Annotated in this window: 38 protein-coding genes and 9 tRNA genes; 3 read left to right on the top strand and 44 right to left on the bottom strand. The window is 61.7% G+C overall.

The window, feature by feature from the left end:
* Positions 1 to 902: tyrosine recombinase XerC (locus GT748_RS13035; protein ID WP_243148988.1), on the bottom strand; the 902-nt coding region annotated here is incomplete at its 3' end.
* Positions 903 to 1,254: 352 nt separating this feature from the next.
* On the opposite strand from GT748_RS13035, the gene GT748_RS13030 reads away from it, so the two are divergent.
* Positions 1,255 to 1,398, top strand: a complete 144-nt coding sequence (locus GT748_RS13030) for a hypothetical protein (RefSeq protein WP_021659154.1) — start codon at positions 1,255 to 1,257, stop codon at positions 1,396 to 1,398.
* Here the strand turns inward: GT748_RS13030 and radA are convergent.
* The 25 genes from radA to GT748_RS12905 all read right to left on the bottom strand — a co-directional run bounded on the left by radA (position 1,382) and on the right by GT748_RS12905 (position 22,432).
* Complete coding sequence (gene radA, locus GT748_RS13025; RefSeq protein ID WP_044992344.1) at positions 1,382 to 2,767, bottom strand: DNA repair protein RadA; 1,386 nt, start codon at positions 2,765 to 2,767, stop codon at positions 1,382 to 1,384. The two genes, GT748_RS13030 and radA, sit on opposite strands and share 17 nt — an antisense overlap.
* A gap of 131 nt (positions 2,768 to 2,898) precedes the next feature.
* On the bottom strand, positions 2,899 to 3,654 hold the full coding sequence (locus GT748_RS13020) for a phosphotransferase family protein (RefSeq protein WP_021659156.1): 756 nt from the start codon (positions 3,652 to 3,654) through the stop codon (positions 2,899 to 2,901).
* Between the two features lie 51 nt (positions 3,655 to 3,705).
* A complete protein-coding gene (gene adhE, locus GT748_RS13015) occupies positions 3,706 to 6,318 on the bottom strand; it encodes a bifunctional acetaldehyde-CoA/alcohol dehydrogenase (protein ID WP_021659157.1) in 2,613 nt (870 codons plus the stop codon).
* 375 nt (positions 6,319 to 6,693) lie between these two features.
* A complete protein-coding gene (locus tag GT748_RS13010) occupies positions 6,694 to 7,425 on the bottom strand; it encodes an N-acetylmuramoyl-L-alanine amidase (RefSeq protein WP_021659159.1) in 732 nt (243 codons plus the stop codon).
* Between the two features lie 121 nt (positions 7,426 to 7,546).
* Positions 7,547 to 7,620, bottom strand: a tRNA-Cys gene (locus tag GT748_RS13005).
* A gap of 76 nt (positions 7,621 to 7,696) precedes the next feature.
* Positions 7,697 to 7,772 (bottom strand) — tRNA-Gly (locus GT748_RS13000).
* A gap of 6 nt (positions 7,773 to 7,778) precedes the next feature.
* Positions 7,779 to 7,854: transfer RNA gene (locus GT748_RS12995), tRNA-Phe, on the bottom strand.
* A gap of 5 nt (positions 7,855 to 7,859) precedes the next feature.
* Positions 7,860 to 7,936: transfer RNA gene (locus tag GT748_RS12990), tRNA-Asp, on the bottom strand.
* Positions 7,937 to 7,941: 5 nt separating this feature from the next.
* Positions 7,942 to 8,017, bottom strand: a tRNA-Val gene (locus GT748_RS12985).
* 116 nt (positions 8,018 to 8,133) lie between these two features.
* Positions 8,134 to 10,506 carry an ATP-dependent DNA helicase gene (locus GT748_RS12980; RefSeq protein WP_021659160.1) on the bottom strand — a complete coding sequence of 791 codons (2,373 nt, stop codon included), beginning with the start codon at positions 10,504 to 10,506 and terminating at the stop codon, positions 8,134 to 8,136.
* 63 nt (positions 10,507 to 10,569) lie between these two features.
* Positions 10,570 to 10,935 (bottom strand): nuclear transport factor 2 family protein, encoded by a 366-nt coding sequence (locus GT748_RS12975; protein ID WP_021659161.1) that lies wholly within the window; start codon positions 10,933 to 10,935, stop codon positions 10,570 to 10,572.
* A gap of 118 nt (positions 10,936 to 11,053) precedes the next feature.
* Positions 11,054 to 11,127, bottom strand: a tRNA-Cys gene (locus tag GT748_RS12970).
* Between the two features lie 76 nt (positions 11,128 to 11,203).
* Positions 11,204 to 11,279: transfer RNA gene (locus GT748_RS12965), tRNA-Gly, on the bottom strand.
* A gap of 5 nt (positions 11,280 to 11,284) precedes the next feature.
* Positions 11,285 to 11,360: transfer RNA gene (locus tag GT748_RS12960), tRNA-Phe, on the bottom strand.
* 6 nt (positions 11,361 to 11,366) lie between these two features.
* Positions 11,367 to 11,443: transfer RNA gene (locus tag GT748_RS12955), tRNA-Asp, on the bottom strand.
* A 97-nt stretch (positions 11,444 to 11,540) separates the two neighbouring features.
* Positions 11,541 to 12,422, bottom strand: a complete 882-nt coding sequence (gene hslO, locus GT748_RS12950; RefSeq protein WP_021659162.1) for an Hsp33 family molecular chaperone HslO — start codon at positions 12,420 to 12,422, stop codon at positions 11,541 to 11,543.
* Positions 12,423 to 13,190, bottom strand: coding sequence for a class I SAM-dependent DNA methyltransferase (locus tag GT748_RS12945; protein WP_021659163.1), 768 nt, complete (start codon positions 13,188 to 13,190; stop codon positions 12,423 to 12,425).
* Positions 13,180 to 13,485 carry a YerC/YecD family TrpR-related protein gene (locus tag GT748_RS12940; RefSeq protein ID WP_021659164.1) on the bottom strand — a complete coding sequence of 102 codons (306 nt, stop codon included), beginning with the start codon at positions 13,483 to 13,485 and terminating at the stop codon, positions 13,180 to 13,182. Before GT748_RS12940 ends, GT748_RS12945 begins: the two co-directional genes overlap by 11 nt.
* Before the next feature lie 193 nt (positions 13,486 to 13,678).
* A complete protein-coding gene (lysA, locus tag GT748_RS12935) occupies positions 13,679 to 14,977 on the bottom strand; it encodes a diaminopimelate decarboxylase (protein ID WP_021659165.1) in 1,299 nt (432 codons plus the stop codon).
* A 4-nt stretch (positions 14,978 to 14,981) separates the two neighbouring features.
* A complete protein-coding gene (gene yihA, locus GT748_RS12930) occupies positions 14,982 to 15,608 on the bottom strand; it encodes a ribosome biogenesis GTP-binding protein YihA/YsxC (RefSeq protein WP_021659166.1) in 627 nt (208 codons plus the stop codon).
* 10 nt (positions 15,609 to 15,618) lie between these two features.
* Positions 15,619 to 18,012, bottom strand: a complete 2,394-nt coding sequence (gene lon / locus GT748_RS12925; RefSeq protein WP_021659167.1) for an endopeptidase La — start codon at positions 18,010 to 18,012, stop codon at positions 15,619 to 15,621.
* A gap of 242 nt (positions 18,013 to 18,254) precedes the next feature.
* The gene (clpX, locus tag GT748_RS12920; RefSeq protein WP_044992345.1) at positions 18,255 to 19,562 is read right to left on the bottom strand and encodes an ATP-dependent Clp protease ATP-binding subunit ClpX; all 1,308 of its coding nucleotides are present in this window, start codon (positions 19,560 to 19,562) and stop codon (positions 18,255 to 18,257) included.
* A gap of 12 nt (positions 19,563 to 19,574) precedes the next feature.
* Positions 19,575 to 20,156: an ATP-dependent Clp endopeptidase proteolytic subunit ClpP gene (gene clpP, locus GT748_RS12915; RefSeq protein WP_044992346.1), complete on the bottom strand. Its 582-nt coding sequence runs from the start codon at positions 20,154 to 20,156 to the stop codon at positions 19,575 to 19,577.
* A gap of 77 nt (positions 20,157 to 20,233) precedes the next feature.
* Positions 20,234 to 21,601, bottom strand: coding sequence for a trigger factor (tig, locus tag GT748_RS12910; RefSeq protein WP_021659170.1), 1,368 nt, complete (start codon positions 21,599 to 21,601; stop codon positions 20,234 to 20,236).
* Positions 21,602 to 21,745: 144 nt separating this feature from the next.
* On the bottom strand, positions 21,746 to 22,432 hold the full coding sequence (locus GT748_RS12905) for a metallophosphoesterase (RefSeq protein WP_044992348.1): 687 nt from the start codon (positions 22,430 to 22,432) through the stop codon (positions 21,746 to 21,748).
* Between the two features lie 110 nt (positions 22,433 to 22,542).
* Between GT748_RS12905 and GT748_RS12900 the strand changes: the two genes are divergently transcribed.
* Positions 22,543 to 22,713 carry a DUF1540 domain-containing protein gene (locus GT748_RS12900; protein ID WP_021659173.1) on the top strand — a complete coding sequence of 57 codons (171 nt, stop codon included), beginning with the start codon at positions 22,543 to 22,545 and terminating at the stop codon, positions 22,711 to 22,713.
* A gap of 79 nt (positions 22,714 to 22,792) precedes the next feature.
* On the opposite strand, the gene thrC is transcribed toward GT748_RS12900, so the two are convergent.
* The 15 genes from thrC to GT748_RS12825 all read right to left on the bottom strand — a co-directional run bounded on the left by thrC (position 22,793) and on the right by GT748_RS12825 (position 39,434).
* Positions 22,793 to 24,280: a threonine synthase gene (gene thrC / locus GT748_RS12895; protein ID WP_044992349.1), complete on the bottom strand. Its 1,488-nt coding sequence runs from the start codon at positions 24,278 to 24,280 to the stop codon at positions 22,793 to 22,795.
* Positions 24,281 to 24,539: 259 nt separating this feature from the next.
* Positions 24,540 to 25,460, bottom strand: a complete 921-nt coding sequence (locus GT748_RS12890; RefSeq protein WP_021659175.1) for a dipeptidase — start codon at positions 25,458 to 25,460, stop codon at positions 24,540 to 24,542.
* 23 nt (positions 25,461 to 25,483) lie between these two features.
* Entirely contained in the window at positions 25,484 to 25,861 is a 378-nt protein-coding gene (locus tag GT748_RS12885; protein WP_052537630.1) for a YraN family protein, read from the bottom strand.
* Complete coding sequence (locus GT748_RS12880) at positions 25,858 to 26,484, bottom strand: ribonuclease HII (protein ID WP_021659177.1); 627 nt, start codon at positions 26,482 to 26,484, stop codon at positions 25,858 to 25,860. Before GT748_RS12880 ends, GT748_RS12885 begins: the two co-directional genes overlap by 4 nt.
* The gene (gene ylqF, locus GT748_RS12875) at positions 26,481 to 27,371 is read right to left on the bottom strand and encodes a ribosome biogenesis GTPase YlqF (protein WP_044992393.1); all 891 of its coding nucleotides are present in this window, start codon (positions 27,369 to 27,371) and stop codon (positions 26,481 to 26,483) included. Before ylqF ends, GT748_RS12880 begins: the two co-directional genes overlap by 4 nt.
* A 5-nt stretch (positions 27,372 to 27,376) precedes the next feature.
* Positions 27,377 to 27,961, bottom strand: coding sequence for a signal peptidase I (lepB, locus tag GT748_RS12870; protein WP_052537631.1), 585 nt, complete (start codon positions 27,959 to 27,961; stop codon positions 27,377 to 27,379).
* A gap of 451 nt (positions 27,962 to 28,412) precedes the next feature.
* Positions 28,413 to 28,757 carry a 50S ribosomal protein L19 gene (gene rplS, locus GT748_RS12865; protein WP_044992397.1) on the bottom strand — a complete coding sequence of 115 codons (345 nt, stop codon included), beginning with the start codon at positions 28,755 to 28,757 and terminating at the stop codon, positions 28,413 to 28,415.
* Positions 28,758 to 28,971: 214 nt separating this feature from the next.
* On the bottom strand, positions 28,972 to 29,622 hold the full coding sequence (locus GT748_RS12860) for a TIGR03936 family radical SAM-associated protein (protein WP_021659184.1): 651 nt from the start codon (positions 29,620 to 29,622) through the stop codon (positions 28,972 to 28,974).
* Positions 29,597 to 31,465, bottom strand: a complete 1,869-nt coding sequence (locus GT748_RS12855; RefSeq protein ID WP_021659185.1) for a TIGR03960 family B12-binding radical SAM protein — start codon at positions 31,463 to 31,465, stop codon at positions 29,597 to 29,599. The genes GT748_RS12860 and GT748_RS12855 overlap by 26 nt, the downstream gene beginning before the upstream one ends.
* 110 nt (positions 31,466 to 31,575) lie before the next feature.
* Positions 31,576 to 32,169, bottom strand: a complete 594-nt coding sequence (locus GT748_RS12850) for a site-2 protease family protein (protein ID WP_143161546.1) — start codon at positions 32,167 to 32,169, stop codon at positions 31,576 to 31,578.
* A gap of 30 nt (positions 32,170 to 32,199) precedes the next feature.
* Positions 32,200 to 33,060: a M23 family metallopeptidase gene (locus GT748_RS12845; protein ID WP_021659187.1), complete on the bottom strand. Its 861-nt coding sequence runs from the start codon at positions 33,058 to 33,060 to the stop codon at positions 32,200 to 32,202.
* 128 nt (positions 33,061 to 33,188) lie between these two features.
* Positions 33,189 to 36,143: an N-acetylmuramoyl-L-alanine amidase gene (locus tag GT748_RS12840; RefSeq protein ID WP_021659188.1), complete on the bottom strand. Its 2,955-nt coding sequence runs from the start codon at positions 36,141 to 36,143 to the stop codon at positions 33,189 to 33,191.
* A 390-nt stretch (positions 36,144 to 36,533) separates the two neighbouring features.
* Positions 36,534 to 38,171, bottom strand: a complete 1,638-nt coding sequence (locus GT748_RS12835) for an AMP-binding protein (RefSeq protein ID WP_021659190.1) — start codon at positions 38,169 to 38,171, stop codon at positions 36,534 to 36,536.
* A gap of 3 nt (positions 38,172 to 38,174) precedes the next feature.
* Positions 38,175 to 38,762 (bottom strand): helix-turn-helix domain-containing protein, encoded by a 588-nt coding sequence (locus tag GT748_RS12830; RefSeq protein WP_021659191.1) that lies wholly within the window; start codon positions 38,760 to 38,762, stop codon positions 38,175 to 38,177.
* 444 nt (positions 38,763 to 39,206) lie between these two features.
* Positions 39,207 to 39,434, bottom strand: coding sequence for a ComEA family DNA-binding protein (locus GT748_RS12825; protein ID WP_161213405.1), 228 nt, complete (start codon positions 39,432 to 39,434; stop codon positions 39,207 to 39,209).
* Positions 39,435 to 39,599: 165 nt separating this feature from the next.
* On the opposite strand from GT748_RS12825, the gene GT748_RS12820 reads away from it, so the two are divergent.
* Entirely contained in the window at positions 39,600 to 40,001 is a 402-nt protein-coding gene (locus GT748_RS12820) for a secondary thiamine-phosphate synthase enzyme YjbQ (protein WP_021659194.1), read from the top strand.
* Positions 40,002 to 40,050: 49 nt separating this feature from the next.
* On the opposite strand, the gene GT748_RS12815 is transcribed toward GT748_RS12820, so the two are convergent.
* The 3 genes from GT748_RS12815 to GT748_RS12805 all read right to left on the bottom strand — a co-directional run bounded on the left by GT748_RS12815 (position 40,051) and on the right by GT748_RS12805 (position 41,539).
* Positions 40,051 to 40,320 carry a thioredoxin family protein gene (locus tag GT748_RS12815; protein WP_044992351.1) on the bottom strand — a complete coding sequence of 90 codons (270 nt, stop codon included), beginning with the start codon at positions 40,318 to 40,320 and terminating at the stop codon, positions 40,051 to 40,053.
* A gap of 126 nt (positions 40,321 to 40,446) precedes the next feature.
* Positions 40,447 to 40,665, bottom strand: a complete 219-nt coding sequence (locus tag GT748_RS15610; protein WP_021659196.1) for a hypothetical protein — start codon at positions 40,663 to 40,665, stop codon at positions 40,447 to 40,449.
* Between the two features lie 247 nt (positions 40,666 to 40,912).
* Positions 40,913 to 41,539 carry a DUF2812 domain-containing protein gene (locus tag GT748_RS12805; protein ID WP_044992352.1) on the bottom strand — a complete coding sequence of 209 codons (627 nt, stop codon included), beginning with the start codon at positions 41,537 to 41,539 and terminating at the stop codon, positions 40,913 to 40,915.
* Positions 41,540 to 41,976: the final 437 nt, after the last annotated feature.

The raw sequence follows: 41,976 nt of genomic DNA, 5'->3' as shown, positions 1-41,976 counted from the left end.
GTCGAAACGTGTTCGTGCCCTAAAATCTCGCTCAAGACCCGTATGTCCACGCCGCCGTATTGATACATCAGCGTGGCTGCCGTGTGCCGCAACTTGTGGGTGGAGAGCCCTTGATTTGAAAGACCGGCGTTTTGCAGCGTCCGCTCCACGATCTGCTGCACCCGCCGACGGCTGATCCGGGTGCCCAAACGCGACAGAAACAGCGCATCTCTGTCCTTTATATCGGTCAAATTGCGGCTTCTGACCGGTTTGTAGTTCTCGATTGCGTCCAAACACGCCTGGTTGAGATAGACGATCCGCTCTTTGTTGCCCTTGCCGGTGATGCGGACGGTGTTGTCGGAGAGATCGCCCAAATCGATTCCCACCAGCTCGCTCAGGCGCATGCCGCAGTTGAGAAAAAGGGTCAGCATGCAAAAATCCCGCTCGTAGTAGCCGTCATCCACCACGTGGTTGAGCAGCTCAAAACTCTCTTCAAGGGTGAGATATTTGGGCATACTCTTTTTGATGGCCGGTATCTCCAGGTCTTTAATGGGGTTTTGCTCCAGCAGGTTGGCGTTGACTGTCAGGTACTTAAAAAAGGACTTTAAGCAAGAGACCTTTCGCGCCCGCGTCGTCGCGTTGTTGCCGCGCTCCTTAGTGATGAAGTACATGAACTCATACACGTCCGACAGGGTGACACTGCGGATTAAGTCGATGTCTACATCGCCAATGGAGATGTCGTCAAAGGGAGCGTCGGCGGCGACCAGGCCTTTGTGTAGTTTGAGAAAGCGAAAGAAGGTGCGCAGGTCGATAAAGTAGCTGTCGACCGTGCGGGGCGAACGGCCCTTGATGGTCTCCATATAAAAGAGAAAGTCCCGCATCACTGTGGGCGTCTGTGCGAGAATGGATTTGTCCAGCGGCAAAAAGACACCTCCTGGTTTGGCCTTGATATACACTACATATTGATTTTGATATACTTGCCTGTGGGGCCTAAGGCGGTAGAGGCCATAGAAATTGGCTTTCAATGTACAAGAAAAAGAATCAAGTCCCCTGAATTGCACTAAATTTTTATTTAGTGCAATTGGCTGTTTTCAATATAGCACTTCTCCCCGGAAAAATCAATTGAGAGATTTGGCGCGCTCCGTATCAAAGTGAAGTCGTGCAGCCATCCATTCAGCCAAGTTGAGCCAAGGAGACTCTCCACCGCTTCAGCTTTGAGGATATTCTCCCAATCAACTGGGCAGGATACTTTGTAAATGGGAGGCGATCAAATCCATGAATCTAGTGATTTGCGGAAAAAAGTGCAAATTCCAAAAAGACGGCTACTGCAACCTGCCCAATCTGTCGCAGATGGGAAACAACCTGGGCGAAGGCTGTGTTCACTTCACCCCTTTGGAGGAAATCAAAAAGCCGCTTTAAACGCCTCTTGTATGGAGCCCACCCCGACAACCTCTATCCCCTCGATTGGCTGTAACTGGGTGTGGCGGAGATTCTGTTTGGGCACGATGACCCGCCGAAAGCCCAGGCGCTGCGCCTCGCTGATGCGGGCTTGCAGCTGGGAGACGGAGCGGATCTCCCCTGTCAATCCCACCTCCCCCACCGCCAGCACATCGCTGGCAATGGGCTGGTCCTTGACGCTGGAGTACATGGCGAGGATCACCGCCAGATCGGCAGCCGGTTCATCCAGGCGAATGCCGCCCACCACATTGATGTAGACGTCCAGGTTCCCAAAGAAAAAGCCGCCTTTTTTCTCCATCACGGCGATGAGGAGGTTGGCCCGGTTGTAGTCAAAACCGGTAGAGACACGGCGGGGCGCGGCAAAACCCGACTTGGTGATGAGGGCCTGCACCTCGGCCAACAAGGGGCGACTGCCCTCCATGTTGCAGGCCACACAGGTGCCGGAGACCCCTGCCGGCCGGCCGTCGAGGAGCATCATCGAGGGGTTGAGCACCTCTTTAAGTCCCTCTGCCGTCATGTCGAAGACGCCGATTTCATTGGTGGAGCCATATCGGTTTTTGACCGAGCGGAGGATGCGGTGAGAAAAGTGCTTGTCCCCTTCAAAGTACAAAACCGTGTCCACAATGTGCTCCAACACCTTGGGGCCGGCAATCGCCCCGTCCTTGTTGACGTGGCCGATGATGAGAACGGGGATCTCCTCCCCCTTGGCCGTCTTCATCAGCAGAGAGGTGCACTCCCGCACCTGGGCAACACTGCCCGGCGAAGACGAGAGCTCGCTCAAGTTCATGGTTTGAATGGAGTCGATCACCACCAAATCGGGGCGGGACGAGGCGACCAGGTCGCAGATGGCATAGATGTCGGTCTCGGCCAACACCTTCAGGTTTTCGCCGTCGACGCCCAGGCGGTTGGCTCGCAGCTTGATTTGGCGGATGGACTCCTCGCCCGAGACGTAGAGCACCTGCAACTGCCTCGCCAAATAGCCGCAGATCTGGAGCATCAAGGTGGATTTTCCGGCCCCCGGCTCTCCGCCCAGCAAGACCAGGGCCCCCTTGACGATCCCCCCGCCCAGCACCCGGTCGAGTTCGCCGATGCCGGTCAAAAAGCGGGCTTCGCTCTCTTCGCTGACGCGGTTGAGGGCAGTGGGCACCCTGTCGGACCGGTGACCGCCGGTTTTGGGGGCAGCCGCCCCCCCCTTTGCGGCGGCGGGGGCGCGCACCAGGTGCTCCTCCAAGGTGTTCCAGCTACCACAGCTGGGGCACTGGCCACTCCACCGGGGAAAACTTGCCCCACATTCGCTGCAGGTAAAGGCTATCTTCTCACTCGATTTCATCTGTACCCTCCCAGATCGGACGGGGTTCTCTCCCCTTCTCTCTTTTTCTATTATAAGGGCTCCCTCCCCTTTCTGCAAACACAAAAAGAGACCGCCGAGGCGGTCTCTTTTTTCATTGAGAGAAGCGGCTCTTATTCGTACTCCACCACGTCGATCCAGCGCATCAGGAAGTCCTGCTCCAGATCGTTGTGCTTGGTCAGCTGGGCGGCAGCCACGATGGGCAGCCAGCGCTGCACGTACTGCAGGGCGGTATCGCTCTTCTCGCAGAACAGGCGCAGATACATGTCGGCCTTCTTCTGGTCTTTCAGGGCAAACAGAAGGTAGGTCATGGCCGCATCGGCACTGGCGTTGCCCTGGGTCGCATGGGCCCAGTCAATGACGGTCAGACTGCCGTCCTCGCCGACGATGACGTTGCTGGGGATAAAGTCGCCGTGGCAGACCTTCACGTGCTTGGGCATGCTGTCCAGGCGGGTGTGCAGCTCGTACCGGGTGGTGGCGCTGATGGCGGTCAGGCTGCTGATCTGGCGGTTGAGTTTGTCCTTGAGCTTGTTGAGCATGGGAGCCTGTTTGCTGTGCATCTCGAGCTGCAGAGAGACAAACTGGTCCATGTATTTTTCCAGGTTGGCCGGGTCTTCATCCATGACCTCTTCCATGGTCTTGCCGCGCTTGCGCTCCAACACCAGGGCCCATTTCCCGTCGATCTGGGAAACTTCCTGAACCTTGGCGGTGTTCAGGCCGGTCTCCTCAACGATGGCCTGGTTCAGCGCCTCGTTGAAGACGTATTTCTTGGGATGGGATTCCTCAAAGACCTTGACCACGCTGTCGCCGGAGAGATAGACTTTTTTGTAAGGGCGCGCTACGATGAGATCCTTTTCTTCCAATTTCATGATTCACTTACTCCTTCCAGGTGGGGATTGGCGAATAGACGGCGCGTTTGCTTACTTGCCGTAGTAGCACTTCAGGTAGATCTCTTTGATCTCCTTCATGAGCGGATAGCGGGGGTTGGCGCCGGTGCACTGGTCGTCAAAGGCCTGCTCCACCATGTCGTCCAGGGTATCCAGGAAGTACTTCTCGTCGACCCCGTAGTCCTTGATGGTCTTCTTGATGCCGATGGTCTCTTTGAGCTCTTCCAGCTTGGCGCAGAGCTTGTCGAAGACCTCCTGGTCATTTTTGCCGCTCAGGCCGACAAAACGGCCGATTTCGGCATAGCGGGCCAGGGCATGGGGGTACTCGTACTGGGAGAAGGTGCCCATCTTGGTGGGGACTTCAACGGCGTTGAAGCGCATGACCTCGGTGAGGATGACTGCGTTGGCCACGCCGTGGGGCAGGTGGTGGAAGGCGCCCAGTTTGTGCGCCATGGAGTGGTTGAGGCCCAGGAAGGCGTTGGCGAAGGCCATACCGGCCAGGCAGGAGGCGTTGGCCATCATCTCTCTGGCCTTGGGGTCGTTGGCGCCGTTCTCGTAGGCGGAGGGCAGGTACTCAAAGACGCTCTTGATGGCTTTGAGGGCCAGGCCGTCGGTGTAGTCGGAGGCCATGATGGAGACATAGGCTTCCAGGGCGTGGGTCATGACGTCGATGCCGGAGGCGCTGGTCAGGCCCTTGGGCTGGGTCATCATGTTGTCCACGTCGACGATGGCCATGTTCGGCAGCAGCTCGTAGTCGGCCAGGGGGTATTTCACGCCGCTGTTCTCGTCGGTGATGATGGCGAAGGGGGTCACCTCGGAACCGGTGCCGGAAGAGGTCGGGATGGCGACAAAGTAGGCCTTCTCCCCCATCTTCGGGAAGGTGTAAACGCGCTTGCGGATGTCCATGAAGTCCATGGCCATATCCTCAAAGTTCACGTCGGGGTGCTCGTACATCACCCACATGATCTTGGCGGCGTCCATGGCGGAACCACCGCCCAGGGCGATGATGGTGTCGGGCTCAAAGTCGGCCATGGCCTTGGCGCCGGCCTTGGCGCAGCCCAGGGTCGGGTCGGGAGCCACGTCGAAGAAGCAGGTGTGCTGAATGCCCATTTCGTCGAGTTTGGCCTCAATGGGGTGGACATAGCCGTTTTTGTACAGGAAGGTATCGGTGACGATGAAGGCCTTCTTCTTGTTCATGACCTTGCCCAGCTCGTCCAGAGCGACCGGCATGCAGCCCTTCTTAAAGTAGACCTTTTCAGGGGTTCTGAACCAGAGCATATTCTCTCTCCTCTCGGCCACGGTTTTGATGTTCAGCAGGTGTTTCACGCCCACGTTTTCAGAAACCGAGTTGCCGCCCCAGGAGCCGCAGCCCAGGGTCAGGGAGGGAGCCAGCTTGAAGTTGTAGAGGTCGCCGATGCCGCCGTGGGAGGAGGGGGTGTTGATGAGGACGCGGCAGGTCTTCATGGCAGCCGCGTGCTTGGCGATCTTCTCCTTCTGGGCGGGGTGCACGTAGAGGGAGGCGGTGTGGCCGTAGCCGCCGTCGGCGACCAGCTGAGCGGCCTTCTGCAGGGCCTCGTCAAAGCTCTTGGCGCGGTACATGGCCAGCACCGGGGAGAGTTTCTCATGGGCAAACTCCTCGGAGATGTCCACCGACTCGACCTCGCCGATGAGGATCTTGGTGCTCTCGGGCACGTTGACCCCGGCCAGCTTGGCGATGGTGTAGGCGGACTGACCGACGATCTTGGCGTTGAGAGAGCCGTTGATGAGGATGGTCTTGCGGACCTTCTCGATCTCGTCTTTCTTCAGGAAGTAGCAGCCGCGGTAGGCAAATTCGTCCTTGGCCTGCTGGTAGACTTTGTCCAGCACGGTGACCGACTGCTCGGAGGCGCAGATCATGCCGTTGTCAAAGGTCTTGGAGTGGATGATGGAATTGACGGCCATCCGCACATCGGCGGTGTCGTCGATGATGACGGGGGTGTTGCCGGCGCCCACGCCCAGGGCGGGTTTGCCGGAAGAGTAAGCCGCCTTCACCATGCCGGGGCCGCCGGTGGCGAGGATGATGTCGGCGCTGCGCATGACCTCATTGGTCAACTCCAGCGAGGGGACGTCGATCCAGCCGATGATGCCCTCGGGGGCGCCGGCCTTGACCGCTGCCTCCAAAACCACCTTGGCGGCGGCGATGGTGCAGTTCTTGGCGCGAGGGTGGGGGCTGATGATGATGGCATTGCGGGTCTTCAGGGAAATCAGGGTCTTGAAGATGGCAGTCGAGGTGGGGTTGGTGGTGGGGATGACCGCAGCCACCAGGCCGATGGGCTCGGCCACCTTCTGAATGCCAAAGGCGGGGTCTTCCTCGACAACACCGCAGGTCTTGGTGTCCTTATAGGCGTTGTAGATGTATTCGGCGGCGTAGTGGTTTTTGATGACCTTGTCTTCCACAACGCCCATGCCGGTCTCTTCGACCGCCATTTTGGCCAGCGGGATGCGCTGCTTGTTGGCCGCCATAGCTGCTTCATAGAAAATCTTGTCGACTTGTTCCTGAGTAAAGGTCGCAAATTCCTTCTGCGCCTCTCTCATTGCCTTCATTTTTGCGATCAGCGCCTCGACGCTGTCAATGAGGACAGGTGCGGTTTCGTTTTTCTTCGCCATACTGATTTTCCTCCAATGCGGTTGTTGGGTGGCTCTGCTTACTATATCCAAGTATATAGCATGGCGAGCTTTTTTCAAGTGGTAATTGATAATTTTTTAACGATGTCCTTCACTTTCTATTTCCCCAACAATTCTTTTTCTGTTTGAGCAGATTTTATCATCAAATTGATGGCCTTCCCCCTTTTCCGACAGAAAATTGTTGATTTGCCATCTCACTTTATTCCTATTATACCCTGTCGATTTGCATAAGAAAAGCCTTTTCAGGCAGAAATTATAATGCTTATTTTTGTTTGAGCTTCTCCCCTGCCCTTTTCCTCTGTCACACGAAAAATGCCCTCGCTCCTCATTGGGTGCGAGGGCACGGTTTTCTGTCTTTTAACGGGACTCCTGCCACTGGGAGGACTGCTCCAGGTAGGTACAGAGCCCCTGGTAGATGCAGAGGGCCAACTGCTGCTGGTAGCTGTTGTCTTTGAGTTTTGCCAGCTCCTCCGAATTGGAGATGAAGCCGCACTCGATGAGGACCCCCGGTGTGGTGCTGTTTTCCAGCAGAAAGTACTCCTTGCCGGAGGGCTTGTGCTCCCGGTGGCTCTCGGGCTGCAAGTTGGCGCGGATGGTCTGCTGGATACACTTGGCCAACAGCTCCCCCTCGGCGTTTTTCTTGTTGTAAAATACCTGGGAACCCTTGTTGGCGCTCTGGTAGGAGTTTTGATGGATGGAGAGAAAGATGGCGTTGGGGTGGTCATTAATCAATTTGAGGCGATTTCGCATGTCTGACTTCTTGCGCTGTGAGAGATTTTTTCCCTCGCTCTCGGTGGAGGCGTCCTGCTCTCGGGTCATGATGACGGTGTACCCCTGAAAGGCCAGGGTGTCCCGCAGCTTGAGGGCAATTTGCAGGTTGATGTCCTTCTCCACCACCGAACCCGACGTCGCACCGGAATCAAATCCGCCGTGGCCCGCGTCCAGGATGATGACCGGGCTCTTTTTGAGGTCGGCGTCGCTGGCAATGGCAAAGGTCGTGAAGTTGCAGAGGGTGATGACCAGGGCCAACAGGACCGAGATTCCCAGCAGGAGATAGGGGGGCTTGCACCTTTTTGCGACAAACAGCATATTTTTCACCTCTCGGTAAAGGTATGCTGTTTTGGCAGGGGTTATGTCTCGTCCCTTCGGCCCCCTCCCTGGCAGCATAAAAGAAAGCCCTGAACCAAAAAGTTCAGGGCTTTCTTTTATATGGAGGCGCCACCCAGAATTGAACTGGGGATAAAGGTTTTGCAGACCTCTGCCTTACCGCTTGGCTATGGCGCCGTATTCACGGTTATACAAAATATCTGCATAACCGGCTTTGTAAAACGGAAGGCGCTAATTTCTTAGCGCCTTTTTGTGGAGCGGGTTACGAGGCTCGAACTCGCTACCTCCACCTTGGCAAGGTGGCGCTCTACCAGATGAGCTAAACCCGCATAATTTGGTGCCTCCGGGCGGAATCGAACCACCGACACGGGGATTTTCAGTCCCCTGCTCTACCGACTGAGCTACAGAGGCCAAACTGGCGACCCGGAAGGGGCTCGAACCCTCGACCTCTAGCGTGACAGGCTAGCGTTCTAACCAACTGAACTACCGGGCCATATATGGTGGGAACAACAGGGCTCGAACCTGTGACCCCCTGCTTGTAAGGCAGATGCTCTCCCAGCTGAGCTATGCTCCCCCTCACAACCGCTGTAACTCATCCCTTCAGCGACGAGATTTATTTTACTATATCCACCCACTTCTGTCAATAGAAACTTTCGCATTTTTTCTCTTTTTCGGGGGAGCTTTTCCCCGCTAGAGCGCGCGCTCCTCCTCCCCCTCCCAAAAGGCCGTCAGCGACCGAGCGATGGCCTCTGGGGAGCGGACCGTCCGGGCATGGCGCCAGTGTTCGGGGAAGAGCTGGCGGTAACGGGGGGCCGAAAATCGCTCGTCTATCAGGAGGACCACCCCCCTGTCCCCCTCGCTGCGAATCACCCGACCCGCTGCCTGCAGCACCTTGTTCATGCCGGGGAACTGATAGGCAAAGGCAAACCCCATGCGATTTTGGCCCTCGTAGTAGTCGCGGATGACGTCGGTCTCGGGGTTTAGTTGGGGCAGGCCGACCCCCACCACGATGCTGCCGATGAGCCGCTCCCCTTGCAGGTCGATCCCCTCGGCGTAGATCCCCCCCAGCACACAAAAGCCCAACAGGCTGCCGCCCTGGGCGGGGGCGTCAAAGCGGGCCAAAAAGGCCTCCCGCTCCCCCTCGTCCATCTCCCCGGTCTGCACCGCCAGGGTGATTTCGGGATGCTCGTCCCGAAAGCGCTCGCAGACCATCTCCATATATTTATAGGAGGGGAAGTAGGCGATGTAGTTGCCCTCTCTGGCGGAGACCACCTGCCAGATGGCCTCGCTGACGGCGGCGGCGCTCTCCTCCCGCCGGTTGTACTTGGTGGAGATGGCGTCGTCCACCAGCAGGCAGAGGTTTTGCGCCGGGTAGGGCGAGGGCAGGGTGCAGACCTTGCTCCCCTCCCCGCCGCCCAAAACGGTGGCGAAATACTGAATGGGCGAGAGGGTGGCGGAAAAGAGGACCGCCGCTCTCCCCCGCTCCATCGCCTGCCCCAGCAGGTAGGAGGGGTCGACGCAGTACTGTTTGCTGATCACCTCTGTCCCCCTTCTCTCGCAGAAGAGGACATACCGCTCGTCAAAGAGTTGGGCGATCTTGAGGTAGCTGTTGACCTCAAAGTAAAAGGAGAGCACCGCCTGTAAGCGGGAGTCGGCCTTGTGGCGGTCCAGCCACTCCTCACACCTGCCCTTGAGGGCAGCGAGGCGATCGATAAAGTCGCTGTCCTGCTCTTTTTTGAGGAGGAAGCGCTCCTCCCCGCACTCCTTGCCCATGGCCACCATAGCGCTGTTGACCTTGGCGAGGGCAGAGCTGAGCTTTTTGCTGCCGGCATCTTTCCCCAGCAGCCGCTTGATCTCCAATACCTTTGACTTGTAGAGCCGGGCCGAAAACATCTCCCGCGCCCGGTCGGCCAGATTGTGGGCCTCGTCGATCAAAAAGACATAATCGCCCTGGCGCTCCTCCGAAAAAAAGCGCTTGAGGTAGACCTGCGGGTCGAAGAGGTAGTTGTAGTCGCAGATGATGCAGTCGCTCCACAGGGTGACGTCCAGCCCCAGCTCAAAGGGGCAGACACGGTGCTTTCTGGCGCAGGCCTCGATCTCCTCCCTGCCGATGCCGTCCGGCCCGTGAAGCAGCTCCATCACCGCATCGGAGACCCGGTCAAAATGGCCGTTTGCATAGGGACAGTCGTCGGGGTTGCAGGCGCGCTCCTCCAAAAAGCAGATTTTGTCCTTTGCGGTCAGGGAGACGCTGCGAAAGCGCAGGCCGCTCTCCCGCAGTTTGACAAGCCCTTCCTCCGCTGCCCGGCGGGCCACCGTCTTTGCGGTGAGGTAAAAGAGCTTTTCCGCCATTCCCTCTCCCACCGCCTTGACGGCGGGAAAGAGGGAGGAGATGGTCTTGCCCACCCCGGTGGGGGCCTGGCAGTAGAGGCGACCCCTCTCCTGAATGGTCTTGTAAACGGCGCCCATCATCCGCCGCTGGCCCTCGCGGTAGCGCGCAAAGGGAAAGGAGGTGGAAGAGATGCTGGCGTCGCGCTGGGCTGTCCAGCCCTGCCAGAAGTCGGCCCACACCTGGTAGCGGGAGAGCAGGTCGAAAAAGCCCTCCTCCAACTGGGCAAAATCCAGGCTGCGGCGGTGGCGGAGGATCTCGTCGGTGTCGATTTGGTAGTAGGTCAGGCGCAGGGTGAGGCGCTCTTTCCCCTCCTGCAGGGCATAGATGTAGCCGTAGCAGAGAGCCTGCGCCCAATAGGCGGCGTTGTCCTCCGGCCCGATGGAATCCAGCGAGACAGCCACCGTCTTGATTTCGTCGATGACCGTCTCCCCCTCCTCCTGGAGGATGCCGTCGGCCCGCCCCTGGATCCAAAAGGGGATGTCCCGATAAACCAGGTGGATGGAGAGGGTCACCTCGGGGCGGTATCCCTCCTCCTGCCGCTGCAGCTTCCGGTGGATGCGCGAGCCCTCCTGGGCCCGGTCGGCCCCTGCAAACCGGCTGTCAATGGAGCCGCTCTGGGTGGTGAGCGCCACCAATTGACGGACCGGCAGGCGGATTTCCGTGCGCTCCTCCATCTGTCAAACACCTCCCCTCTCCCGCCGGCAAAAGCCGCGCGCCTCTCCTTTAAAAGAGGGGGGTCACCCCTCGACGATTCTCGCGTCCATGTTCAAAATCAAGTTCCAGCTGCCGCCGGCGCACTTCCAGACGGAGATCACGTGAAAGAGGCCCGCCAGATCCGCGTCGCGGCTGTTGTCGACGGCCACCCGGAGCAGGTAGTGCAAAATCACCTCGTCCCTGCTGGCGCTGACGACCTCCATCTGCTCGATTGCGTATTCGGAGATGGAAAAGTCGGCGACCATCTCTGCATACTCGCTGCCATCGCAGCGGTAACCGCCGCATATCATCACCGCATTCGGCGAGACAAGGCGCCGAAAGGCGCCCCCATCTCTGCGGAGAACTGCCTCCCACATCTCGTGCTCCAGCCCGATGACCGTCTGTTCCATAGCCCTCTCCCCCCGGCGGCCAACCCCGCCGTTTTCTTTTCAGTATACCACAGTGCAGCGCAGCTGTGCGACGAAAAACAGCTGCCTTTGCATTTCATCAAAGACAGCTGTTTGCTGTTGGAGGCGCCACCCAGAATTGAACTGGGGATAAAGGTTTTGCAGACCTCTGCCTTACCGCTTGGCTATGGCGCCGTATTCACGGTTATACAAAATATCTGCATAACCGGCTTTGTAAAACGGAAGGCGCTAATTTCTTAGCGCCTTTTTGTGGAGCGGGTTACGAGGCTCGAACTCGCTACCTCCACCTTGGCAAGGTGGCGCTCTACCAGATGAGCTAAACCCGCGGAAATGGTGCCTCCGATCGGAATCGAACCAATGACACGAGGATTTTCAGTCCTCTGCTCTACCGACTGAGCTACAGAGGCACACATTGGCGACCCGGAAGGGGCTCGAACCCTCGACCTCTAGCGTGACAGGCTAGCGTTCTAACCAACTGAACTACCGGGCCATGTATACCAACTGAAAGAGAAAAGTGGAACTTTTTGATCTCTCTCAGGGTTGCCGTTTCTTGTCCGACAACGTTTATTAGTATACAGGAGATGTGTTTATCTGTCAATAGGATTTTTCAAATTTTTTAGCTCTTCCTGGGTGAAGTTGTATTTTTTTTCACAGAAGTGGCAGCAGACCTCCACCGGTTCTCCCTCGTCGATCATTTCCTGCAGCTCCTTATTCCCCAGGCTGAGCAGCGCCTTCTCCACCCGCTGGCGGGAGCAGTTGCAGCGGTACTCCACCGGGAACTCGTCCAGGATATTGGGGGCAAAGCCGTCGAGCACCCGCCCGATGATCTGCTCCAGAGACATCCCGCCCTCGAGCATCTGGGTGACGGAGGGCAGCTCTTTGAGGTTGCCCTCCAGCTGCTCGATCTCCTCCTCCAGCGCGCCTGGGAGAAGCTGCACCAAAAAGCCGCCGGCCGCCCGCACCGTCAAGTCGGGATTGACCAGCACCCCCAGGGCGCAGACGGTGGGGATCTGCTCGCTGGCGGCGTAATAGGCGGTCACGTCCTCGGCCACCTCGCCGCTCACCAGGGGCACACTGCCCACATAGGGGTCTTTCATGCCGGTGTCGCGAATGACCGTCAAGGTGCCGTCCCGCCCCACTGCGCCGCCCACATCCAGCTTTCCGTAGGGGTTGAGGGGCAGTTCCACCACCGGCCGGCTGACGGTGCCCCGCACATTGCCCCAGGCGTCGGAGACGGCGATGACATTCCCCGTCGGCCCCCCGCCGCTGAGGCGCAGGGTGACGCTCTGTTCCTTCCCTTTTAGGCCGCAGCCCATGATGGAGGCAGCGGTGAGCAACCTGCCCAGGGCGGCGGTGACCACGGCAGAGCTCTCGTGGATCTGCTCGGCCCGGGCGACAATGTCGGTGGAGTCGATGGCGGTCATCACCACTCCCCCATCTTCACTGATGGCGCGCAGTACACGTCCCATCTATTTTCCCTCCTTCTTGGCCAGGTATACCACCCGCTGGCTCTTCTCTGTCACCGGGCGGTCACGATACCCGTCAAAGCGCTGCAGCAGCGCAAATCCAGCCTCTTCCAAGGCCGTCTGTAAAAATTCAGGGGCATACCAGGTCTCTGAAAAACACTCGTCACAGCGGTCAAATCGGCCGTCCTCCCCCTCTTCAAAAAAGGTGAGGGAGATGTCGGTCACCCCTTCCTCCTCCCGCCACTCGTTCTGCCAGCCGCAGTAGAGGTCGCCCAAATCGTAGAGGTAGGCGTTGTTCCCCAGCACCTGGGCGTGCTTGTAGTGGGTGTTGACGTCAAAGAGAAAGACGCCGCCCTCCTCCATGAACAGGGAGACGCGGGAGAAGGCGCGGCGGACCGCCTCCCGGTCGGGCAGGTGGTTGACGGTGTCTAGGGTGGAGACGGCGGCGCGGATGGTCCCGTACAGGTCGAGCTCCTCCATCCCCTGACCCAGCAGCAGGATGTCCTCCCCGCTCTCCATCACCCGCTCCCGGGCGATCTCCAACATCTCCTCCGAGGGGTCGGCGCCGATGAGGTCGTACCCTGCTCGGGCGAGGTGCAGGCAGAGTTCCCCCGTCCCGCAGCCGGCGTCCAGCACGATGCCGCCGTCGATCCCCTGCTCTGCCAGCTTTTCCACAATAAAGCCGGCCATTCGCGCCCTGTCCACATTTTCGGTGAGGGCGTCGTAAAAGCCGGCAAAATTGCCGTAGAAATTCTGCTGTCTATCCTTCAAGGTCGGTCTCTCCCGCCATCGAGTCCAGCAGTTTGTCGTAGCCGCCGCACCCGTAGAGAAGGGAGCGGTTGACCCGGCTGATGGTCGCCGTCGAGGCGCCGGTCTCCTTGACGATGTCGCTGTAGACCTTTTTCTGCCGCAGCATCCGCGCCACGTGAAAGCGCTGGGCAATGGCCTTGAGCTCCTGAATGGTGCAGAGGTCGTCAAAAAAGTCGTAGCAGTCGTCCAGGTTGTCGATGGACACGATCGCCGAAAACAGGTCGTCAAAGGTATCTCTTGACAGATTGCTGTTCAATGAAAAACCCGCCTTTCCAAATCATCTTGGTTTAAAGTTTAACACCTTAAATTGTGAAAGTAAAGGCTTCCCTGCCACTTTTGTGGCGGGGATGGAGAAATCCGGCAGTTCGCCCAAGAAAAAGCGCGCCGAAACACCGGTTTCCGCGCGCTTTCACAAGCTGTCTCAAGGGGGGCCGGAGCACTCTTCCCGCTCAGAGGTCGTTTCGCAGCAGGTCCTCCAGGCTCTCCCGGCGGACGACCAGGCGGCTCTCTCCCTGGGAGACCATCACCACCGGCGGGCGGGGGATGCGGTTGTAGTTGGAGGCCATGGAGTAGTTATAGGCCCCGGTGGCCAGCACTGCCAGGATGTCGCCGGGCCCCACCTCCTGGATGCGGGCGTTTTCCTGGATCAAGTCGCCGCTCTCGCAGCACTTGCCCGCCACCGTGACCGTCTGGGTCTTGGGCTCGGCCGCCCGGTTGGCCACCAGCAGGTCGTAGGCCGCCTGATAGAGGGCGTAGCGGGGGTTGTCGGTCATCCCCCCGTCAATGGCCACATAGGTGCGGACATTTTTGATTTCCTTCACCGAGCCCACGGTGTAGAGGGTGGTGCCGGCGGGCCCCACAATGGAGCGCCCCGGCTCGATGACCACATAGGGGATGGGCAGCCCCTCCTCGCCGCAGCAGCGGTGGATGACCTTGGAGACCCGCTGCATGTACTCGTCGTAGCTGGAGGGGTTGTCGGAGTCGACGTACTTAATGCCAAAGCCGCCCCCCAGGTCGAGGATCTCCAAGGTTTTGCCGTACCTGCGCTGGATCTCGCCCATAAAGCGGATCATCACCTCGGCCGCCAACTCGAAGGGGGCGATGTCAAAAATCTGCGAGCCGATGTGGCAGTGCAGTCCCTTCAGCCGCACCCCCTTCATGGCCATGGCCTCGTCGACGGCCTCCATGGCCTCGCCGTTTTCCAGGGCCAGGCCGAACTTGGAGTCGATCTGCCCGGTGCGGATGAAGTCGTGGGTGTGGGCGTCGATACCGGGCTTGATGCGAAAGAGGATGTCGGTCTCTCGCCCGGCGGCCCGCGACAGGCTGCCGATGAGCTGCAGCTCTTCCAGATTGTCCACTACGATTTGGCCGACCCCGCTCTCCAGGGCCATGGTCAGCTCGGCCGGGGTCTTGTTGTTGCCGTGAAAGTAGACCCGCTCCATGGGAAAGCCCGCCTGCAGGGCGGTGTAGAGCTCCCCACTGGACACCACATCCAATCCCAGCCCCTCCTCCTGGGCAATGCGGCAGACCGCCTTACAGCAAAAGGCCTTGCTGGCATAGGTGCAGAGCCCCCTGCCGTCGTAGTAGCGGTCGATGGACTGCTTGAAGGCCCGGCAGTTCTCCCGGATCAGGTCTTCGTCCATCACGTAGAGCGGGGTGCCGTAGCGCTCGGCCAGGGCGACGGCATCCAACCCGCCGACGGTCAGGTGGCCCAGGTTGTTGACGTCCAAACTTTTGGAAACGAACATCTCCTCACTCCTCCCCTTCGCACTCTTCCGCTGTGTCCTCCCCGTCGTCCTCCTCCAAGAGGGCCTCCAAAATGCCCCGCAGCTCGGGGATGCCCTCAAAGGTCTGGGCGGAGGTGGCGACCAGGTGCAGCTGGTCGCCACAGGGGATCTCCTCCCGCAGCTCTTCCAGCCGCCTCTCCTTCTGCTTGGCCGTCAGCTTGTCGGCCTTGGTCAGGGCGATGAGAAAGGGGATTTCGCTGTCGATGAGGAAGTTGATCATCTGCAGGTCATCGGCGGTGGGCTGGTGGCGGATGTCCACCAGCTGCACCACCAGGCGGATGTCCCGGTCGCTGTGAAAGTAGTCCTCCATCAACTTGGCCCAGCGCTCCTTCTCGGAGCGGGAGACCTTGGCATAGCCGTAGCCGGGCAGGTCGACGATGTAGCCGGGGCCGGCAGTAAAGAAGTTGATGGTGACCGTCTTGCCCGGCGAGGCCGACACCCGCGCCAGCCGCTTGCGGTTGGCCACCTTGTTGATGAGGGAGGACTTGCCCACGTTGGAGCGGCCGGAGAAGACGATCTCCGCCCGGTCGCTGGGGGGCAGCTGGGACGACACCCCGTACGAGGCGTAAAATTCAATGGCGTTAAAGTTCATGGCGTCCTCCCTACTGTTGGATGTGGGTGTCCCGCGGGCGGGCGGGTCCCGCCTTCTTCCTCGGGGGGGCGGAGGGCAGTTCCTCCACCTCTTCGGGCGGCTGTGCAGCCGGTTTGACCAGGGCGGTCTCCAGCACCTGGGAGATGGTCTCCACCGGCACAAAGTGCAGGTGATCCTTGACCTCCTGGTCCACCTCCTCCAAGTCGGGGAGGTTTCGCTTGGGGATCAAGACGGTGGTGCAGCCGTTTTTGTAGGCGGCCATGCTCTTTTCCTTCAGGCCGCCGATGGGCAGCACGTTGCCGTGCAGGTCGATTTCGCCGGTCATGGCCACCTCGCCCCGCACCGGCCGCTCGGTCAGGGCCGAGACCAGGGCGGTCACCATGGTGACCCCCGCCGAGGGCCCGTCTTTGGGGATCGCGCCCTGGGGGGCGTGGATGTGGATGTCCCGGTTTTTGTAGAAGTTGTGGGGGATGTCGTAGAGGTCGGCGATGCTGCGCACATAGCTGACGGCGATCTTGGCCGACTCCTGCATCACATCGCCCAGAGAGCCGGTGATCTCGATTTTTCCGCTGCCCTCCAGCACCACCGCCTCCATGGGCAGGGTGGTGCCGCCCACCGAGGTCCAGGCCAGGCCGGTGACAGTGCCCACCTTGTTTTCGAGAGAGGCGTCCTCCCGGTCAAAGCGACGGTGGCCGATCAGCCGGGAGAGGTTTGCCTTGGTGACCGAGAGCCCCTTTTCGCCCGCCACCACCTCTTTGGCCGCCTTGCGGCAGAGGCCGGCGATCTCCCGCTCCAAGCTGCGGACGCCCGCCTCCCGGGTGTAGCCGTCGATGAGTTCAAAGACGGCGTCACGGGAAATTTTAAGCTGCCCTGCCTCCAGCCCGTGGGCCTTCATCTGCTTGGGGATGAGGTGGCGCTTGGCGATGTTGTACTTCTCCACGTCGGTGTAGCTGCCCAGCTCGATGACCTCCATCCGGTCGTAGAGGGGGGCGGGGATGGCCGCGGCGTCGTTTGCCGAGGTGATGAAGAGGACGTCGCTGAGGTCGTAGGGCACCTCTATGTAGTGGTCCCGGAAGGCCTGGTTCTGCTCCTTGTCCAGCACCTCCAACAGGGCCGACGAGGGGTCACCCTTGTAGTCGTTGCCCAGTTTGTCCACCTCGTCGAGGAGGATGAGGGGGTTTTGGGTCTTGGCCTGGGCCATGGCTTTGATGATCCGCCCGGGCATCGAGCCGATATAGGTCTTGCGGTGGCCGCGGATCTCCGATTCGTCCCGCACCCCACCCAGGGAGATGCGGACGTACTTTCTGCCCATGCTCTCGGCGATGGACTTGACGATCGAGGTCTTACCCACCCCCGGAGGGCCCACCAGGCAGAGGATCTGGCCGCTGTTTTTGGGGGTCAACTTGGAAACGGCGATGAACTCGAGGATCCGCTCCTTGACCTTTTTCAGGCCGTAGTGGTCCCGCTCAAGGATCTTGGACGCCGTCTGCAGGTTGGCGCTCACCTTGGAATAGGTGTTCCAGGGCAGTTCCAGGCAGGTCTCCAAATAGGTCTGGATGACGCTGCCCTCCTGCGAGCCCTGGGGCATTTTGGCCAGCCGGTTCAGGTTTTTCTCAAAGTGCTCCCGGGTCTCCTGGGGCAGTTCCAGCGCCTGGATCTTCTTTTGCAGCTCTTCCAGCTCGCCGTCGTCGCCGTCCTCCCCCAGCTCCTCGGAGATGATGTGCATCTGCTCGCGCAGGACATATTCCCGCTGGTTCTGGTCCAACTGTACCCGCACCTTGTCGTAGATGTCCTTCTCGATGAGGAGGACGTTGATTTCCCGCTCCAGGGCGATCACCAGCTTCTCCACCTGGCGGGAGACGGTGCGCTGTTCCAATATCTCCTGCTTGGACTCATAGGGGAGGTTGGCGCTCTGGCAGATCTGCTCCACCAGGCGGCCCGGGTCCTGCTCCCCCAGCACCCCCAGGAGCACCTCTTTGGGCGTCCCCTTGTTGCCGGCGCCCACATACTCCTCAAAGAGCTGTTTGGCCGCCCGCACGTTGGCGATCAGGGTCGGGGTGATCCGCCGGGGCTGGGGCAGGTCGCTGCGCTCAACGGTGGCCTGCAGCATCTCTCCCCCGGCCTGCAACTCCACCGCGCGGGCCCGGTAGAGCCCTCTTGCCAGCACCTTTACACCGTCGTCGGGCATCTTCAGGAGCTGTTTGACCCGGGCCACAGTGCCGTACTCGTACAGGTCGTCGGGGGTGGGGTCGTCCACCCGCACGTCCCTTTGGGCCACCACGAAGAGGTTGCTGCCGCTCTCCAGGGCGCTCTCCACCGCGCGGATGGACTGGTCCCGCCCCACGTCAAAGTGCATGATGTTGCCCGGAAAGAGGACCATTCCCCGCAGGGCCATGGCGGGCATGCTCTCCGATCCGCCGCGTTTTTCTATATTCAAAAGATCACCTCGTATTTCTCGTCGAAAGGGGCCGCTCAAATAGGGCGGCGCCGGAAAGGATTTACGCTTCATTATAGCTGCTTTTGCCCCTCTTTTCAAGCAAAATACACCAAATAACTCTTATTTGTTCCACCGCTCCCCGGGGCGGGTCTTTTTCCTTTGCAGGACAGCAAAAAGGGACGGCCTTGCCGCCCCTTTGCAACTTGCGTTTAAATGGCTTTTTGCTTGCCTGTCAGCTTCCCGGAAAAGCGGACTGGCCGCTTTTTCTCGTCGTAGGTGAGGACGGGTTCCGCTTTGCCCTCGACGCACCTCTCCCCGATTTGGACCTTGCTGACCTTTTCCTGGGAGGGGATCTCGTACATCACGTCCTGGAGCAGCTCCTCCATGATGGAGCGCAGCCCCCGGGCGCCGGTCTTGCGCTCGATGCTCTTGCGGGCCACGGCCCGCAGGGCCTCCGGGGTGAATTCCAACTCGACCCCGTCCATCTCCAGCATGGCCTGATACTGCTTGAGCACCGCATTTTTGGGCTCGCAGAGGATCTTCACCAGGGAGTCCTCATCCAGCGCCCGCAGGGAGCTGATGATGGGCAGACGGCCCACCAGCTCGGGGATGATGCCGAATTTCACCAGGTCATGGGGGACGATCTCCTCCAGCAGGTTTCTCTCGGCCATCTCCTTTTTGCTCACCACGTTGGCGCCAAAGCCCATGGCGGAGGAGGAGATCCTCTTTTCGATGATCTTCTCGATGCCCTCGAAGGCGCCGCCGCAGATGAAGAGGATGTTGGAGGTGTCGATTTGGATGAACTCCTGCTGAGGGTGCTTGCGCCCGCCCTGGGGCGGGACGTTGGCAACGGTGCCCTCCACCATCTTCAGCAGGGCCTGCTGTACCCCCTCGCCGGACACGTCCCGGGTGATGGAGGGGTTTTCCGACTTGCGGGTGATCTTGTCGATCTCGTCGAGGTAGATGATGCCGTGCTCGGCCCGCTCCACATCGAAGTCCGCCGCCTGGATGAGTTTGAGGAGGATGTTCTCCACGTCCTCGCCCACATAGCCCGCCTCGGTCAGGGTAGTGGCGTCGGCAATGGCGAAGGGGACGTTGAGGATGTGCGCTAGGGTCTGGGCCAACAGGGTCTTGCCCACCCCGGTGGGGCCCAGCAGCAGGATGTTGCTCTTTTGCAGCTCCACCCCGTTTTCCTGGGGGCCGGCCAGCAGCCGCTTGTAGTGGTTGTAGACGGCCACCGCCAAGGTCTTTTTGGCGCTGTCCTGGCCGATCACATACTCGTCGAGAATGGCCTTGATCTCCTTGGGGGTGAGCACGTGGATGCTGGTGTCCTTCCCCTTGCCGCCCTTCTGGGGAGCGAAATCGTCGTCGTCCAGAAAGGACTGGCAGAGGGAGACGCACTCGTCGCAGATGTAGACCCCCGGCCCGGTGATGAGCTTGGAGACCTCGTCGGCCGACTTGCCGCAGAAGGAGCAAAACAGCATGTTTCCGCTGTTGCCGTTATCTTGATTTGGCATTGAATAAAATCCCTACCGTTTCTCTATGACTTTGTCCACCAGGCCATACTCCACAGCCTCCTGTGCGCTCTTGAAGTTGTCCCGCTCGGTGTCCTGCTCGATCACTTCCAGGGGTTGCCCGGTGTTTTTGGCGAGGATCTCATTGAGCCGCTTTTTGGTGCGGAGGATGTGATCGGCCTGGATCTTGATGTCGGTCGCCTGCCCCTGGCTGCCGCCGGAGGGCTGGTGGATCATGATCTCGCTGTTGGGCAGGGCAAAGCGCTTGCCCTTGGCGCCACTGGAGAGCAGGAAGGCCCCCATGGACGCCGCCATCCCGATGCAGGTGGTGGAGACATCGCACTTGATGTAGTTCATGGTGTCGTAGATGGCGAGGCCGGCGGTCACCGAGCCGCCCGGGCTGTTGATGTAGAGCATGATGTCCTTGTCGGGGTCCTGCCCCTCCAGGTACAGCAGCTGGGCCACCACCAGGCTGGCGGTCTGGTCGTTGACCTCGTCACAGAGCATGATGATGCGGTCGTTGAGCAGGCGGGAGTAGATGTCGTAAGAGCGCTCTCCCCGGCTGGTCTGCTCCACTACCATAGGTACTAAACTCATTTACAATGCGCCTCCAAACAAAAGTGATTCTACCCACCTAGCTGCAAAAGTCCCCTCAGGCGAGGTATGTATGCCGCTTACTTTTCCTCGGTGTCCTCTTCGGCCTTCTTGGCGGCCTTTTTGGCAGCGGGTTTCTTGGCCGCGGTCTTCTTGGCGGGTTTGACCTCCTCGACCTCGGCGCTCTCGCGGATCAGGTCGATGGCCTTGTTGACAGCCAGGTCCTCGCGGATGTTGTCCAGGGAGACCAGGCTCTTGATCTTCTCGGGCTCCATCTGGTAGTTCTCCGCCATCTTGGCGATCTCTTCCTCGACGGCCTCGTCGCTGATCTCGATTTTTTCCAGTTTGGCGATCTTCTCCAGGGCCAGGCGAATCTTGACCTGCTTCTCGGCCTGCTCGCGGAAGGTCTTGCGGAAATCGGCCATCTCCATGCCGGTGTACTGCAGGTAGAGCTGCAGGTTCATCCCCTGGGACTGCAGGCGGTAGTCGAAGTCCTGCACCATCTCGTCGATGCGGTTTTCAAACATCACCTCGGGGATCTCGCCCTCCAACTTCTCGATGACCGCGTCCACCAGGCTGTTCTCCAGCTCGGTCTCGCTCTGGGCGTTGGCCTGCTCCTGCAGCTTCTTCTTGATGTCCTTTTTCAGCTCGTCCAGGGTGTCGAACTCGCTGACGTCCTTGGCGAACTCGTCGTCGAGCTCGGGCAGCTCTTTGGATTTGAGCTCGTTCACCTTCACCTTGAAGGTGGCCGCTTTGCCGGCCAGCTCCTCGGCCTGGTACTGCTCGGGGAAGGTGACGTTCACGTCGAACTCCTCGCCGGGCTTGTGGCCGATGACCTGGTCCTCAAAGCCGGGGATGAACTGGCCGCTGCCCAGCACCAGGGGGTGGCCCTCGCCCTTGCCGCCCTCAAAGGCGACGCCGTCGACAAAGCCCTCAAAGTCGATGATGGCGGTGTCGCCGGACTTGGCGGGCGCGTCCTCCACAGTGATGATGCGGGCATTTCTGTCCTGCATCTTCTCCAGCTCGGCCTTGACCTGCGCGGCAGTGACAGTGTTGACGGTTTTCTGGGCCTTTATGCCCTTGTAGTCCTTGACCTCGACCTCGGGCTTGACGATGACGGTGGCCTTGAAGACCAGGCCGTCCGCCTTGCTGACCGACTCGACGCTGACCTCGGGGGTGGAGACGGGCTCGACGCCGGCCTCTTTGGCGGCCTCGACAAAGGCCTCGGGCATCACGTCGTTGATGGCCTCGTCAAAGAAGATACCCTCGCCGTACATCTTCTCGATGAGGTGGCGGGGGGCCTTGCCCTTGCGGAAGCCGGGAACGCTGATCTTCTTGGCGTTCTTATGGTACACCTTGTCTACCGCGCTGCCAAACACATCGGGAGCGACCGAGACCTCCAATTCGTATTTGTTGGTCTCAACTTTAGTAGAACTGTTAAGGCTCATAATTATACTTCCTCCTAATTTTGTCACAGACAATTATCTTTGTAATTATATCACATCAATTCGGCCAATTGCAACCGGCCGAGCGGCTGATTCTCACCTTTTTCGCCGCTTTGGCGGCAAAATGGCATTTGCAGGGCGCTGCCGTCACTCCTTGATGCACAGCGGGCAGAAGTTCAGGGCGTCGGCGGAGACCAGGCGGAAGGCGATCCCCTCGTAGTCCCCTTCAAAGGCCCACTGGATGGCCTTGCCGTGAAGGTGGCCGTAGTAACACTGGGTGATCCCCCACTCCCCCATCAGGTCGATGGTCTCCTGGGAGAGAAAGTCCCGGTAGACGGGCGGGTAGTGGAGAAAGAGGAGGATGGGCAGGGCGGGGTCGGCCTTCTCCAGCGACATCCGAATCCGCCCCAGCTCCCGGGCTCGAATTTTGGCGTCGTGGGGGTCGGTGTCCTCAAAAAACCAGCTCCTGCTGCCGCAGATGTTGACCCCCTCCACCTGATAGCTCTCGTTGGAGAGGATGGAGAGGGTGGTGAACCCCCGCTCAGCGAGAAAGCCGTCCATCTTGTTTTTGGTGGACCACCAGTAGTCGTGATTCCCCTTCAGCAAGATCTTGCGGCCCGGCAGGCTGTCGAGAAAAGCAAAATCGGTGGCCGCCTCCTCCAGCGACATGGCCCAGGACACATCCCCGGGGATCACCACCGTGTCGCCGTCCGCAACGGTGTCGCGCCAATTTTTTTCGAGTTTGGGCAGATAGCCCGACCAGCCGGGAAAGACGTCCATCGGCTTGTCGCTGGCCAGCGACAGGTGGGTGTCGCCCAGCGCAAAAATACTCAAATTTTCCCTCCTCCTTTTCCCTGCCATAAAAGCGGTCCCAAGCAGACACACTTTCAGAGAGGGCTGATGTACACGGGTTCACAGAAATTTGCCAAAGGGTGTGGTTGCGCGTGAAAAAGAGCAAGCCCGGACCCATTCCACAGGTCGTCTGCGACGTGGAAAACTGCATTTACAATCGCGACCGGCGCTGTACAGCGGCAGATATTCAGGTGGGGCCGCACTTTGCCTGTTCCTGCTGCGACACCATCTGCTCCACCTTTCACCCCAAAGAGGGAGAATAGGCGGCAGAGGGACTGAACATCTGCGATGACCCCTCAAAAAAGGGCGGCCCAGCCGCCCTTTTTTCCTGTTCGGTGCCCGCTAGATGTTGAGGACCGCCTTGACCCAGCCGAACATCTCGCCGGGCATGCAGCAGTCGCCAAAGCGAATGGGTTTGTCCCGCAGGGCCTTGAGGGCCGCCGGGGCCGCGACACCGCTGCGCTCCTCCAGCGAGGAGAGGATGGAGAAGTCGTTTTTCCCCGGCAGTTCGCCGCCCAGCGCCTCCAACACACTGGCCGGGAATTTGTAGGGGCTGGCGGTGGAGACCACCACCGTGGGGGTCTCGTCCCCGGTGGCCGCCCGGTACTCGCCGTAGACCTTGAAAGCCACGGCGGTGTGGGGGTCGCAGAGGTAGCCCGAGCGGTCGTAGACCTCCCTGATGGCAGCCGAGGTCTCGGCGTCGTCGGCGCAGCCGGCGGCAAAGCTCTCTTTGAGACGGCCAAGCATCTCCTCTTTCACCGCGAAGCGGCCGGTGTCGGACAGGTCGCGGTAGAGGCGGCCGATCAGCCCGTCGTCCCGCCCGGAGAGGAGGTAGAGGAGCCGCTCCAGGTTGGAGGAGACCAGGATGTCCATCGACGGGGAGAGGGTGGTGTAGAAGGGGCGGTTGCGGTCGTAGCGCCCCTCGCTCAAAAAGTCGGTGAGCACGTTGTTGCGGTTGGACGCGCAGATGAGTTTGCCGATGGGGACCCCCATCTCCTTGGCAAAGTAGGCGGCGAGGATGTTGCCGAAGTTCCCGGTGGGGACGGCGAAGTTGACCGGCTCCCCCATGGCGACCTTGCCGGCGCGGCACATCTCCAGGTAGGCGTATACATAGTAGACGATCTGGGGCGCCAGCCGCCCCCAGTTGATGGAGTTGGCGCTGGAAAAGCGCATCCCCTTGGCCGCCAGTTCCGCCGCGGCGCGGCCGTCGGTGAAGATCCGCTTCACCCCGGTCTGGCAGTCGTCAAAGTTGCCGTCCACCCCGCAGACGTGCACGTTCTCCCCCGCCTGGGTCACCATCTGGCGCTTTTGCATGTGGCTGACCCCGTCCTGGGGGTAGAACACGGCGATCTCGGTGCCCGGCACATCGCAAAACCCCTCGAGGGCGGCCTTGCCGGTGTCGCCGGAGGTGGCCACCAAAATGAGGATGGTCTTGCCGTCGCCCGCCTTTTTGTTGGCCACCGTCAGCAGTTGGGGCAACATCTGCAGGGCCATGTCCTTAAAGGCGCAGGTGGGGCCGTGCCAGAGTTCCAGCACCTGAAGGCCGTCTTTCAGTTCGGCCAGGGAGGCCTCCCCCTCGGGAAACTTGCTGCCATAGGCCTTTTTCACGCAGTCGTCGATCTCCTCCTGCGAAAAATCGGTCAGGTAGCGGGACAGAACGGCAGAGGCCACCTCCTGGTAGCTGCTGCCCTGCAGTTGGGCCAGTTCACCCGGCGCAAAGGCGGGGATCGTCTCAGGGACAAACAGGCCGCCGTCTTTTGAGATGCCCTGCAAAATCGCCTCGGAGGACGACACCTGCAGCGATGAATCCCTTGTACTGCTGTAACGCAATCTGCTCACCTCTTCAATTTTCCAGGTCCGGCGGCACGGGGCCGCCTTCTTTTTCCTCCCCCGTCCCCTCCCTCCCACAGGCAGAGAACAGGGGGCAAACCGGCTGCTGCCGCCCTTTGCAGGCGGCGGGAGAAGGGTGCAGAACCCTCCCCTGCCCACAGCCGATTTTTCGCTATTATACCATAAACCACAGGCTATGAGAAGTCGCCAATTATTTTCGGCTGGAAGATCCTTCCCGCCCGATCCGATCCCGCCCCCCTCAAAAAGAGGACAGCCTTCTCTCAAAAAAGTCGGCGGCGTTGTCAAAGAAGATGGCCTGTATCTGCTGCGGGCCGATCCCCCTCCGGGCCATGGCGTCGGCCAGGGCGGGCAGGGCGGCGATGTCCGGCAGCTGCTGCGGCATCTCGGCCCCGTCAAAATCGGAGCCCAGGGCCAGGGTCTTTTCGCCCCCCAGGGCCAAAAAGTGCAGGGCGTGCTCGGCGATGTCGTCGGGGGTGGCGGGGCCGTCCTCCCGCAAAAAGCCCTGGTTGTAGTTGAGGCCCACCAGCCCGCCCCGGTCGCGGATGACGGCAAACTGCTCGTCCGTCAGGTTGCGGGGGTGGTTGCAGAGTGCCTTGGCGTTGGAGTGGGAGGCCACGATCGGCCCCTCTGCCACCGCCGCCAAATCGTAAAATCCCCACTGGGAGAGGTGGGAGACGTCGGGGAGGATGCCCCAGCGCTCCATCTCCCGCACCGCCTCCCTGCCCAGCGGCTTGAGGCCCCGGTTCTCGCTGATCCCCCAGCCCAGCTCGTTCTCGCCGTTCCAGGTGATGGTCAGCATCTGCACCCCGTCTTCGGCCAGGGTCTGTATCCGCTCCAACCGGCCGGCCAGGACGGCACCGCCCTCCACCGTGAGGATGGGGCAGAGCCGCCTCTCCCCCCGGCGCAGGGCGGCCATCTCCGCCCCCTCGCGCAGCAGCGGCGGTGCGGCCTGGGCGCGGTAGTAGTCCACCGCCCGGCGGTAGTAGTCGTAGGCCGCTTCCCCCCGCAGCTCGTCGGGGACAAAGACGGCAAAGCACTGGGCCCACCGCTCCAAATAGGACCCCTTTTGCAGGGAAATCTCCAACTCGTTCTCCGCCAGGGACAACCCCTTGTTGCAGCAGGAAGTCAGGGTGTCGCAGTGCAGGTCAAACAGATCCACGGGCGCTCTCTCCTCTCTCGTGTTCAGCGAAAGGCATCTTCCAGGTGGTTGACCGACACCACCTCAAAGGCCTCATCCATGATCACTTCCACCACGTCAAAGCGCACCTGCACATCGTCGAGCTGCTGGGCGGCCAGAAAGACGTTGGTTGCCAGCTTGATCCGCTCCTGCTTCTGGCGGGTCACCGCCTCGGCCGGGGTGTAGAGGGCATTTTGCAGCCGGGTCTTGACTTCCATGATCACCAGGGTGTCCCCATCTGCGACAACCAGGTCCAGCTCTCCGTAACGGCAGGTGAAATTGGAGCGCAGGATCTGATACCCCTTGCGCCGGGCCAGGCGGGCGGCCTCCACCTCCCCCAAAATGCCGGAGGTGGACTTCATCCCCCGCCCCCGCTCCCTCACTGGGAGCGCCCCTTCCACTTTTTGAGGAAGGTCAGCCGGTGGATGGGGGTGACCCCCAGCTCGGTGAGGGCCTGATAGTGGGCCTTGGTGGGGTAGCCCTTGTGGCGGGCAAACCCGTAGCCGGGAAAGAGCTGGTCGTACTCCAACATCAGCCGGTCCCGGGTGACCTTGGCGAGGATGGAGGCGGCGGCGATGCTGGCCGAGCGGGCGTCCCCCTGGACGACGGCCTGACAGGGCAGGTTGGCGGGGGGACAGCGGTTGCCGTCGATGAGGGCCAGTTCCACCGGCACCCCCAGCCCGGCAATGGCCTGGGCCATGGCCTGCATGGTGGCGTTTAATATGTTTATGTCGTCGATGATCTCATTATCCACCAACTGGACGCTGTAGGCCACCGCGTTCTCCCGTATCTCGTCAAAGAGCAGTTCCCGCCGCTTTTCGGTGAGCTTTTTGGAGTCGTTGAGCCCCTCCGGCAGGTACCCCTCCGGCAGCACCACGGCCGCGGCGCAGACCGGGCCGGCCAGGGGGCCCCGCCCTGCCTCATCCACCCCGCAGAGGGTGCCGAAGCGCTGGCGCAGGTCCCGGTCAAAGGCCAGCAGTTCGGGGTGCAGGGCCGGGGCGCTCACTGTGCCCCCTCCGCCCGGGGCGGTGTCTCCAGGGTGAAGCGGCCGATTTTCTGGCCCCGGTACTCGTCCACCAGCATGATGGCGGCCCGCTCGGTGTCGATCTCCCCGCCGGAGATGAGCATCCCCCGCTTGCGGCCGATGAGCTGCAATACCGCAAAGCCGTCGGCACAGGCGGCCAGGGCTTCAGAATCCAGCTTGTAGCGGGACGCCAGCGCCTCGGGGTACTGGGCGGAGAGGATGTCCAAAAGCTTCATGGCGATGTACTCCATGTCCATCACGTCGTCCTTGATGGCGCCGGTGAAGGCCAGCTTCTCCCCCACGGCGGGGTCGTCAAATTTGGGCCAGAGGATGCCGGGCATGTCAAGCAGCTCCAAGTCCTCGTCGATCTTGATCCACTGCTTGCCGCGGGTGACGCCGGGGCGGTCCTCCACCTTGGCGCGCTTGCCCCCGGCGATGCGGTTGATGAAGGAGGACTTGCCCACGTTGGGCACCCCCACCACCATCACCCGGATCTGGTGGCCGGTCATCCCCTTTTCGCGGCGGCGCTGCAAATACCCCTCCAGCGCGGCGAGGACGGCAGGTTTGAACTGCCCCAATCCCCTGCCGTTCTTGGCGTCGATGGCGATGGCGGGGATCCCCTGGCCGCGGTACCACTCGATCCAGCGGCGGGTGGCCGCCTCGTCGGCCAGGTCCGACTTGTTGAGCAGCAGCAGCCGGGGCTTCTCCCCCACCAGGGCGTCGATTTCCGGGTTGCGGCTGGAGGCGGGGATGCGGGCGTCCACGATCTCGGCCACCAGGTTGACGTGGCGGAGATTTTCGGCGATGAGCCGGCGGGTCTTGGCCATGTGGCCGGGGAACCACTGAATGGTGTGCAGGTCGTTTGCCATCTCGCTCACCCTACCTTTCCAAAGCCGCCAAAGGGCAGCAGTCTAAAATAGGCCTCGCCGACAATGTCCTGCTTGGCCACCTGGCCCAGCGAGGAGAAGCGGCTGTCCTCCGAGTGGTTGCGGTTGTCCCCCATCACGAAGTAGTGGCCTGGCTGCACCTCCTGGGGAAAGGTCTCGTCCCCCCGCAGGGCGGTGGCCTCGTTGATATAGGGCTCGTCCAGGGGGACCCCGTCCACAAAGACGGTGCCGGAGTCGAAGTCGATGTTGACCACCTGCCCCTCGGTGGCGATGACCCGCTTGATGTAGAGCTTTTCGTCCTCGTGGCTGTTGAGGACGACGATGTCCCCCTGCTCCACCTCATAGAGGAAGGGAGAAATCAGCAGCACGTTGTTGTTTTGAAGGGTGGGGAGCATGGAGTCCCCGTCCACCCGGATGATGCGCACCACAAAGGTGAACACCAGCGATACCGCCACCAAAGAGAGGACGATGGTCTCGACCCAGCTGAAAAATTCGCGGTAGAGCGCCCCCGCCGGGGTCCGCTTGGGCATCTGCGGGCGCGATTTTCCCCGCTGCGCAACGGCGTGTTCCATAAAAGGCACCGACCTTTCTCGACGAAAGTAAAGGCCGCCTCTCCCCTCGCCCTCGGCCCTGGGGACAGGCGGCCCCATGTTTCTCGGTGTTATTGTACCATTTTCTGCGCCGCAAAAAAAGGGATTCACAGAAATTTCAAATCTCGTCTCCCGGCCCCGCCCGCCGCCCAGATGCCGGCAAAATCAAAATCGCCGGTAAAAGAGGCGGGATGCACCGGCCCCAAAAGGGCGGCAACCGGGCTTCGCCCCGCGCGGGGCGACGAAATCGCGCCCACGGCCACCGGGCAAACCGGTGGTTCAGGGCAATCCTTTGTGTCCCCCATCCCCCCAAAGATCGCTCTCCCTTTCCCGCCTTCGGCCCCCTCTCTCCCCCCGCGACAGGATCGGGAAATTGGGCCGCCAAAAGGGCAGAGAAAAGAGCGGCCGGTTTGACCCGGCCGCCCTTTGCGGTTTATCGGAGCTGCTCTTTGACCTTGGCGGCCTTGCCGACGCGGTCGCGCAGGTAGTAGAGCTTGCTTCTGCGCACCTTGCCGCGGCGAACGATCTCGACCTTTTCGACCTTGGGGGAGTGGACCGGGAACACCCGCTCCACGCCGACGCCGTAGGAAACCCGGCGCACGGTGAAGGTCTCGTTGATCCCGCCGTGTTTGCGGGCGATGACAGTGCCCTCAAACACCTGGATACGCTCTCTCTGGCCCTCTTTGATCAGCACGTGCACCCGAACGGTGTCGCCGATGTTGATCTCGGGGAGCTCGGATTTGAGCATCGAGTCGGTCATCAGTTTCATTGCATCCATGATAAATCCTCCTTGGTTTTCCGACATTCTTGCTTCTTTTTCATACCTTGCGGTGAGCAGAGGACTGCCTGGTTTCAGATGTTGACAGAAACCCCGCCGCCGGGCCCAAAGGCCCCACAGCGGAACATACTGCTGTATTTTACCACACACTTCCCCCCTGTGCAAGGGGAAAACAGCCAGAAAAGGCAAAATGTTTGGCAGGGCAGGGACAAGTTTAGCAAAAGGGCGCGCCCGCCCCGTCGTAGAGGGCGGTGCGGCGGATGGAGGCGGTCTTGGCCGACTCGCCGCTCTGGGCGCAGTAGGCGTCTACAAGGAGGGCGGGGTTGAGGTTTTGCTGCCCCCCCGCGGCCAGCCGCAGGGAGAGGAGCGCCCGGCCCCCCTCCCCCTCTTCGCCGTCGCAGGCCAGGACCAAGGGGCGGATGTCCACCTCTTTGGGGCCCTTCTTGCTGCGCTTGAGGGTCTTGATCTGGGGCTGCCGGGCAAACGCCAAAAAGCGTTCGGCCAAACCCGGCGCCCCCTCGAGGGACACCCGATAGTCGGCGGCGGCGATCGCCTGCAGGTCCTGCTGGGGCAGGGCGGCGGCGAGCACCTGCAACCCGGCGGGCAGGGCGGCGTTCAACCGGTCCTTCACCTCGTTCAGGGGCAGCTCCTCCACCAGGCGAAACTGCATGATCTCGCACTCGCTCTCCTGCCCCAGAGAGAGGGGCAGGGCGAAGGTGAGGTAGATGTGGGGGTTAAAGCCCTGGGTGTACCAGACCGGCAGCCCCGAGCGCTTGAGGGCCCGGGCCATACACCGCACCAGATCCAGGTGGGAGATGTACTTGGCCAGCCCCTCCTTTTTAAACCACAGGCGTATCGTTTGCATCGTTTCCAAAGCAGGGTCCTCCCAGTAGCTTGTTGGCGCCGCAGCCGCTGCAGTGCTGCCGGCAGTGGGGGGTGGCGACCGACTGGTGGGCGAGCTGGTTCTCTCGCACCAAGAAGGCCTTGCTTACCCCGTAGTCCAGGTGATCCCAGGGGAGCACCTCGTCGTAGGGGCGACGGCGGTTGGCGTAAAAGGCCGGGTCGAGCCCCGCCTCGGCAAAGGCCGCCATCCACCGCTCGTAGGAGAAGCGCTCGCTCCACCCGTCAAAGGTGCAGCCGCTCTCCCAGGCGCAGAGGATGGCCTTCCCCAGCCGCCGGTCGCCCCGGGCAAACACCCCTTCGATAAAGCTGACCTGGGTGTCGTGGCAGCTGAGCTTGATCTTCTTGCTGCGCAGCACCGCGCGCATCCGCTCCTGCTTCTGCGCCAGCTGCTCCATGGTGTCCTGGGGCTCGAACTGAAAGGGGGTAAAGGGCTTGGGCACAAAGCAGGCGGTGCTCACCGAGACCTGCACCCCCTTGCCCTTGGCGTGCTCCTTGGTCTTGTAGTAGAGCTCCACCACCCCCTGGGCGGTCTCGACGATCCCCTCCACGTCCTCCATCGTCTCGGTGGGCAGGCCGATCATGAAGTAGAGTTTGACGCCGGTGTAGCCGTTTTCAAAGGCCAGGGCGCAGGTGCGGTCGATCTCCCCCTGGGTGACGTTTTTATTGATGGCGTCCCGCAGCCGCTGGGTGCCAGCCTCCGGGGCGAAGGTGAGGCCGCTCTTTCGCACCGAGGTGATGCGGTCCACCAGCTCTTTGGAGAAGTTGTCCACCCGCAGAGAGGGCAGCGAGAGGCTGACCTTCTCGTCCTCGGTCCAGGTGAGCATCTCGTCGAGAAGCCCCTCCAGGGTGGTCAGGTCGCTGGTGCTCAGCGAGGTGAGGGACACCTCGTCGTAGCCGGTGTTTTTGCACAGGGCCTTCGCCTGGGCGTCGATGACCCCGGGGTCCTTCTCCCGCAGGGGGCGGTAGATGAACCCCGCCTGGCAGAACCGGCAGCCCCGGATGCAGCCCCGCAGCACCTCGACCATGGCCCGGTCGTGGACGATGTCGGTGAAGGGCACCACGAAGTTTTCGGGGAAATAGGCGCTGCTCATCTCTCTGACGATCCGCTTGCGCACGGTGGCAGGGGCGCCTTCGCGGGGGGTGACCCGCTCGACGGTCCCGTCCTCTTTGTATTGCACATCGTAGAGGGAGGGGACATAGACCCCCTCGATCTGGGCGGCCCGGCGGAGGAACTCCCCCTTCCCCACCCCCTCTTTTTTGCACGTCAGGTAGAGATCGCAGAGCTCCAGGTTCAGTTCTTCCCCCTCGCCCAGCAAAAACAGGTCGATGAAATCGGCCAGCGGCTCGGGGTTGCAGGCGCAGGGTCCCCCCGCCACGATGAGGGGGGCCAAACTGTCTCCCCGCTGCGCGGCCAGCACGGGGATGCCCGCCAGATCGAGCATATTCAGGATGTTGGTGAAGCTGAGTTCGTACTGGAGGGTAAAGCCGACGATGTCAAAATCGGCCACCGGGTCCAGGCTCTCGAGGGCATAGAGAGGGATATGGTTTTCCCGCATCTGCTCCTCCATGTCCACCCAGGGGGCAAAGACCCGCTCGCACCAGATGTCGGGCCGCTCGTTGAGCAGGCCGTAAAGGATCTTCATCCCCAAGTGGGACATCCCCACGTCATAGGTGTCGGGGAAGCAAAAGGCAAAGCGAAGGTCCACCCCGTCTCTGTCTTTGACGATGCTGCCCAACTCTCCGCCGATGTACTGGGCGGGCTTTTGCACCTTGAGCAGCACCTGTTCAATGGTATCTCTTAACATGTCATTCCTCTTCAAACATCAAAAGTAGGCGCAAAGACTCCCTTTGCGCCTACTTATCATACACTAAATCTGGCCGCGCCGCAACCGCCGGGCAGGTTGGCGGAAGGCGGCTAACGACGCCGCCCCTCCTCCCTCTGGCGGCCCCGCACCACCGAGTAAAAGAGGTACCCGCCGCAAAGGGCCAAAGTGCCGTTTTGGCGGGTGGCCGCGAAGAGGAGGAGCCCCGCCCCCAGCAGGGCGAGAGAGGTCCAGAAGGAAAAGGCCCAGTAGAGCCGCTCGGCCCGCCGGGGCGGCAGCTTTTCCCGCAGAAAAATCAGCAGCACCTGTCCCCCGTCCAGAAGGGAGATGGGCAGCAGGTTAAAGGCCCCCAGCAGCAGGTGGATCAGCGCCAAGGTGGCCAGGTGCAGGGCAAAGCGGCACTGCAGCAGCCAGAGGGCCCCCAGGCCGATGGCCAGGTTGACCGCCGGACCCGCCAGGTAGACCGGGATGTCGGCCGGCGAGGGGCAGTAGTCGGTCCCCCGGTCCAGGCGGATGCCCGCCACCGTAAAGTCCAGCGCGCAGACGGGGCGGCGCTGCAACAGCAGGCAGAGCAGGTGCCCCATCTCGTGGAGCAAGCTGGCGAAAAAGGCCTGCAGCAGGATGCCGGTGTAGTCGAACACCGAGATGCACAGCAGCAAAAAAAGGTAGAGGGGCGAGACGCGCACCGCCGCTTTCCCCAGGGAGAAGCGCACCCCTTACAGCTGGGGGAATACCCAGCGGGGGTCCACCTGTTTGCCGCGCAGCCGGATCTCCAGGTGGAGGTGGGGGCCGGTGGAGAGGCCGGTGCTCCCCACATAGCCGATGGTCTCGCCCTGGCGCACCACCGTCCCCGCCTCCACCTGCAGGCTGTCGCAGTGGCCATAGAAGGTGTAGAGGTCGTCGCTGTGGCGCAGGAGGATGTAGTTGCCGTAGACCCGGCTCTGCCCGGCCTCCGCCACCGTGCCGCTCAGGGCGGCGGCGATCTTGGTGCCCTTGGCCGCCGCAATGTCCACTCCGGTGTGAAAGTCCAGCTTCTTGGTGATGGGGTGCCAGCGGTAGCCAAAGGGCGAGGTGACCCGACCCGATACCGGCAGCTGCGGGGTCACCGTCAGGGTATAGGGCTCGTAAGAGGCGTTCTCCGGCGGCGTCATGGTCTTGTCGTAGTCGTCGTAAGGCACCTCCTGCATGCCGCCCTGGCCGCCCATGGTCTCCACCGCCTCACCCGGCGCGGCGGACGAGCTGCCGGGCAGCGGGGTGGCGGACGAGCCCCCGTCGGGAGCGGAAGAAGAGCCGCTCTCGCCCGCCCCCTTGCCGGTGATGCCGCCGTATATTTGAAAGAGTACGTCCTTGGCCTCCTCCAAACTCTCCTCCCGGGTGATGGCGGCGGCGTAGTCCTGCCGCAGCCGCTCGTACCATTCGGGGTTGGCCGTCTTCAGCAAAAAGGCGCTGCCCACCAGCAGGGCGGCCAGCACGATCTGCACCAGGGTGACAAATCCGCCCCCCGGCCCCTCTCCCCGCTCGTCCCGGCGGGAGCGGCCCTCCCGAAAGGCGTAGCTGCGATTGCGAAAATCCTCCATTTTCCTTACCTCCCCGCGGGTTTCGTTCACTGTAACCCTATGCGGGCGGGGGCGGGTGCAGAACCGGCCCCCGACGTCAAGAGGGCCCGGCAGACGGTGCTGCCGGGCCCTCTTCCATCTCTGTTTTGCTAAATGCCCGCGGCGATGCCGTCGGCAATGGCCTTGGCGATCTTTTCCTGCACCGCGGCGTTGGCCAGGTTTTGCCCCTCGGTGGCGTCGGAGAGGAAGCCGCACTCCACCAGTACCGCCGGGTAGCGCATCTGCCGGGTGACGGCCATATACCCGAACTTGGCCCCTCGGTCGATGCCCGAGAGGTTGGCCGTCGCCACCCTGCTGGAAATGGTGGAGGCGATGGTCTTGGAGTAGGGGTTAAAGTACCAGACTTCCGCCCCCCGGGCGCTGGCGCCGGTGGTGGAGTTCTGGTGGATGCTCACCAGGAGGTCTGCGCCAAAGCTGTTCGCCTCCCGCACCCGAGCACTCAAGTCCTTGGCGCGGCTGCCCAGTTTGACCACCGCTCCCCGGCCCTGCAGTTCGGCCACCAGCTTGTCGGCGATGGCCTTGTTGATGGCCGCCTCCTGCAGGGGGCCGTTGACCGCGCCCGGGTCCCCGCTGCCGCCGTGGCCGGGGTCCACGTAGACCCGCATCCCCGAAAGGGAGGTGAGGACGTTGTTGAAGTCGACCACCAGGTCGCCGTTTGCCTGATAACTCTGGCGCAGTCCCCGGAACTGCCCGCTCTTGAGGGTGAAGCGAATGGCGTCCGCCCCGTCCTCGGCCGTGACCCACTGGGCGGCGGAGAAGACGGAGTTGGCAGGCAGATCGAGGCGGGGCCGATAGCCGGTCTTATAGTAGAGGCGGACGGTGAGGGTATTGCCCTCTAGGGTGATGCGGGTGGGGGCCGCCCAGTCCTGGGAGACGGTCATCCGAAAGACGCCGCCGGTATTGGCAAAGCTGACCCCCCGCACCACATTGGCGTCGACGGTGGCCTGCCCCTTGATTTGGATGTCCCGCGCCTCCACCCGGGTGCCGGAACCCAGGTTGTAGTAGCTGTCGGTGTAGCCCGCGTCCGAACAGGTGACCTTTTCGCCCTTGACAAAGACCTGCGCCCCTTTGGCCAGGGGGAAACAGCTGGGGTCGGAGTAGTTGGAGTTGACCGAGGGGGAGTACCCCTCCGCCTCGCCGTCGGAGGCGGTGATGACCGCCAAGTTGCCGCTGATTTTGGGCAGGTTTTCCGAGGGGGTCGAGGAGGCGTCCCCCGAGCTGGAAGAACCGCCGCTAGAAGAGCTGCCCCCCGACGAAGAGGAGGACGAGTCGCCGCCCCCGGGCACCACCGCCGGCGGGGCCTCCCCCGCCCCGGTGACCGTCACCGAGCCGCCGCTCATCTTTTCTGAATAGCCGCTCCAGCTGGCACTCACCGAGATGTTCCCCAGCTTCTGGTCGCCGGTGGAGGCGGAGGTGGGGAGGACCCCCTCAAAGGTCTTGTAGGAGTCCACCGTTCCCTCCCCGCTGTCGTCGACCGCCTCCACCTCCTTAAGCCGCACCGAGCTGCCGCCCAGGCTGGCCGTCACGGTAGAGCCGGCGTAGGCCACCGCCGTCACCTTGATGGAGGTGCCGCCGGGCACCCGCACACTGCCCGAGGGGGAGACCGACTGCAACACCTTCACCTTGCGGGTGACGGTATAGGTGGCGGTCTTTCCCTTGTGCTCAAAGGTGAAGGTGTTGGCCCCCACCTTCAGCTCCCGCTCCACCGAGAAGAGCCCCTTGTCGTTGAGGGGGACGGTCTCGCCGTTGATGGTCAAATCGAAATTGGGGTCGCCCCCGCCGTAGAGGGTGAGCACCGGCTCATAGGTGACCGAATCGGCGGAGCGGGGGTTGTCCACCGACAGCTCCTTGAGAATGGTGTTGGGGTTGAGTTCATCCCGGTAGTACTGCAGCAGCTTGTCGGTGGTTTTGCCGGGATTTTCCCGCAGGGTCTGAAGGGAGCCGAAGGCGCAGCCCGCCAACTGGTTCTCCCGCGCGGCCATCACCTGGCGGATCAACTGGTCGGGGGCACCCCAGCCGCTCTCCTTCCCCAGCACCTTCTCGTTGTGCAGCAGGGCGTAGATGGGCGGGGTGGCGGCCCCCTCGTCGGCGGTCAGGGCCCCCTTCCACCAGGCGGCCAGCACCCCAAAGGGGGCGTCCGGGTCGGTGGTGGCATAGGGCATGTCCACCACCAAAAAGTCAAAGAGCCCGCTAGTCGCCATCTGCCGGGTGTCCGCGCAGCCGTCGAAATAGGCAGTAGGCACCCGGCCCGTCTCCGAGCCCCCCTCCAACTGGGAGGCGTGGGCCCAGACCGGCCCTACCAGCAGCCCCAACTGCACCTGCGGGCTGTCGGTCTTGACCTGCCGGGCCGCCGCCTGCACCGCCGAGGACGAGCCCTGGCGCAGCCAGTCCTCCAACCCCTCGCCCCCGCCGGACTGGCGGTAGGCCTGGTAGCTGGCGGCGCTGGCGGCATTCTCGTAGCCCGAGAGAAGCAGCCCGGCAAACTGGTAGCCCCGGGCGATCTCCCCCGCCCGCCCGGCCATGTAGGCGATCTCCTCGGCGCTGGTGGGGAGGGCCGAGGCCCCCTCCGCCCGCACCCCCAGGTCCACCACCGGGTAGGCGTAGAGCTCCCGCTCGGCACAGCCCTGCAGCAGGTAGGCCAGCAGGTCGGTATCCGGCAGGAGGGCGTCGAAGTAGAGGGAGGGGTGGATGGACCTCTCCCCCCGCAGCAGGGGGAGGAGCACCGTGTTCATCCCCATCTCCTTGACGCTGTCCAACAGGCTGTCGATCTCGTCGGCAACCCCGTCGGCGTCCAGTTCTTCCCCTGCGGCATAGTCGACGCCGGGGGTGAGGGTGACCGCCTTCATCTCGTCCGGGCGGGAAAAAATCTGCTCGCCGTCGGACGGCTCCTCCGCCGTCCCCTCCTGCCCAACAGCCACCAAGGAGGTGCTGTCCAGGGAGTGGTCGCCCTTCTCTTCCCCCCGGATCCACTCCCAGCCGGGCAGAAGCAGCGCCGCCGAAAAGATGGCCAGCGCCATGGCAGCTCCCAAAAGTTTCTTTCCCATCTCGTCTCTCCCCTATGCAAACGCCCCGGCGCCAAGCGGCGGGGCCGATACCTGTGCTTTGCTGTCCCGTGTCTCTCCCGCTGCCCCCGCACCGGCGGCAGCGGGTATATCCAGAGTCATCATACAATAAAAGGGCGGCGAATGGCAAGGGCGGCCAGTGCAGAAACGGCTTTGCAAAGCCATTTGCAGGCCCTTTTGTCCCGCTCGCAAAGAAGCGTAATGGTGTTTCCCTTTATAGTCAAAATCGGCGCTGTTCTCCCCTTTTTAGACGAATTGGCCGAATTTCCCCTTTCCCTTGTGATTTTTCTCTTCCAGGGGGAAAAGCGGCAAAAAAATTTCGGGAGCGACTATAAAGGCATTTGCCATTACAGCCGCTCCCGAAGGGAGGATCTACCGGTTTCTCAGCTCGTTTCGTTTGATTTTGCCGCTGATGGTCTTGGGCAGTTCATCCACGAACTCCACGATCCGCGGGTACTTGTAGGGGGCGGTCTGGTGCTTGACAAAGGTCTGAATCTCCTTGACCAGCTCCTCGCTGGGGGAGTAGCCGCGGGTGAGGGTGATGGTCGCCTTGACCACCTGGCCGCGGATGGGGTCGGGGGCACCGGTGACCGCGCACTCCAGCACCGCCGGGTGCTCCATCAGCACGCTCTCGATCTCAAAGGGGCCGATTCGGTAGCCCGAGGCCTTGATGACGTCGTCGGTCCGCCCCACATACCAGAGGTAGCCGTCCTCGTCCTGCCAGGCGATGTCCCGGGTGTGGTAATACCCGTCGTGCCAGATTTCGGCGGTCTTCTCCTCGTCCAGATAGTAGCCGCAGAAGAGGCCGCAGGGCTTGCCCTCCTCGGTGCGGATGCAGATTTCCCCCTCTTCGCCGGGGTCGACGATCTCGCCGTCCTCCCCCAGCAGGGCGATCTGGTACTGGGGGTTGATCTTGCCCATGGAGCCCAGGCGGATCTCCGTCCCGGGCAGGTTGGCGATGAGCAGGCTGGTCTCGCTCTGGCCAAAGCCCTCGGTGAGGTTGAGGCCGGTGTACTCCTTGAACCGGTCGAACACCTCGGGGTTGAGGGCCTCCCCCGCCGTGGTCACATGCCGCAGGGAGGAGAGGTCGTAGTTTTCGATCCCCTCTTTAATAAAGAAGCGAAAGATGGTGGGTGGCGCACAGAAGGTGGTGATTTTGTACTTTTCAATCAGGTGGAGCAGGTCTTTGGGGGCAAAGCGGATGTAGTCGTAAACAAAGATGCCCGCCTCCATGATCCACTGGCCATAGATTTTGCCCCAGGAGGCCTTGGCCCAGCCGGTGTCCGCCACCGAGAGGTGCAGCCCGTCCGGCACCACCTGGTGCCACTCCTTGGCGGTGACGATGTGCCCCAGGGGATAGAGGTAATCGTGGAGCACCATCTTGGGCATCCCGGTGGTGCCGGAGGTGAAGAACAGCAGCATGGGGTCGCTCGCGCGGTTGGAGATGCGCTCCAGCTGGTCGCTCTGCCGCTCCAGCTCCCGGTGGTAGGAGAGCCAGCCCTCCCGCTCGCCCCGGGCCAAAATCTTGGTGCGCAGGGTCGGGCACTTCTCGGCCGCGGCGTCCACCGAGGCGGCCGCCTCCCCCTCGGCGGTGCAGATGACCGCGCTCACCCCCGCCGCGTCGATTCGGTAGGCGATGTCTTTTGCCGTGAGCTGGTCGGTGGCCGGGATGGCGATGGCCCCGATCTTGTGCAGGGCCAGGATGCAAAACCAGTACTCGTAGTGCCGGCGGAGGAGAAGGAGGACCGCGTCCCCCTTTTTGATCCCCAGGGAGAGCAGCAGGTTGGCCGTCTGGTTGCTGCGGCGCATCATGTCGGCAAAGGTGAAGGTCTCCTCCCAGCCGTAGTCGTCACACCAGACCATGGCCCGCCGCTCGGGCTCCGCCAGGGCGATGCGGTCGATGATGTCGTAGCCGAAATTGAAGTCGTCCGGCGCGTGCAGCCGCACCGATTGCAGCGAGCCGTCCGCGGCCCACTCCTCCTGCAGGTAGTCCTTATAGAGTTCCAACATCGCCTATTCCCCCTTTTCTTCGTCTCCGCCGTGGATGACAATGGCCAAAAAGGTGCAGTCCTTGCCGCCGACAGCCGCCATCCCGTGGGGGTAGGTGGAGTCGTAGTAGATGCTGTCCCCCGCCTCCAGGGTCACGGTGTGTCCGTCCACCTCCATGCGCAGACTCCCCTCGAGGATGTAGTCAAACTCCTGCCCCTTGTGGTTGTTCATCATCATCGGCCGCTCCTCGTTGCCCTCCAGATAGGGGGCGGTCACGTAGAGGGGCTCGCACATCTTGTTGCGAAAGAGGTGGGCCTTGTGCAGGTAGGCCAGCCCCTGGCGGCGCTCCACCGGCAGCCCCTTGCCCTTTCTCACCACGGTGTAGATGTTCAGCTTGGGCCGCTCGCCGGTGAGCAGCTCGATCATGTCCACCCCAAAGACAGCGGCGCATTTTTGCAAAAAGGTGATGGGGAAGTCGCTCTCGCCCCCCTCCAGGCGGATATATTCCTCCAGGGGAACGTTTACCTGGGCAGCCATCTCCTCCGCACTGATCCCCAAAATCTCCCGCATGACGCCGATCCTCACTGCGATCTCTGCAATTTTGCTGTCCATCTTTCAGTCCTCCGTTTCAAAACTCAAATAAAAAAGACCCGTCCCCATAATAGGGACGAGCCTTGTGTGTACAAGTAGCCCGCGGTACCACCCAGATTGCACGATCTGTGCCGCTTTGCAGGGTTCCAACAAACCCCGGACCGGTTAACGCAGCCCACGCGGAAGAACTTACTGGCCGCCCTGGCGGTTTTCTGCCCTTCAACTCAGGAGTGACTAGCCGCTGCGCAACCTCTGCCGGACTTCCACCATCCGCCGGCTCTCTGGAAAGGCGCATTGCACCGGACTCTCTCCGTCTTTGTCATTGCAGTCATTATAGTCTCCCCGCCCGAGGGCTGTCAATACCGCCCGGCCAATTTGGAAGGTCGCTGGCTTCTACCGCTCGTTTTCTGCTGTATTTTAGCAAATCATCCAATTTTTTTGGGGGAAAGGCGCAGGGGGACGCCCCTAGTAAAAGAGCACCTCTTTGAGCACCGGTAGGCTGTACTCGTCGATCCCCGGCACCCGCATCAGGTCCTCGTCGCTGGCAAAGGCGCCCCGCTCCTCCCGGACGCGCACAATGTCGCCGGCGAGTTGGCTGTCCACATACTCGGCGGCGGCCAGGGTCTCTCGGTCGGCCAGGTTGACATTGACCCGGTTTTGCCCGTCGTAGAGGGGGCCCAGGTCTTTTCCCACCTTGCCCCCTTGCCAGAACAGCAGTCCCGCCACTATAATGAGAAACAGAGACAAAAAAATGCGAATCTGCCTGCCCTCACTCACCATTTTGCGCCCCCTTTTCTGTATTGTAGCACAGCGCGGGGCCCAGCGGGGCAAATTCCGGCAAAAAGGAGCGTCACTTTTATGGCCCACTGCAAGAGTTTTCAGCTCTCCACCGGCGAGCACAGCTTTCACGACATCACCAGCCAGGTGCGCGAGTACATCCGCGAGACCGGGGTGCGCGACGGGATCGCCGTCGTCTTCACCCCCCACACCACCGCCGCCATCACCATCAACGAAAACGCCGACCCCGACGTGCTGCGCGACCTCTCGACAGGGCTGGACAAGACCTTCCCCCCTCTGCGGGAGTACCGCCACTTTGAGGGCAATTCCGACGCGCACATGAAATCCAGCCTGATGGCCCCCTCCCTCTCCCTCATCATCAGCGAGGGGAGACCCATCCTCGGCACCTGGCAAGACATCTACTTCTGCGAATTCGACGGCCCCCGCCGCCGTACCTTCTACGTCAAGGTGATCGAGGGCTGACGGCGACAAAAGAGGGCGGGCCTTTTGGCCCGCCCTCTTTTCTCTACTCTCACTCGCCCTGCAGGGCTTCCCTGAACACCTGTTCCACCTTTTCCAGGGTGGGGACCCCTTCGTGGACCTTTTTATCGCCGACAAAATAGGTGGGCACATACCAGTAGTCATAGCCCTCGGTCTTTTCCGGCTCGCGGTTTTCCTCGATCACCTCGATGTTCACCTGGCCGTACTCGGGGTGGGCGGCAATCAGCTCCTTCTCCATTGCAAAGGCCTGACGGCAGTATGGACAGTCCTCTAAAATCATCATCTTGACCGTTTTCGGCATGAAAAAGCCCTCCTTCTTTTTTGCACAGGCCGCCTCGCTCGGGACGGCTCGCCTCCCCCTCTCGGGGGGAACTCTCTTCGGATAAAAGGGTGCGCTCCTTCTGCCCCCGCCATACAGGGGCCGCAATCAGCGCGCCAAATCGATTTGGTCGAGCAGAGCGGTGCCGGTGGGGGTGTGAAAGAGGACCTCCCGCATCCTGCGGACCGCCTCTTCCGGATAGCCGCTCTCCCCGGCGTTGACCAGGTGATCCGCCTCCAGCAAAATTTGGTGGTACCCGACCGGGTAGACCACCCGGTCGATGCGTGCCTGGGGCCAGCCGCTGCCCTCTAAAAAGGCAGCCGCCAACAGAGACGTCCTCCCGCTCCTGACACCTGCCGTCGGCGTTCCCCTACCGCTCCCGGCAGAGGGGGCAGGCGATATTGTGAAGGACAGCGACCGCCTCCAAAGCCGTCTGTGTCTCCCCGTCCAGCCCCTCTCGCTCGCCGATGGTCTTGGCGAAGTGGCGAGGGCATAGACCTTTAAAAAGTGGTCGATGTCGTGAAGACTGCCGCCAGAACAGCCGATCATCCGCTCGGTCAACTCTACACAATGGTCATTTTTGGTCGTCCTCTCCCCTGCCTGCCGACTTCAACTGGCTGCGGGTGAAGAGGAAGTTGAGGAAGTAGGTGCTCCCCACAAATAAAAAGAGCACCGCCAGGGCCAAGGCCGCCATCTGCAACACCGCGATGCCGCCGACCCTGCCCATGGCGGAGAGGACGAGCGCCGCCACCCCCAGCAGCCAGAAGAGGATGCTCATCCGCAGGCAGCTCTGCACGCTCTGCCGGGTCACCGGGGCGGGTGGCGGCGGGGCGGGTTGGCCCGGCAGCGGGGTGAAGGGCGACTCCCCCTCCTCCCCGGCCGTCTCCGGCCGAGGGGTGCCCGCGGGGGCCTTAAAAAAGTGGCAGTCCTCCCCGCAGGAGGTGACGTATTCCCACCCCTGACCGGCAAAGCGCGCGATATAGGCGGGCATCTCCGCCCGGGTGTGTTCCGCGCAGTCGTAGAGGTAGGCGGTGGTCTGGGGCTCTTTTTTCTTGAGGAGGAAGCCCATGCTGGTGAACTGCTCCAGGATCCAGCCCTCCTGGCTGTAATAGGAGAGCATGTCCAGCTCGTCCTGGGCCCCTCTGCGGGGCTTTTTTCCCGGCACAAACCCGCCGGAGGGGATGAATTTGCTGTCTTCCATCGGCTCTCTCCCTTTGGGCGCACTCCCGCCCTGTTCTTCTGGGGCCATTATAGCACACTTCGCCACCGGCGGCCAGATTTCCAGCGGGCAAAGTCCTGCACAAGAATCTTGTACAGCCGTTTTTACAGGCCTTGCACAGGGGCGTCGCGCCAGAAAACTGAGAACATTTCACCGATTGCCTTTCCCCACATGTCGGGAGAGGTTCACCCGGTACTGCCGCTTGGACAGTCGGCTGTCGCTGATGGCACGATGTCTGCGGTGACGCCCTGCTCTCCATCCCCCACACCGGCGACCTCTGGGAGCGGACACCCCTCCTCTTCCCGTCGGTGTACCTGCCCCCTGCCGGGGGTGTTCTCTACAAATAGAAACCCACCAGCAAAGCTGGTGGTTCTGCATATGCGGGCAAAGCCCTAGGTTACTAGCCACGCCTCAAGGCG

It is taken from the genome of Bittarella massiliensis (ex Durand et al. 2017) (assembly GCF_009876955.1).
GTDB lineage: Bacteria > Bacillota > Clostridia > Oscillospirales > Ruminococcaceae > Bittarella > Bittarella massiliensis.
This window is presented reverse-complemented; position numbering and strand designations above follow the sequence as displayed.

Excerpts from the sequence above, each read along its gene's own strand:
- GT748_RS13030 (WP_021659154.1), top strand. The coding sequence starts at position 1,255 with ATGAATCTAGTGATTTGCGGAAAAAAGTGCAAATTCCAAAAAGACGGC.
- radA (WP_044992344.1), bottom strand. The coding sequence starts at position 2,767 with ATGAAATCGAGTGAGAAGATAGCCTTTACCTGCAGCGAATGTGGGGCA.
- GT748_RS13020 (WP_021659156.1), bottom strand. The coding sequence starts at position 3,654 with ATGAAATTGGAAGAAAAGGATCTCATCGTAGCGCGCCCTTACAAAAAA.
- adhE (WP_021659157.1), bottom strand. The coding sequence starts at position 6,318 with ATGGCGAAGAAAAACGAAACCGCACCTGTCCTCATTGACAGCGTCGAG.
- GT748_RS13010 (WP_021659159.1), bottom strand. The coding sequence starts at position 7,425 with ATGCTGTTTGTCGCAAAAAGGTGCAAGCCCCCCTATCTCCTGCTGGGA.
- GT748_RS12980 (WP_021659160.1), bottom strand. The coding sequence starts at position 10,506 with ATGGAGGAGCGCACGGAAATCCGCCTGCCGGTCCGTCAATTGGTGGCG.
- GT748_RS12975 (WP_021659161.1), bottom strand. The coding sequence starts at position 10,935 with ATGGAACAGACGGTCATCGGGCTGGAGCACGAGATGTGGGAGGCAGTT.
- hslO (WP_021659162.1), bottom strand. The coding sequence starts at position 12,422 with ATGGGACGTGTACTGCGCGCCATCAGTGAAGATGGGGGAGTGGTGATG.
- lysA (WP_021659165.1), bottom strand. The coding sequence starts at position 14,977 with ATGTTCGTTTCCAAAAGTTTGGACGTCAACAACCTGGGCCACCTGACC.
- yihA (WP_021659166.1), bottom strand. The coding sequence starts at position 15,608 with ATGAACTTTAACGCCATTGAATTTTACGCCTCGTACGGGGTGTCGTCC.
- lon (WP_021659167.1), bottom strand. The coding sequence starts at position 18,012 with ATGCCCGCCATGGCCCTGCGGGGAATGGTCCTCTTTCCGGGCAACATC.
- clpX (WP_044992345.1), bottom strand. The coding sequence starts at position 19,562 with ATGCCAAATCAAGATAACGGCAACAGCGGAAACATGCTGTTTTGCTCC.
- clpP (WP_044992346.1), bottom strand. The coding sequence starts at position 20,156 with ATGAGTTTAGTACCTATGGTAGTGGAGCAGACCAGCCGGGGAGAGCGC.
- tig (WP_021659170.1), bottom strand. The coding sequence starts at position 21,601 with ATGAGCCTTAACAGTTCTACTAAAGTTGAGACCAACAAATACGAATTG.
- ylqF (WP_044992393.1), bottom strand. The coding sequence starts at position 27,371 with ATGGCAAACGACCTGCACACCATTCAGTGGTTCCCCGGCCACATGGCC.
- lepB (WP_052537631.1), bottom strand. The coding sequence starts at position 27,961 with ATGGAACACGCCGTTGCGCAGCGGGGAAAATCGCGCCCGCAGATGCCC.
- rplS (WP_044992397.1), bottom strand. The coding sequence starts at position 28,757 with ATGGATGCAATGAAACTGATGACCGACTCGATGCTCAAATCCGAGCTC.
- GT748_RS12860 (WP_021659184.1), bottom strand. The coding sequence starts at position 29,622 with ATGCAAACGATACGCCTGTGGTTTAAAAAGGAGGGGCTGGCCAAGTAC.
- GT748_RS12855 (WP_021659185.1), bottom strand. The coding sequence starts at position 31,465 with ATGTTAAGAGATACCATTGAACAGGTGCTGCTCAAGGTGCAAAAGCCC.
- GT748_RS12845 (WP_021659187.1), bottom strand. The coding sequence starts at position 33,060 with ATGGAGGATTTTCGCAATCGCAGCTACGCCTTTCGGGAGGGCCGCTCC.
- GT748_RS12840 (WP_021659188.1), bottom strand. The coding sequence starts at position 36,143 with ATGGGAAAGAAACTTTTGGGAGCTGCCATGGCGCTGGCCATCTTTTCG.
- GT748_RS12835 (WP_021659190.1), bottom strand. The coding sequence starts at position 38,171 with ATGTTGGAACTCTATAAGGACTACCTGCAGGAGGAGTGGGCCGCGGAC.
- GT748_RS12830 (WP_021659191.1), bottom strand. The coding sequence starts at position 38,762 with ATGGACAGCAAAATTGCAGAGATCGCAGTGAGGATCGGCGTCATGCGG.
- GT748_RS12820 (WP_021659194.1), top strand. The coding sequence starts at position 39,600 with ATGGCCCACTGCAAGAGTTTTCAGCTCTCCACCGGCGAGCACAGCTTT.
- GT748_RS12815 (WP_044992351.1), bottom strand. The coding sequence starts at position 40,320 with ATGCCGAAAACGGTCAAGATGATGATTTTAGAGGACTGTCCATACTGC.
- GT748_RS12805 (WP_044992352.1), bottom strand. The coding sequence starts at position 41,539 with ATGGAAGACAGCAAATTCATCCCCTCCGGCGGGTTTGTGCCGGGAAAA.